Genomic DNA, 57,671 nt, shown 5'->3' with positions numbered 1-57,671 from the left:
CTCGGTGTTGATGGACGTCAACTCTCTGGGGTTATGCTTGCTGAGATTCTCGCATGGGTTGTGCTTGGCGTGATGAGTGGCAATGTGTTGGGCTTGATGCTAGCCAATCAATTACTCCCTGCCGTCGCTACCACCTTGTCTGACTTGTATGGCGCTGATATTGACTTGGTGATGCATTGGCAATGGCAATGGGGGTTGGCGAGTCTGTTGCTTGCGATCTTAGGAGCGGTCATGGCATCAGCCTGGCCGCTGGTGCGCTTACTCAATACATCGCCGGGGCGCTTATCCCAAAGAATGACACTAATTCGAGGGACACACCAAGAGTATGCGGTGCAAGCGATCATCGCGATACTATTGGGCGTAACAGCTTGGGGCGTGTCTTACTGGGAAAGTAGCCAATGGCAAGGTTTTACGCTGATCGCATTAACTATGTTAAGTGCCGCCCTAGCGTTGCCCTATGCCTGTGGCTGGTTGTTTCATACCTTGGCGCGCGGCTATGCGGGCGCACGTTGGCGTTGGTTCTTTACCGATGCGGCGGCCAGTTTAAGCTACCGAGGTGTTGCCGCGATGGCCTTTATGCTTGCTGTTTCTGCGCATATAGGTATGGAAACCATGGTGGGGAGCTTTCGCACCAGCACCGAAACTTGGCTGCAGCAACGGTTAGCCGCGGATATGTATGTTCGACCCGGCAATGCTTTGCTACCCAGAATCGAATCCTGGCTTGAACAACAAGAAGACGTGTCGCAATTTTGGGCCACTTATCGACGTGAGTTGGTCGCGCCCCAAGGACGCCTTGAGGTGTTATCGGTTGGTGATCGAGCGCTAGAAAAGCAATCGTTAGCCGTCAAATCGGCCCAACCCCAATATTGGTCACAATTACACCAGCAACGTGCGGTACTGTTAAGTGAATCACTCGCCGCTAAATTTGACGTAAGTGTTGGTGAAATGGTTAATCTGCCCGCACCGATGGGCGAACGCTGGCACGTGGCAGGGATCTATTACGATTACGGTAATCCTTACGGACAGTTGGTGGTTTCAACGCATAGTGAGGCGGGCGAATGGCTAGCACAAGGACGTCCATCGTTGGCGGTGGTACTCGATAAAGAAGCTCCAAGTGATCATTTTGTTGATCAAATGAATACACGGTTTAGCCTGAGCAATGGTCAGGTGCAAAATCAAGCCGACATTATGCGTTATGCCATGCGCATTTTTGATCGAACGTTTACTGTCACCGAAAGCTTGTGTGTGTTGATGTTGATCGTGGCGATTAGCGGCTTGTTTTTCGCAACGTTAGCCACGGAGCTATCGCGGCAACGCCAGTATAGCTTGTTGCGTTATTTGGGCCTATCAGGACGAGAGCTCATTGCTCTTGGGGGCGGGCAATTGGTGATCCTTGGGTTAGTCAGTGCCCTTATCGCGATCCCGCTTGGCTTGGTGTTAGCGAGCATGTTAATTCATGTTGTTCTCAAAGCGTCCTTTGGTTGGACAATGACTATGAATTTTTTCCCAATGACGTATGCAACGACCATTAGCCTTTCAATGCTCGCCTTGATGGTGGCCGGGGCGTGGCCGGTTTACCGTATGCTTAAGCGGACAGCCGCCGCGTCGTTACGTGATGCGCAGTAGGAGAGTCGCCGTGAGATCAAGTCAGCGAAAGTTAAGCCCTATTGGCCGTGTAGTGTTTGGCTTAATCGGAGTGATGGTGTTGGGGGTCTTGATTGGGTTGGGAAAACAGCCTTCATCGTCGACCGACTTAGCGGATGGCTTTGATGTGTTTGGCCAACAAGGTGGCTTTGCCGCTGTTACGCCTGATTATACACCTCTTTATCCGCAGGATATGGCCTCTCATCCTGCATTTGCCACGGAATGGTGGTATTTGACAGCCACACTGACGGATAATGCGGGACAAGAATACGGTGTGCAATGGACCCTATTTCGCCGTGCGCTGAGTCCTCGCCACCAAACAGGATGGGCAAACCAGCAGCTTTATATGGCGCATGTTGCTATTACGCGTGCCGATCAACAGTGGGAAGCCGAGCGTTTTGCCCGTGGTGGTATTGGTCAGACTGGCGTGACGCTGTCACCATTTCAGGCTTGGCTGGATGATTGGCAATGGCAGGGGGGCGAGCAACCTTTACCGGCGCAAGTTCGTGCATCATGGTCCGATAAGGATGCAACATTGGGGTTCGCACTCCAGGTGGCTGACGGTGGCTTGCGCGTGAAACAGGGCGAGCAAGGATACAGTATTCGCCATGCCAATGAGCCGTCAGCGTCTTATTACTTTTCTCTGCCACAATTGATCATTGAAGGTCAGCTTATCATCGACGGTGAGACAATACCCGTTTCGGGAAAAGGGTGGTTCGATAAAGAATGGTCTAGCGGTGCGATGGCATCGGATCAAAGCGGATGGGATTGGTTCGGGCTTAATTTAGACGATGGTCGCGCGTTAATGGTCACCCAAATCCGAGGCAGTCAGCCCTTTATGTTTGGCTCATTAACGTATCCAAATGGGCGCATTGTGGTCTTAGCGCAATCGGATATTCGGATGTTACCTATTAGCCATGCCAAAATGCGCGAGGGGATCAGTTTGCCGATAGCCTGGCAGATACAAGTACCAGACGAAGGGATTAACATCACTACGCAGCCACTCAATGCGCAAAGTTGGATGGCGCTGAGTGTGCCGTATTGGGAAGGGCCAGTGCGCGTGCAAGGAAGCGCAACAGGCCGCGGGTTTATGGAAGCGACGGGCTATTAATTGAGGCCAACCCAGGCCTGGGTTTGATGTGGGCGCCATATTGGCTGACGCTCGACGGTAATCACGCCAGGCTGGTTATCGCCTTGAGCGGCAGACACCGCAAGGCTTAAGGCAGCATCACTGATCGCTTCAAATTGCTGCGGCAAAGACTGCACACCAAAAGGCAGAAAGTCTAAAATACGGCTATCACCAAAAGTGGCAAAATACAGGGCTGTGGGGGCGATACCGGTCTGACGAATCGCATCCAGCACACCCTCGCAAAGGGTAAACGATGTCGTTAAAAGCGCATCGGGTAAATCCCCAGCGTCTATCCATTCGGTCATTAATCGCTGTCCTTCTGAACGGCTAAAGGCATTGCCATAGCGTACTTGTCCCTCGACGTGCTGTGCGTGTAATGCCTGAAAAAAACCTTGCTCACGATCTTGAGATATCGCCAGAGCCGGTACTGCACCGATTAACCCAGCTTGATAGACATCGGTTGGGCTGATCAAGCGATCCGTCAGCTGATAAGCCCCTTTCGCATCGTCCGTTAAAACGTTGGCAAATTGTGTGGCATCTAAGCCACGGTCAATCGCGATAATCGGGGTGCCTTGCTGCTGTAGTTTCGGATAAAAGGCATTATCGGCCGGTAAACAAGAGGCCACAATTAAGGCATCAATCTTTCTGGATACTAGCGTCTGTGCAACCGTTTTTTCTCGCTCAGGATCGTCGTCTGATCCCGTAATAATCACCTGATAACCCTGATCATGCGCTTTGCGTTCAAAGAGTTTGGCTAACGTTGCATAGCTGGTATTAGCAAGATCCGGAACCACTAAGCCCAGTGTATGGGTCGTGCCTGCTCGTAATGCCGTCGCTGCGCGGTTAGGTTGATAATTATGTTGCTCGACCACCGCCATCACGCGTTGACGTGTTTGCTCGCTGATCCGGTAACGGTCGGCTTTACCATTAATCACATAACTGGCTGTTGTGCGTGACACCCCAGCAAGGCGGGCTATTTCATCTAGCTTCATAAACGAATCCTTAGTGCGCCGATCGTTATTGATGGCTTTGTGAATGCGATCAAAGTTTGCACATACCCGATCAATAATAGGCTTGCATTATAAGCTAAAACGATTCAGCCTTAAAGCTGAAAGGTTTCAGCTTTGGATGTAAATCGCGTCACCATCACACGAATGTTATTTATTGCGTCGTGTTTCGATAATCGTGGCTAGAATGAATCGACAGTAACGATGAGATTCATTTCATCGATAACGCGGGTAATTGCCGCCAAAAGCTGAAACGATTCAGCCAAATGGTATAGCGAAAGACTGTACACAAAAAAACATTATTAGGGTCTGAAGTAACGTGAATGAAGACCAATCCCTGATCCCGATATACCGTCATGACAGCGTGGTCTGGCGTGACAAAAACGATTAACCCGTGCACTTGGCACTGACCCTTTGCACTTGGCATTGATATAAGAGGAAAGCCCTCATGCTGGCACTTAACGCACAAGATATTCATATGCAGCAACATGCTGCCTCCAAGCAAGACGCGATTAAAGCCATTGCCGGTTTGCTGACGCAAAAAGGACTGGTAGAGGCCGGCTATCAAGACGGCATGTTAGCGCGAGAAGCACAAACCAGTACCTATTTGGGCAGTGGGATTGCCATTCCACACGGCACAACCGATACCCGTGATCAGGTTAAACAAACGGGGGTGCAGGTTTTTCATTTCCCTGATGGTGTGGATTGGGGAGACGGAAATCTTGCTTATGTGGCCATTGGTATTGCCGCTAAGTCTGATGAGCACCTTAGTATTCTACGCCAGTTAACCCGTGTGCTATCTCAAGAGGGCGTTGAGGAAGCATTGCAAAAGGTTGAGCGTGCTGAAGAGGTCGTTGCGATCCTCAATGGTGAAACAACCGGCGCACAAAGCCTAACCTTTAAACCAGAGATGATACTGAGCGGCTTTCCAGCTTCAGACATGACTACCCTCCAAGCGGTGGGAGCCGGCCTGCTCAAAAACCATCATTGTATCAATCACGAGGGCGTGAGCCAGTTAGTGGCAGGCAATCCTATTCATTTGGGTCAAGGGCATTGGCTGCTTGGGGTTAATCAAGGCGTTGAACAAACAGGCGTATCCGTTGTGATGCCAGCAACGTCATTGACGCATCACGCGCAGTCTGTCAATGCACTTTGGTGCATAGCAGCGAATAATGCGGCCCATCTTCCTGTCTTGAAAACCTTAACGCAGTGGAAAGCCGACGATCAATTGGCGACCTGTATTGACCTCTCGCCACAGGCGCTGGTTAACGCATGCAGTCCCCAGACGTCAACAGGGGCATCGCCAGCGGCGGCGTCGACCGATGAACGTCAAAAAGCGACCGATAAAGCGATTCAAGAAGGTGAAAACGGTACATTTACCATCACCAATACGCATGGTTTGCATGCACGTCCAGGGGCAATGTTGGTCAACACTGCGAAAAAATTTGATGCGGATATTCAAGTTGCCAATGCGTCGACTCAATCAGACTCGGTCAATGCGAAGAGCTTGATGAAAGTGATTGCCTTAGGGGTAAAACATGGTCATCAATTGCACTTTACCGCGCAAGGTTCGGATGCAGCGCAGGCGATTTCTGCACTCGGGAATGCCATTAAAGACGGATTAGGAGAACACGCATGAGTGCCATCTTAACCGTCACCTTTAATCCAGCTCTCGATATGACAGGAAGTGTCGGGGTATTGCAACCGGGTGATGTCAACTTGGTGCAAAACTATACCCTGCATCCTGCAGGAAAAGGCGTCAATGTTGCACGTGTGTTAAGCGATTTAGGGGCCACTGTGTCGGTCTCTGGCTTTCTCGGTGCAGACAATCAAGACCCATTTTCCCAGCTTTTTGCTGAACACGGCGTTGCCGATCACTTTTTGCGCGTGCCAGGGGTAAGCCGTACCAATGTCAAGCTGGTAGAAAATACAGGCCGGGTAACGGATTTAAATTTTCCCGGCATGGCGGTAGACCCGACCCATATTGATGCGTTGACCGAGACCTTGCACGCACTGGCAGCAAGCCATGAATGGATCGTATTGGCGGGCAGTTTACCGCCAGGTGTCACCACTGAACAGCTGGTGATGTGGATTAGCACCTTGCGAGAAGCGGGCAAAAAAGTGGTCGTCGACACCAGTCAACACGCGCTTCGTGCTGCCATTGATGCAACGCCTTGGTTGGTTAAGCCCAATGAAGCGGAGTTAGCGCAGTGTCTTGATGAATCTATCAGTAATGAGCAATCTGTTTTATTAGCGCGTGGTGAACAGCTCTTTAACCAAGGGATCGCTAACGTGGTCATTTCGCGTGGGGTTGATGGGGTATTGTGGCGCGATCATCAAGGCTGGTTAAAAGCCGTAGCGCCGGCCCAGCAGGTGGTGAGTACCGTTGGTGCGGGGGACTCCTTGGTCGGGGGGCTGGTCTCTGGCTGTCAAGCTGGGCTGAGTAAAGAAACAGCACTTCGCCGTGCCGTTGCCATATCGGCGCTTGCCGTCACTCAAGTGGGAGTGGGGGTGAGCAATCATGAAAACGTGAATCAATTATCCGAACAAATCAGCGTGTCGCCTGTTGAGTTGTCAGTGCATGCGCAATAAAAACCAATCCATAAGTGGGGTAGAAGGTATGAATCTGGTCATTGTTACGGCATGCCCTAGTGGTGTCGCCAATACTGTTATTGCGGCGGGGCTTCTCGAGCAAGCCGTCGATGCAAAAGGATGGACGGCACAAATAGAGTGTCAGTCGAGTGTCCAATCGACAAAAGTATTGTCAGCCGCAGAGATAGAACACGCCGATCGCGTGCTGCTCGTTGGCGATCCAAAAGAGACGGCGCGCTTTAATGGTAAACCTGTTTACCAGGCAAGCCTTGATGAAGTCATGGTGGACGCACAGGCCGTGTTGACGTCGGTCTCGAATCAGGCCCAGCCTTATGAGGCTTCCGTATCCAGTGAAAGTGGTGACGAACAATCGGTTCGTATTGTCGGGATCACGGCGTGTCCGACGGGCGTTGCTCATACCTTCATGGCCGCTGAAGCGATTGAAGAAGCCGCGAAGGCGAAAGGGTATCAGGTTAAGATCGAGACACGTGGCTCGGTGGGGGCGAAAAATAACTTAACTGATCAAGACATTGAACAAGCGGATCTTGTCTTTATCGCGGCGGATATTGAGGTCGATCTCAGTCGCTTTGCCGGTAAACGTTTATATAAAACCAGTACTGGGAGCGCGTTGAAAAAAGCGGCACAAAGTTTGGATGATGCTTTGGCGAACGCCCATGTTCACCAAGCCGGACAAACCAATACCGCGAATAGCACTGCAAACCAAGCTGAACGGAGTGGCGTTTATAAACACCTTATGACCGGGGTGTCACACATGTTGCCTTTGGTTGTGGCCGGGGGGCTAGCCATTGCGCTCTCGTTTGTGTTTGGTATTGAGGCGTTTAAAGAAGAAGGGACGCTTGCAGCGGCCTTAATGGAAATTGGCGGTGGTAGCGCGTTTGCGCTGATGGTCCCGGTACTGGCGGGCTTTATTGCCTTTTCTATCGCGGATCGTCCGGGCCTGGCACCCGGGCTTATCGGTGGTATGCTTGCAGCCTCAACAGGCGCGGGCTTCCTAGGGGGTATTCTGGCTGGTTTTATTGCCGGTTACAGCGCTAAGTTCGTTGCGGACAAAGTCAGCTTACCGGCTTCAATGGAAGCGCTCAAACCCATATTGGTGATCCCGTTATTGGCCAGTTTATTTACCGGTTTGGTGATGATCTATGTGGTAGGTGGCCCCGTTTCGGTGGCGATGGAAAGTTTAACAACCTTCTTGCAAAGCATGAATTCAACCAATGCCGTCATCTTGGGCGTGTTACTCGGCGCCATGATGTGCTTTGATCTCGGTGGCCCGGTGAATAAAGCCGCGTATACGTTTGGCGTTGGATTGATTGAAAGCGGTACCTACATGCCAATGGCTGCCATTATGGCTGCAGGCATGGTGCCGGCATTAGGAATGGGTTTATCGACTTTCCTTGCCAAACGCAAGTTTAACGATGCCGAACAAGAAGCAGGTAAAGCGTCATTCGTTTTAGGACTGTGCTTTATTTCAGAAGGCGCGATTCCGTTTGCAGCGAAAGACCCGATGCGTGTTATTCCATCGTGTATTGCCGGTGGCGCATTAACGGGGGCGATCTCAATGTTGATTGGCGCGAAATTAATGGCGCCGCACGGTGGCTTGTTTGTCTTGCTCATCCCAAATGCGATTAGCCCTGTCTTGCTTTATCTCGCCGCCATTACGGCCGGTACCTTGGTGACAGGTTTAGTCTATGCGTTAATTAAGCCGGTGAGCCAAGCATCACCATTGACGGCAACCCAGTCGTCTTAGTCAGACCTAAAACGCGCACGTAAAAAAGGCCCTTGATGGGCCTTTTGTTGTTTATGATAACGCTGTGTTGCTTATGATAACGATTCCGGCTGAGGGACCACAGGATAGCGAACCCCCATCATTTTCTCCATACAATGGATGACCTGACAGCTGTATCCAAACTCGTTGTCATACCAAATGTACAGTACGCAGCGATTACCCTCGGCAATCGTCGCCTGGCTATCTACCACGCCAGCAAAGCGAGATCCAATCAAATCACTCGAGACGAGTTCGGTGGATTGGGTATAATCGATTTGGCCTGAAAGCGGCGAGTAGAGCGCGACGTCTTGCAGGTACGCATTGATTTCATCTTTGTTGGTGGCGTGATTGAGGTTGAGGTTTGCAATCGCCATCGAGACATTCGGGGTTGGGACACGCACTGAGTTGCCAGTGAGTTTTCCTTTTAGTTCCGGCAATGCTTTTGCTACCGCGCTTGCTGCGCCCGTCGACGTCAGTACCATGTTGAGTGATGCTGAACGACCACGTCGATCGCCTTTGTGGTAGTTGTCTATTAAGTTTTGATCATTGGTAAACGAATGGACGGTTTCAATATGACCACTATCAATGCCAAATTTATCCTGCATGGCTTTGAGCACTGGGGTAATCGCATTGGTGGTGCAACTGGCGGCGGAGATAATTTTGTCATCGTGACCAATGACATCATGATTGACACCGAACACCACATTTTTAAGCGTGCCCTTACCTGGGGCGGTTAGCAAGACTTTGTCTGTCCCTTTGCTATCAAGATGCTGACCGAGTCCTTCTTCATCACGCCACATCCCCGTATTATCGACCACTAAGGCATGGTGAATGCCATACTGGGTATAGTCGACCTCAGTTGGGTTATTGGCATAAATGACTTGAATGAAATTACCATTGGCGATCAGAGCATTACGGGTCTCATCCACAGTAATGCTGCCATTAAATGGACCGTGCACCGAATCACGACGCAATAAGCTGGCGCGTTTTTCCAAATCGCCTTCTTTGCCACCACGGACCACTATCGCACGTAAACGTAATGGATAGCCTGGCCCACTTTTCTCAACCAGTAGACGTGCGAGTAACCGGCCAATACGGCCAAAACCATAAAGCACCACATCTTTGGGCTCGACGCTGTTGCCAGTGCCGATTAAGTGATTCAATTGGCTATGAAGAAAATCAGTAATCCCATGCTCACTGTCATGTGATTGCCAGTACGTCCACGCCAGCTGGCCAATATCAATTTTACTCGGGGCCAGGTCGAGTTCGGCCATCGCTTCGATTAAAGGGAGGGTTTGGCTCGGGGCTAATGTGTCGCCAGTGTAACGACGTGCGACGCGGTGAGCTTTAATAATATCAATGGTACTAGCGTTGATAAGCTGACGGCCAAAGAGTTGAATCTCTACGCCTTTTTGGCGATAGAGCTGGCTCAACAGCGGATACATGGTTTCAGAGTGAGTTTGACTGGTTTGCCAGTCGAGTAGGTAGTGTTCTGGACTCATGAATCGACCTTTTCACGAATGATTGTGGGTGGGCAGGGTGCCCAGTAGGGTAATGGACTGATCATTGCCAGCCTTATTATTTTGTTGCGCAGTCTAAATGACCCAGAATTATTCACCTACTAAAAATAAGTCCTAAAATTCAACCACTCATAGACGATTAAGAACGATAAGAACGAGTAATAGAGCGGGAAGGTTGTGATCAATGTTGTAACTTATATGAAACAAAAGCGATAAATTCAATATTATTGTGAGCGGGAAAAGATGAAATGTTATTTTGTTTTTTGTCGAAAATTAAGTGGATAAAACACAAAAAGGTCGCGAACAAGCAACAATAATGGCTACTTGTTCACGAATTGAGGCGTAACTCGCTGATTTTTAAGTTCGATGTTAATTTATATGGGCGTTCGTGCTTAGATCCCGAGTTCATCTAACAAGTCGTTACTGCCATTGTCTTTCTTTTCATTTTTATCGTTAGATTTTCCTTCCAGCTGACGCACGGTTTCTGCCTCTAAAATAGAATCCGGGTCGACTTCTTCGCCTTCTTCAAAATCTTGCAGCTGAATGAATTCAGTGCGTTCCATCGCGAGTTCTAGATAAAAAATATGATTATTTTCGGTGGTAAAGCTGACCCGGCGCGCTTGAGGTTTATCAATATTGCTGTCGACAGACACGGAGATATTTTTGTTCACCGCCATCATCTTCGGCTGGTTTTGCGTGATAGACGTCTGAATTGAGCGCTTAATCTTGCCTGTGAAGTCACCGATGATTTGGTTCGTCAGTTCGCCAAGTACATCACCGACTTCATCCGCTGTATGTTGAGTGGCAAGCTCTTCTTCGGGGATCCCCATATGCTGCATATAGTTGCGATAAATCTCTAACGCCGCTTGTGAGGAGAAGTTAATCACGACGAGTCCCGAAAAGCCGCCATCAAATAATACAAAGCACCCGATATCCGGCTTAAGACTGGTTTTGACTATTTTTTGCACCATTGCGGCATGATGCACGGGAGAGTCCGTGGCTTTGGTTAACACTGCTGTGGCAGATTGACATAGTTTGAGCAGGATGTCCTCGGAGGTGACAACTTTGGTTTTTCTCATTATTCACTACCGTTTTGGTTGCTGATACTTACCTTGAGTGTGGCACCGGAACGCGAGGTTTGTACACCGATTTTCTAGATATTCGGATAAGGGATCACACCGATTCACTATTTTTGATGTTGGACACATTAAGTCTCAAGCGTGTCGAGCGCACGAGTCAGACGTATGATCGCCGTTTGCATCTGCGCTAACGCTTTGACAAGTGCTTGTGTGTCCTGTGTGTTGGCAGCATGTTCGGCGTCAAGGCACGCTTGATGCAATTCTGTTGCGCCAATACTGCCTGTCGCGGACTTCTGTTTATGTGCTGTGTCTTTGATATCTTGCCAATCTGTAAACGGCGGCGCTAACTGGCTCAGCGTGTTGATGCTCGGTAAACTGCGTCGGCGAAATATCGCAATGATATCAAGATAAGCGTGTTTCTGGCCGGCATAGAGTCGTTCGATAACACTTAAATCTAAAACGGTTGGCGAGCTCTCGTGTTGCACAGAGAGGGTAGACGTTTCCTCTTGCGCCTTGTCGGTGGTTGAATGGGAACCTTGGTGAAGCCAGTGACTTAAGCGGCTTTCGAGCTGCTCTAACTCAATGGGCTTGGTGATATAATCATCCATACCCGCTGCAAAACAACGTGCGTCTTCACCACTGAGTGCATTGGCAGTAATAGCGATAATAGGGACGTATCCCGTGGATGACTGCTGCTCTCTCAATGCGGCTGCGAGTGCATAACCATCTTTATTGGGCATATGGCAGTCTGTTAAGACCAGATCAAAGCGCGTGCTTTGGTAAGCCTGCAATGCTTGTTCACCATCATCAACCATCACAACGTGATAACCGAGATAATGGAGTTGTTGTGTCAAAACGCGTTGATTAGTGGGGTTGTCTTCGGCAACCAGTATATGTCCACGTATCGATTTGCCATGGCGCTCTCTTGCTTGCATATCGGGGATAATATTTAGCTCGAGAGATTCCCCCAACATGCTAACCTCTGGGCTGTCTAAGCCTAAACACACACGGATCCCATGCACTAAGCGGCGATAAGTGAGCGGTGAGGCAAAAAGCTCGACCAGGTATTTGTTAGGATGGGTATTCAGTGACAGCTTCTCTCGTAGTGCAATGATGTGTTTCACCCCAAGCGCATCAAAACGCGTCTCGTCACTTGTATCTTGAGTGATCAAGAGAACATGTCTGGCAGCGACAAGCGCAGGCGTGCTTGACGCCTCCTTTTGTAGGATAAGCGTCTCGTTTGGATTAGCTGTCGCATGTGCAATACCTAAATGATTGAGATAGAGGTTGATGGCGTGTTTTAGCTCGCCGTCGGGTAAATCAAGGTAAATAAACAGTGTGTCGATATCGTCACGACTAAGTGGCGCAGGATGAGGTGCACCCAATCTGTCAGTGGTGTAACTTAAGCGAACTTGAAATTCGGTTCCTTTATCCTGTTCACTCTCAACCGTTATCTCACCATCGAGTAAATCGATAATATTTTTACAAATCGCTAAGCCGAGTCCGGACCCACCATACTCACGCGTAGTGGATGATTCTGCTTGGTTAAAGGGTTGAAATATGGTGTCTAATTTGTCGGGGCTGATGCCTATACCATTATCCGCTATTGTGACGTTCAATCCTGTTTTTTCCGGTGTGCCTGTGTCGAACGGTGTGATTTTGACATCGACTTTTCCCAGCTTGTCACGGTGACTGCCAGAAAACTTAATTGCATTGCCCACAAGGTTATAAAGGACCTGTTTAAGCCGGTTAGGATCGCCAATCAGTGAGTCAGGCAGTTCAGGATCAATAAATAGTGACAATGTCACATTTTGTTTTTTGGCATTGTGGCTCACCGTGTCCATCACTTGATCAACCGTTTCAGAGAGAGAAAAGGTAACCTGCTCCAGCTGCAGTTTTCCTGATTCGGTGCGGGAGAAATCAAGAATATCGTTAATAATCGAAAGCAATGAAAGGGCTGATTCTCTTACTGTGCTCAGCAACCCGTGTTGGGATTGGGTTAGCGAAGAGCGACGCAGTAGATCCAACATCCCGATGACCCCGTTCATGGGGGTGCGTATTTCATGGCTCATGGTGGCAAGAAACTGCGCTTTAACCCGAGATGCACTTTCAGCTCGTTCCTTTTCTGCTATCAACTGCTCACGTGCTTGGTTGCGCGAGATAATGTGGGCTCGGAATATCACTAAGCTCTGCGCAATCTTTCCGACTTCATCGGTTCTATCTTGAAAATGACTAGACGGTGGTGTCATGTCACCCGCGACCAGTCGCTGCATCGAATCTGCCAGCGCGGCGATTGGCTGAGTAAAAGACTGATAAATATAAAAATACATGCCGCTACTGACAAACAAAATAAATAACAATAAATAGCCAAGATTCAATTGATTGGAATGAAGAATAGATTGTAAGTCGGTCATTGAGCGGGTAACTTCATTACCTGTGCCTTGTGCAAAACGGGAAAGTGCATTCTCTAGCGCATGATACTCATGATCGCTGAGCGTGCGAACTGCCTTCATGGCAGCGACTTTGGCGTTCGGTTGGTAATTGTTAAAAATGGCAATACCGCTGCGCTTAAAGCTAGTAAAGTGATTGTTTAATCGCGCAATTTTTTTGAGTGAGGCAGGGTCATTAAGCTCGAACTGTGTTAATGACAAATATTGCTCAAAGGTAACCATATCTTCCATAAAGTATTGACGGCTACTCGTGCGACCTTCTAAATACTGATTTAGCTCGGTAAGCATATCGCCGTTTTCATCGACGAGCTCGTCAAGGTATTGTAATACCGCTAAGTTGTCGGGTTGCTTTAACTCCTGGGTGGCTTTGAGTTCGGCAACGAGGTTATCAATTGGGCGAGCGACATCAATGGATAATCGCATCAATTGCTTGCGTGCCCATTGCTCAGCCACAGGATCAAACTCGGTTAATACTTTTTGATGTGCGATGCGTTGAAAGCGTTCGTAGAGTTGACTGACTTTTTCGAGTTGTTGTTTTTCATCGGGTTTGATGGTTTTTAGTTCTTTTAGCGCGTTTTCAAAGTCTTGTTGATTCTCTAGAAACACCGATAGCGATTCGTGCCGTCCCATGACATATTTAAGCATGCTAGCATTCATGTCGCTCACCGAACGTAGCATCTGCATCGTAATAATGGCGCTGGGAATTTCGTGATGGGTAGCGCGCTCTACATCACGATTGACACGCTCTTGCATGATATAGCTTGAAACCGATAATCCGAGCACCATCAGCGTGATAAACGTCATGATTAATCCGATTTTGCTGACAATGCTCTTACTAAATGGGCGCGGACGGTTTACCTTCATGGTTTTTTCCTACATCCTTGTGAGCGATTGATTCGGGCGTATCCGTGAAAACAGCTCAGTGTGTGGTTTATTTTCATCACTGCAAACCAAAGCTATACTGCAAAGAAGAGTGGGTCAGCAGTTTGCATGAGTAAAGTGTGGCATGGATAAGCAAGAAAGGCTTACCGTTCACAGTTTTGCCACTGTATGTACACGAGCAATAAGCCAGTACGTGTTATTGCGCATGCTATCTTATACTATAAGGCGTGTGGAATCGTATGTAAGGTGCATCGAATAGTACAAGATGCATCGAATCGTATAAGGTGTATGGAAACAGTATAAAGCACGTGATGTGCTGTGAAGCGTGACTCGCTTTCTAATTTCGTCCTCTGGGGGCGCACATCGCGGATGTTCGCGATACAATAGCGATATATGAACAGTCTAAGGACAAGTAACCATGGTAGTAGATTCAGACGGGTATCAGGCACTGATCGAGCACTTTGCGTTCAATCTCACCGTCTTTGAGCAACCCGGTGAAGCCATTGGCGATGAAACCATTGCAGATATCGTGCACGATCTCGTCGCCTCTAACATCATGACCATTTGTGAGCAAAACCCTGGGCTCTCATCCGCGTTAAGGTTTACCATACTCCGTGAAGCCGATCGTGTGGTTGAAGATATGGAAGAAGTCTTAGCCGGGCGATGGGAGCAACCTGTCACGGCAGAGCAAGTGGGCTTTTTAGAAGAGTATGTGGCGCTAGTCAAAAATTTATTTGATGGCGCCATGGTTGAATTTCGTTAGTACTCAGCCACTAATAACCTAGATACTTTGATGTCAAAAATAGCGATGTCAAAAATAGAGCAGAATCACGCGATTCAGCGCCTTTATAAAGCACGCCTCTCGCGTGCTACCCGCCCTTATCTAGCCCGTGGTGCCGGGGTTGATCGTTGTCAGCAGTGCATGCTGGTTCGTCATTATTGTATCTGCGCCCACCGAACGGCTCAAAAGACACACGCCGCTTTTATGCTGCTGATGTATGACGATGAGGTCTTGAAGCCAAGCAATACCGGCCGGCTGATTGCTGACTGTATCGCCGATACCTATGCGTTTATTTGGTCACGAACAGAGCCGGACCCTGAAATGTTAGCGCTTCTGTCCCATCCCGATTATCAACCTTTTGTGGTTTTCCCGTCTCAATATACGATGCCTGAGCGTGTCGTGAGTGCCCCGACTGTGAGCGTGTCAGGTAAACGTCCGCTGTTGATTATTATCGATGGAACCTGGCGAGAAGCGAAAAAGATTTTCAGAAAGAGCCCTTGGCTTGATCGTTTTCCGGTTTTAAGTATTCAACCTCAGGCATTATCACGCTATCAAGTGCGTGATGCTCACGGCGAGAATCAGCTTGCAACGGCAGAAGTGGCTGCAGAGGCACTGATCGCAAATCAAGAGCAAATGGCAGCCGCATATTTGAATCAGTGGTTTGATGTGTTTAGCGAGCGCTATATGGCGGGTAAACGACAAAAAGCGTTGCCAGAGCGAGACGCGTTGTCCCTGCTTCTTCATCGCCAGGCTCAATGTAAGAGACACAAAAATGCCGATGGCTAACGTTTGGTTAAAAAACAACGAAACTTGGCCAGAATCACGGACTTGAGGCTATTTTTGGTGGATAATCTGGTTATATAACGACAAACAAACACAAAGGTGACTTAGCCATGTATTACGGCTTTGATGTGGGCGGCACAAAAATTGAGTTCGGCGCGTTTGACAAGCAACTCAATCGTATTGCGACCGAGCGTCATCCAACTCCCACGCAGGATTATGCGGCGTTGATTGAAACCATCGTCCAATTGGTAGAAAAATACGATGTTAAATGGGGAGGGCAGGGAACCATTGGTATTGGTATTCCTGGCTCACAAGCAGAAGATGGAACGGTTTTAACCGTCAATGTGCCTGCAGCCAATGGACAATCGCTACGTGCAGATTTAGAAGCACGCCTTGGTAGAGAAGTCCGTATCAGTAATGATGCTAACTGTTTCGCGTTATCGGAAGCCTGGGATGAGCAAGCGCAGTCGGCGAAAACAGTCTTGGGTTTAATTCTTGGCACTGGCTTTGGTGGTGGTTTAGTCATTAACGGTAAGGTGATTAATGGTAAAAACCAGATGGCTGGCGAGGTTGGTCATATGCGGATGCCGATTGATGCTTGGTTGCGTCTTGGTGATCACCCACCGATGTTTGATTGTGGATGTGGCAACAAAGGATGCTTAGATAATTACCTATCAGGGCGCGGATTCGAACAATTGTATGGCCACTTTTATCAGCCTCTATCAGCGATTGAGATTATCGAAAACTACCGAGCGGGTGAATCCGATGCAGTGGCATTTGTAGCGTGCTTTTTTGATGTGTTGGCAATGTCTTTAGGCGGTATTTTAACTGCGTTCGATCCTGACATGGTTGTGCTTGGCGGCGGCTTATCTAATTTTGATGAGCTTTATGACGCCATTTCCGAGCGCTTACCTCAGCATTTACTGTCAGCGGCAAATGCGCCTGATATAGTTAAAGCACAGCATGGCGATGCGGGTGGAGTGCGTGGCGCGGCATTCTTGCATTTAACCTAATGCCTCAATGAAACCCTGCTAAGAAAAAGCCGACATCTTGATTGTCGGCTTTTTGGCTCTTAGCTTTCTCGCGTTACTACTTATTCGACTTTTGACAGTGATTAATTGCGTCGTCTAATAGCTCGAGTGCCGTTTTATCGGTGGGTGGTAGGTCTGCATTTGATTGCGCGATAGGTGTGGTTCGCTCACCCCAGCGAATCAGTCCTGCGCCCCAGGTAAGCCCAGCGCCAAATGCCGCGGTGAGCAATTGACTGTGCGGCTTGACGACGCCTTGTTCTACCGCTTCGCACAAGGCGATAGGAATTGTTGCGGCAGACGTATTACCGTAATGCTGGATATTGATAAATGCTTTATCCAGTTCAATACCGGCATGCTCACACAAGGTTTCAATAATCCGTTTATTCGCCTGATGAGGAACAACAAGATCGATGTCGTCGGCGTTAAGTTGATTGCGGGCAAGCACTTGATTTGCCGCAGAGCCCATACCTTTCACCGCGCGTTTAAAAATATCGCGACCGATAAAGTCAAACGAAAAATGCCCATTGTCGGGATCAAAACGATCCATAGCGGTGCCAAATGCCGGGATGGCTAATACGTCTCTTCCTGCTGAATCACATCCGAGTTGCGCATCCAACAAGCCTACTTCTTGATCGCTTTTGCTCACCACGACTGCCCCCGCTCCGTCACCGAATAACACGGCGGTATCGCGTTTGCTCCAATCCAAGTACCAAGTAAGGTGTTCTGCACCAATAATCAGTGCGTGCTGGTAATGGCCGGCTTGCAACATTTTGGTGGCCGTTTCTAATCCATAAAGGAATCCAGTACAGGCGGCATTCATATCGAAAGCGGCTGCACGTAGGGCGCCAATATTTCCTTGAACCTTTGAAGCGATGTTAGGAATTAAGGTATCTGGCGAGCATGTCGCGACAATTAATAAGTCTAACTGGCTCGCGTCGATACCTGCAGCCGCCAGGGCTCGATGGGCAGCAACGGTTGCTAAGTCCGAGGTTTCTACATGACTCACTCGACGCGCCTCAATGCCAGTGCGCGAGCGGATCCATTCATCATTGGTTTCTAAGATGGTGCTGAGGTCATCATTACTCAACACAGCAGGCGGGAGACATTTACCCCAGCCAGTAATTTCTGCAAATGCCATAGTCGTTTACGGGTTATTAAGCGTTGCGCTAGTGTAAACCTGAAACTCAATTGAAACAATTTTGATAGACGAGAAGACGCGAAAAACACTACCTGGCGCAAATGCCAGGTAGTGAGCGAGATTACCAGAATAAACGGGTAAAAATGGCAAGAACCACAATACAAACAAGGTTTAAGTACATACCAACCCGCATCATATCACGTTGTTCAATATGCCCAGATCCAAACACAATGGCGTTAGGAGGGGTGGCAACGGGAAGCATAAAGGCACAGGATGCTGCAATGGCAATTAACGCCGATAGTGCCACGGGGGACACGCCTAAGGCTTCTGCAATGGTCGCGAAGACGGGAACTAACAGTGCGGCGCTGGCGGTGTTACTGGCAAACTCTGTGAGGAATATAACAAACGCGACGACACCAAGCATGGTAAAGAACAACCCGGAGCCGGTCAGCGCGCTACTGAGGTGATTCGCCAAGAATACACTGGTGCCTGTTTCTTTGAGTACGTTGCTTAAGCAAATACCGCCACCGAACAATAATAGAACGCCCCAATCTGCGGTCTTTTCCACTTCCTTCCACTTTACCACTCGGGCAGCACCCAGTAATACGATCGCAGACAGCGCGACGATCGAGTCAAATTTACTGAGACCACCGAGCATGGCATTTAAGGGTTTACTGAAGATCCACGCCGATACCGTAAGCGCAAAGATAGCAATGGTGATTAAACGTGGCGTGGTCCACTCAAAACCGCGTTTGTCGGCATCAAAGCTGTAGTTAAGATTCGGTTTGGTTAAAAAATACAACACAACAACAGCCACTGGCAGTAGGATAAGCGTGACAGGCAGTCCGAGCTTCATCCAGTCTGCGAAACTGAGGCCTGCTTCTGCAGCGGCGATGGCATTTGGTGGGCTACCGACAATGGTCGCGATGCCACCGATACTGGCACAGTAAGCAATCCCCAACAGAACGAAAACATAGGTGCCATGATCTTTTTGATTATTCACCTTATGTAAGATACCGAGTACCAAAGGAAGCATCATTGCTGTCGTGGCTGTATTACTGATCCACATCGATAGACCGGCGGTAACACCAAAGAGCATCATGACTGCCACTGACATTTTTCCTTGGGCGATGGTTAATACTTTATTGGCAATCGCTTGATCGAGCCCTTGAGCTTGCAATGCCGCCGCTAATGCAAACCCACCTAGAAACAGAAAGATAATAGGATTAGCAAAGTTTGACAACGCCGCCGGTGTTTCAAACACACCGAGACCCACTGCCATGATCGGCACCAATATCGCTGTCATGCTGACATGGATGGCTTCGGTGAGCCAAAGCACGGCGATAAAGACCAGTAAGCTGAGGCCAGTTGTTACGTCGGCGGCAAAAGGTAAGCTGTGATATAAAACGAAAAACAACGCAATATCAGCCAATAAAATCCAGGCTTTTCGATCGAGCTTCCAGGAGTGTAAAGAAAGGGATTGCAGGTTCATAGGGCGTCCTTTTACAAACGTTATCAGATATTGTACTTATTTATAATATTTGTGTGATTCGCTTGATAACGGGGATTTATAAGCAAAAACAAGCCATAACAGATTACCAAGCGATGGCTAATATACGCTTTATTGGTCAGGGTGTTAATCGATTGCAGGCAGGTTTTTAAACAAATGATTAAAACAATGTAAAAATTGTGATTCGGGCAGCATCGATGGCAGAACGCCTAGTCATAACGTCAGAAGGGGGTTATCGGTTTGAGAGGCCATCTATGGGTGCTTTAGGTCCGGTAAATTTTGGTTTCACATTAAGAATAAAACTGTCTAGTACTGCTTTAGTTCGTGCCAGTATTTCTCTGGCGCGGATCTTGGTACCGGCCCAGCCTCTGGGGCTTGGTACCGCGTAACAGATGGCATCAATATCGTTTACATCCGCAAGAAACAGCGCACGTTCACAATGAAATTTCTGCGTGATGACGGTAAAACGTGCAAGACTAAAAACCGTTTTGGCGCGAACAACGGAATCGAGTGTCCGAAAGCCCGCATAATCAAGATGAATCGCTTCTTCCGCGATGCCCGCCTTGCGTAAATCTCGTTTCATCGTCCAGGGTTCGTTATACGACCGATGAGCGTTGTCGCCGCTAAGGAGCAGGTGGTTAATCTTTCCTGCGTGATAAAGCGCCTCAGCCGCTTCAATGCGATAGGTGTAATAAGGATTTGAGGTTTTGCCGATATATTTACTGGTGCCGAGTACGAGCCCCACTTGTCGTTTGGGCAATACATCGACATCTTTATAGATACGCCCTTTGGCGTTAAGCGTGATTGCGATATCGCTAGCCGCCATGAGAATAACAGTAAGGGCTGTGAGTATAGCCAATGTGATTATCGCCTGACGAACGAGGCGCCGGAGAGCCATGGTGCGTTGTATCCTTTTTTTGACGGACAGCACTCGATAATAGCGGGTGCGGCAAGTAGGTGGAATGGTAGCAAAAAAAGCGCCTGAGTAGGCGCTTTTTCTGTCAGTCTTTGGTTAAAATGAGGTGCGTTTGTAAGCGCGGTATTCAGGCGACCAAAAACTCTCCTCGATGCGCTTTTTCAGTGCCTCATCAGAGAGCTCGGCGGCGACGCCTTCAACAATCGCTTCTTTAGCCACCTCAAACGCAATACGTTTTGATACTTGGGTAATATCCTCCAACGGTGGGAGCAGGGCGCCGATCCCTCGCTTCGCCAGAGGAGAGCATTCGGACAGTGCTCGCGATGAGGCCATTAGCATGCCATCGGTAACACGAGAAGCCCCGACGGCTAATACGCCAAGCCCGATGCCYGGAAAAATATAGCTGTTGTTACACTGTGCGATGGGGAAGGTTTTGCCATTATCTAAACGGACGGGCTCAAATGGACTTCCTGTGGCAACTAGCGCTTGACCATCGGTCCAACGCAAAATATCAAATGGCGTCGCCTCGACCCGGCTCGTGGGGTTAGATAAAGGAAAAATAATCGGGCGTGGACAGGTGGCATGCATTTGTTTAATGACATCTTCAGTGAATAACCCTGGTGCCCCCGATACGCCGACGAGCACGGTGGGTTTCGCGTTTCGAACCACGTCTAATAGTGAGATGTTGCTATCTTCWAGCTGCCACTCCGATAGTGCCTCGCTTTTTTGTACCAGCTTTTGCTGGAAGTCGAGCAAGTTTGGCATTGCATCGACTAATAGACCCCAGCGATCGACCATATACACGCGTGAGCGAGCTTGTGCATCTGAAATGCCCTCCGCGACCATTTGTGCAATGATAGCTTCTGCAATACCACAACCGGCAGAGCCCGCGCCTAAAAAGGTGATCCGCTGTTCAGACAACTTGGTGCCAGCCGCTTTACACGCGGAAATTAATGAGCCCACGGTGACTGCTGCCGTCCCYTGGATATCATCATTAAAGCAGCACACCTTGTCTTTATAGCGTTCTAGGATTGGCATGGCATTTTTTTGCGCGAAATCTTCAAATTGGATCAATGCTTCAGGCCAGCGGCGCTGTACTGCTTGGATGAACTCTTCAATAAATGCATCGTACTCTTGGCCGCTAATCCGAGTGTGGCGCCATCCCATATACATGGGATCGGAGAGCCGTTGTGGGTTATTGGTTCCTACATCCAGAACAATAGGAAGGGTATAAGCCGGACTGATCCCACCGCACGCGGTATAGAGCGATAGCTTTCCGATAGGGATGCCCATGCCACCGATCCCTTGGTCGCCTAATCCCAGAATCCGTTCTCCATCGGTGACCACTATCACTTTGACATTGTGACGAGACGCATTGTTTAAAACATCATCAATACGATCGCGGTTTGGATAAGAAATAAATAACCCGCGTCCGCGGCGATAAATATTGGAAAAGTTCTCACACGCCGCCCCAACCGTGGGGGTATAGATGATAGGCATCATTTCGGTGATGTGGTTCGATACCAGTCGGTAAAACAGCGTTTCGTTGGTATCTTGAATATTTCTAAGATAGATATGCTTATCGATATCGTTTTCGAAGCGTTGGTATTGCTGATAGGCGCGCTCGGTTTGTTCTTCAATGCTTTCTATCGCGTCTGGCAATAATCCTTCAAGGTTAAAGAACTTACGCTCTTCAACACTGAATGCGCTGCCTTTGTTTAATAGTGGCGTTTCTAGCAGAGCTGGCCCCGCGTAGGGGATATAAAGAGGACGTTTTTGATTATTCATGAATGATCAGACTCGATGGTTCTTTTCGTTGGGTCGATGACGAATGTTGGGCGTTATCATGTGCCTTCGTGGCGTTTTTATGTCCTTTGCCGAACGCTTTTTGTGCGTTAGGTAGCGATAGCCCCAGGCGATTTGCAATAAAGGGTAAAGTTTAGGCATGAATGGTGACCTAATTCAACTTTTTTACCTCAATGTGCGGTGTGGGTATTAGCAAAGTTGCGCAAGAGAAGAGCGAGGGGTCTACACTTTGCCTGTAGGCCACAACGCAGTGCGGTTTAAACTTGCTACTCGGTGACCGACAGCAATTGATTGAAAGCAAATAATAAAGATGTTGGCTGTACACATTTAATGGAAGGTAAAAAGAGGTAGTCCAATGAAGTCACTTATTGCCGCCAGCTTGCTGGTTTTTTCGACCACGACTCTCGCTGCTAATTTAAGCGATTTAGATTATATTACAGAGGTGTATCCCCCGTTCAATTATGAAGAGCGTGGTGAGTTAAAAGGGATTGCCGTTGATTTTCTAGAGGCTGCGACTAAGGCGGCGGGTGAGCCAATTAGCCGTGATCAAGTGAAATTGCAACCGTGGGCGCGTGGTTATGCGACCGCGTTGTCTGAACCCAATACGGTCCTTTTTTCAACCACACGCACCGCAGAGCGTGAAGATAAGTTTAAATGGGTTGGGCCCATTACCGATACCAAAGTGGTGGTTTGGGCGCCAAAAAGCAAAGAGATAACAATCAATAACGCGAGTGACTTTGCTGACTACAAAGTTGGCGTGGTACGAGATGATGTGGGTCAACACCTATTAGAAACGATGGGCGTTGGCAAGAAATCAATTCGTTTATCCCCGAAACCGGACTTGTTGGCAAAACAATTAGCCGCTGGGCGGATAGATATGTGGGCTTATGAAGAAAATGTGAGTGCGTATATCATGAGCCAGAGCAATATCGATACCAGCCAGTTTGAGGTGGTGCATGTGTTAAATGAATCACAGCTTTATTACAGTCTAAGTAACAATACACCAGACAGCTATGTTGAAAAACTGCAAGCAGGCGTTGACCAGGCGATCATGGACGGTACGCTCGATGAGATAAAAAATAACTACAAGTAGCGCGGGGCATCACAAAGAATAAAAACGGGCGCTTCAGGCGCCCGCTTTTAGATAGTTCGAGGCTTAAACCGTTAGTCGCGGAAGTTCTCAAACTGAAAAGGTTGCTCAAAATCACTGTCTTTGATCAATTGAATTACAGCCTGTAAATCGTCGCGTTTCTTAGCGGTAACACGGACTTGCTCACCTTGAATTTGCGTCTGGACCTTCATCTTGGCATCTTTGATCGCTTTGGTGATCTTTTTCGCTACTGGCGTCTCAATGCCATTTTTGAACTTCACCTGTTGTGAAAAGCTCTTGCCGGAATGGACCATTTCCTGAATATCCATCGCGCGTGCATCAACGCCACGCTTGGCCAAGTTGCTGCGAAGCATATCCATCATTTGATTCACTTGAAAGTCAGCCTCAGCAATCACTTTTACCGCTTCTTTATCCAAGTCAAAATTGGCTTCCACACCACGAAAATCAAACCGTGTTGCCAGTTCACGATTGGCATTATCAACGGCATTTTTGAGTTCCACTTTGTCAATTTCAGACACAATATCAAATGAAGGCATAGTCTCATCCTAGTTAGGGGCATGCTCTGGACATGCCCATGTTCAATCAATGGTTATGTATTTTTTCGCGCCATGACAGCGTTGGCAAGTTGAGCCAAAACCTTTTCGGTATCTTCCCAGCCGAGACAAGGATCGGTAATCGACTGACCATAGGTGCGTGAATCGGCACTCCCCATTGCTTGATTACCTTCTTGTAAAAAACTCTCAGCCATAATGCCAGCGATCGCTTGCTCGCCACCATGGATTTGCGCGGCAATGTCTGCACACACCTCTAATTGACGACGGTGCTGCTTTTGGCAATTACCATGGCTAAAATCAACCACAAGCTTGGTAGGTAAGCCAAAACCTGCCAGCGTGTTCGCGGCTGCCTGTACATCATGCGCGTGATAATTCGGCTGGTGTCCGCCGCGCAAAATAACATGGCCGTCAGGGTTGCCGGCAGTGCGATAGATTGTCATGGCGCCATGTTTGTCCGGCGAGCAGAACAAATGCGATTCACGGCTCGCACGAATCGCGTCGACGGCAATAGTAATATTACCGTCGGTGCCATTTTTAAACCCAACAGGGCTTGAGAGCGCTGACGCCATCTCGCGATGAATTTGGGATTCGGTAGTTCGAGCGCCGATCGCGCCCCAGCTAATTAGGTCAGCAATATACTGACCGGTAATCATATCGAGAAACTCGGTCGCCGTCGGTAAACCCATTTTATTGATATCGAGCAGTAACTCACGCGCGGTGAATAGCCCCGCACGAATGTCGCCGCTACCGTCGAGGTGGGGATCGTTGATCAAGCCTTTCCAACCGACAACGGTGCGCGGCTTTTCAAAATAGGTGCGCATCACCACCAATAATTGATCTGTGTATTGATCGGCTAGGGTTTTGAGCTTTGCTGCGTAATCACGGGCCGCGGCTGGATCGTGAATCGAGCAAGGGCCGACGATCACGAGTAGTCTAGGGTCTCGGCCATTGAGAATATCGCTAATCGCACGTCGTGCGGTGGTTATGTGGTGAGCAACACTGTCAGTAACGGGGTGGGCAGCTTCCACCTCTGCAGGCGTAGGCATGGTATCGACCACACGGGTTCGAAGCTCGTCGGTTTTCAGTGGCATAGAGGACAGCCTTCCTCACATTTTTATCTGTTGCGAAGCCAGTAAGATAGCAAAAAAAGCGGCCTGTGAAAGCATCAATGTGATATCTGTTGGATTTTTTCTTCCAGAGCGGCAAGGTGTCACGCCTACCAACAGGTTACGCGTGACGATGATTGACGGATTGAATGAAGGTTATTATGTTACCCTGTCACTCAATCCCTTGATCAATCTGTGTGTTTAATACTCAGCACTAGGATGAACAACTCAAGGTGAGATCTTTGTCTTCTTCCGCGGGCCGTTGTGCTAGATGGGCCAATGCCGGATGTGCATCAAAGGGAGCGGCTAATACAGTGATCAGATCGTGCGTAGGTTGCATGTTACCTTGTTCTGCGGCATCAATGGCTTGCTGAGCCAGAGAGTTACGCAAAATAAATCCAGGGTTTGTTGCTCGCATACGGTTTAGTCGTTCAAGCGAATCAAGATGATGGATACGTTGATGGTAATCGCTTAGCCATTCACTCAAGCTGTCGGTATCGGCAATCATGTCTGAAAACTGACTGAGGCTTGGTGCGGTGAGTAGGGCATCGTTTTCAATCTCGCTGAGCCGGCGAAAGAAAAGGGTATAATCGACACCTTCGCTCTCAAGCAATGAAAAGAGCGCATTAAATAAATGGCTATCACCCTGCTGTGCGTCCGGTAAGCCCAATTTATCACGCATTGCTTTGCTATATGCCACTTGCAAATGATGTTCATAGCCGCCAAGAATGTCGTTGATCACCGCACTGTCGAGCAGTGGCGTGAATGCGTAACCCAATGCGGAGAGGTTCCAAAGTCCAATGGCGGGTTGTTGATTGAAGGCGTAGCGTCCGGTGTGATCCGTGTGATTGCAAATATTGCTGGGATTGAAATCATCTAAAAATGCGTAGGGGCCATAGTCAAAGGTTTGGCCCAGGATCGACATATTGTCGGTATTCATCACGCCATGGTTAAAACCAACGGCTTGCCATTGAGCGATCATTCCAGCGGTGCGCTCGACAATTTCTTGCAGCAATGCCGCATACGGTTGCTCGGCTTTGGCAAGTTCAGGGAAATGACGCGCAATTACATAGTCGGCCAGTGTACGCAGCGCGTCATGTTGTTGGCTAAAAAATAAATACTCAAAATGACCAAAACGGACATGGCTTTCTGTCACCCGCAATAACGTTGCTGCTGTTTCCATTCGCTCACGCATGACAGGCGTGTCGCTCGTGGCCATGGCGAGAGCGTGCGTGGTTGGGATGCCAAGTCCGCGCATTGCTGCACTGGCTAAGTATTCACGGAGCGTTGATCGTAGCACGGCCCGACCATCACCATGGCGACTGTAAGGTGTTTTACCTGCCCCTTTTAGATGCCAATCCCACAGTGTGCCGCTGTTATCACGCCACTCGCCCAGTAATACGCCACGCCCATCACCGAGCGCTGGATTGTATTGACCAAACTGGTGCCCCGTGTATTTCATGGCAAAAGGCGTGCGGCCGGCCAAGGGTTGCTCTGCCGATAATAACGCGCGAAAGGTATCGCTTTTGATGTCTGCATCGGTTAAGCCGAGTTTTTCCGCCAAGGTGGCGTCATAGGTTAAAATTCGCCCGTTATCTAGCGGCGTTGGTGTAACGGACTTACCGAATGCGCTGCCCAACAGGCTAAAACTAAACCGAATGTGTTCGCCATTAAATACTGCCATGTTTCCCCCTTATTTGCTTTAGCCAGCCTAACAGGGTTACGACGACTAACAAGAGACAGAAAGTAAGGGTATTTTTTCTGCGACGCGTCGGATCAACAACGCATCTTACGTGCAAATTGCGTATACTTGGGGGCATTATTTTTTATCGTGTTGAGACAATGATTAAACTAGGCCAATTTAATACGCTTACTGTGGTCAAACAGGTAGACTTTGGGGTGTTTCTGGATGGAGATGACTACGGCAATATTCTCCTCCCCAAGCGTTATGTACCGCAGAATACTCAGCTTGGCGACGACCTTGATGTGTTTATTTATTTCGATTCTGAAGATGACATCATAGCGACCACCGAAACGCCTTATGTGCAAGTGGGTGAGTTTGCATCCTTGCGTTGTGTTGGGGTGAACTCAGTGGGCGCGTTTGTTGACTGGGGGTTGAGTAAAGACTTGCTGGTGCCATTTAGTGAGCAACGCACGCGTATGGAAGAGGGCAAACCGTATGTTGTGCGCGTTTATACTGACAATGCATCAGGGCGCATTGTGGCGAGTCGTAAATTTAACAAGTTTATTAGCGACGCACAGCCCAAAATGCAACAGGGAGATAAAGTCACGGTACTGATCACGGATAACACCGATCTGGGCTATAAGTGTGTGGTCGACAATCAACACTGGGGACTGATTTATCGCGCTGAAGCGTTTGGTAAGTTGTTTATTGGCAAAAAACTCAGCGCCTACGTCAAACATGTACGCGACGATGGCAAAATGGATTTATCGCTACAAAAACCAGGTAAAGCCCGGGTCGATGAGTTAGGCGATAAAATCTTACGTACGCTGGAAAACAAAGACGGCTTCTTACCGCTGAATGATAAAAGTTCGCCTGATGCTATTTTTGCTTTGTTTCGTACGAGCAAGGCGACCTTTAAAAAGACACTGGGGGGCTTGTATAAGCAGCGACAAATCCGGATCGAACACGATGGCATTTACTTAACTAAGTTCGATTAACATGACAAAAAAATGCCCGGTACGTCCTGTTCCGGGCTTAGGGAAAAGGCTCATTGGAGCCCGATGCCAATTTAACTTTGTTTCCTATAGTGTAGTCTATCATTAGTGGTTTTCCAGCGCGTGAAGAAAATAATGCGGGCGTGGAAATGTAGATAAAAGGGTATCGCGACAGACGCGCGATACCCTGGGGATCATCGCTTGGGAATCCTTGTCCGCCACGCTTTCCATGCGGTTTTCCCTTCATCATGGAGTAAAAAATGCTGTTGATCCTGAGCGATAGGCTGAAGCGGCTTGTCCTCAGGGGTTGAGAAAGCAATCCCGCCTTTTAGCAAACTATCAATGGTACCGCTTTTTAAATCGGCACCGGTTAATCCTATCGAGACATCTACGCCTGATTGATTCCAAAATACAGAGTTCTCGCGTACTAAATAGGCATAGTCGGGAGCAATGTGTAACTCGAATAAAACGCGATCAGCGAGTTCACCCAGTGTTACTTTAGCGACAGTGCCTACTTCTATTTCTCGATACAACACAGGCGTACCTCGGGTCACTGAATGGYGCGCATCGCTTTCTAATATCAAAGTGAGTCCTTGCGGATACTTTGGCGTCTCATGCAGGACAAACTGCTGGGAAAACTCACCTTGGCCGGGCTCGACGGAGATATAAGTTCCAAATAAGGAGTCTAAGTTTTCTGTCTTGGTCAGACTTAGTACGGGTTGCGTCAACCAAAAGTAACTTCCTTGACGCGCCAATGCGCGTTTATATTTCGGGTAGAGCCTTGCGTGTATACGCACCTTCTCCTGGCTGAAATCTGGCGACATGTCGATCACTTCACCCACATCGACGCCTTGATAGCGAATCGCACTGCCTACTTTTACCCCATTGGCTTGGTCGACTGTCAGCATAATATCAACACCATATTGGGCTGCGTCTTGTTTGGAAGGGTAGAGCTTCCACTCTCCGTTGCGTTGATTACTGATCCCCGGCATGTCGCCAAACGCGATGCCACCATTGAGTAGCGAACGGACCGAGCCTGTATTAATTTCAACGCCACGTAAATTGGCTTTGATATCCAGTCCGGATTGGTTCCAAAACACTGTATTGCGATGAATTAAGTGCTTGTAGCGGTTATTGACAGCGATGGCGATGGTGACGCTCTGACCGTTTAATTGGTAACCCTCCACTTGACCGACAATAAAGTTACGATACATCACGGGGCTACCTTCACTGATACTGGGTAAGCGGTCAGCGACAAGCGTAAAGCGCGTTTGGCCTTGTGCGCTTTGGTTGGCATGTTTTGCTTGAATGGATGACGTGTAAAGCGGATAGGTATCGTTGGCGCCTTTCGCCCCCTCGCTGGTGAAGCTAAGCGCCGGATCGGCAATTTGTTCCATTGCAGGCACAACCACGTCGAGCCCTTTACCCGTTAGCTCACCAGTAATGCCGCCAAGGATGAAAAATTGCGATGCTTGTTTGACGAGGTGACGATATTGCGGGTCGATCACCACATCTATCGTGACATTGTCACTTGCATTGAAGCCGATATGGTCAATAAAGCCGACCTCTATGCCGCGGTGTAACACTTTTGTATGTTGAGAGAGACCATAGGCATCGTCTGCGGTCAGGGTGACGGTTAAGGCATTGTCTTGTTGTTTACGTTGTTGATGGCGGTTGGCAGCGGTGAATAGATGGTCCGATGTAACGGAATCTGCGTCCGCAGAACCTGGCTCAATCGATAAATAATTGCCAAGTACGAGGTTACCGATGTTTTTCAAGCCATCAAAGCCAATTTGTGGTTGCTCGATTTTTATACGCGTGTCTTTGTTCAGTAGCCAGGTCATACTGGGATCGAGTTTGGCGGTGGCGATAGGACCAGGATAATTGTCTGTGATCTCAATACGCGTAATTTCACCCACTTCTAATCCTTGGTAGGTGATCCGTGTGCCTCGGCCCGGCAGACCGTGATCAGCGGGTAAAGAGATGTTTAATGTTTGCCCCCGCGCGGCATGCGCGAGACTCGAATACAATTGAAATGGCTGATTCGCATCCGAACGAGGGCTGTTATCGGGAGAGTCGAACGCAATGCCTCCCGCAATTAAACTTGCCACGCTATCTAATTCGAGTTCAACGCCAGAAGCATCGATTCGTGTTTTAAGCCCACTGACCGACCAGAAACGTGTCTGCTCTTTTAGTAAGTGTGCGAATTGGGGTTCAATCAACGCCGAGAGCGTCACGCCTTGCGCGTCACTGTCGAGCCGATAGCTATAAACCTCGCCGACTTGAATTTTACGGTAATAAAGGGGAGAGCCGACATTAAGAGAACCCAGGGTCGGTGCTCGCAGTTTCACCGTCGTCCCCGCCTTTTCGGCCATATCTGTCGGTGGCTCGTCGCGTGCGGTAAATGTCAGGCGAGGCTCACCTTTTCCTGGCTGCAAAGCAATGTAGTTACCGGATACTAAGGTTTCTAAGCCACTGATCCCAGTGATGGAGGCGCGAGGCTTGACCAGCCAAAATTCGGTCCCGGAAGTTAAAAGCTGTGTGGCTTCTGGATAGATATTGGCATCGACATAAATACCATCAAGATCGTCAGCCAAGGTAATATTGCGCACCTTGCCGACCTCCAGCCCTTGATAGCGTATAATGGTCCGCCCAGCTTCTAATCCTTGTGCATCACTAAAAAGGATCTGGATCCGTTGCCCGGCTTCATTGATTGACTGAAACACCAACCATGCGGCTAAACCTAGCGCCAGTATAGGGAGTATCCATAGTGGAGACAGGCCATAGGTGGTTTTAATTATCGGTGAGGGTAGGTCTTGTTTGTCGCTCATGATGATCCCATATCAAACGCGTATCAAGAAATTCGGTGGCGAGCATGGTTAATACCACGACAATGCCAAACGCGATGGCGCCCGGCCCGGGGGTAAAGTCCATAATGCGACCACGATCAATTAATGCCACCATAAATGCAATGACGAATAAGTCCATCATTGACCATTTTCCGATCCACTTAACCCCACGATATAGCCACATATGCTGACGAGGTGTAATGGCAGTGCGGCGCCGAAAACTGATTAGTATTAATCCTAGCCCCAAGATCTTGGCCACTGGAACGATGATGCTGGCGGTGAAAATGATCACGGCAATACCAGGCATGCCATTATTGATTAAGCTCGCCACCCCAGAGAAGATGGTGTCTTCAAGCCGAATACCGTTAGAAAATAAAATTGAGATCGGATACACGTTGGCTGGAAACAAAAAAATACTGGCTGTGATCAAACATGCCCATGTCTTTTGCTCACTGCGAATGACACGCCGATAAAGAGGCTGGTGGCAGCGCTGGCACGCACCTTGGTCTGCGGTCTGTGTTAAGCCACAGTGACCACAACGAATGAGTGTGGACGTGTTATCCGATGGTGTCGCAGCTAAAGAAAATGTATCCCAGTATCTTTGTGTATTCACTCTGACCAGCAGCACAGAGAGCAAGATCTGGATAACCGCGTAACAGGCGAGGCCGATGGAGAAATGCAGGGAGGCATAGTCTTGAATTTTAAAACAAGCGATGGCCAAACTGACCATCAAAACATCCGCCATGACCCAATGACGACTATGGTCAACTACCTTGACCGCAAGACGAAAGCACCGAATCGCTTGACGTCGTCGTGCAAGGTGTAAAGTGAGTAAAGCGCTGGTAAAGATAAGTGGCCCTAGAGAGGCACAAATCACCACGAGCGCAGCCACAAAAGGAAAGTCGGACCAAAGGCGCGCAGCACCAGTCAATAAGGAGACGTTGATCGTTGAGCCTAATAAATCTATCGATAGCAAAGGTTGGAGATGGGCTGGCAAGAAAAGGATAAGTATCGTCAAGGTTAACGCTATTTCACTATTAAATGATAAGCGTCGACCCTGTGCGAGTTTGGTCGCGCAGCGTGGGCAAATGGCAAGATGGTCATAACCCGTTTGACAGCCTTGTAGCACCCGATCACAACCCGGGCACCTTATTTGACTTGGATAAGATGCCGACAGGGTGTTGTCTGGTGGTTGCGTTCTCACGATTATTTCCCTGCTACCTGTTGGAGTTGTCCATATAAGGTTTGATAAACACCGGGTGCATTCACCAGTTCGGTGTGTGTCCCTTGTTGACTGACCTGACCTTCATCGAGCACATAAATCAGATCGGCTTCTTTAACCGCTGACAGCCGATGTGCAACAATCAGTGTCGTACGACCGGCTAAAAAGGTTTGCATTGCTTGATGCAGTGCGCGTTCAGTGGCGGTATCGAGTGCCGACGTGGCTTCATCTAAAATCACCAGTTTAGGGTCGCCGAGCAGCATACGCGCAATTGCAACACGCTGGCGCTGACCGCCAGATAAGCGCACCCCTTGGCGTCCCAGTGGGGTCTCTAAGCCTTGAGTCAGCTGATTCACGACATCGCCCAGCTGTGCGCGCTCCAACGCTTGCCAGAGCGTCGCATCATCAAACTCACGCCCCAGACTTAAATTATTTCTTAAGGTATCATTAAACAGTATGGGCTGTTGCAATACCACGGCAATTTGATGACGAAGCGCATCCATATTGATGTCATGAATGGAATGGCCATTAAAGCGAATATCACCCTGTTCTACAGGGTAGAGCCCTAACAACAGCTGAATGAGGGTTGATTTGCCGCCCCCACTTGCGCCGACGAGGGCCACGCGTTGTCCGGCCGGGATCTGCATGGTGAGACCATCGAGAACCGCTTTGTCATCATCATACGCAAAGTGAAGATTATCTATCTCAACATCGATTGCTTGCGGGTTCTCCCTCCCTGAAACGAGCTCGCCTGGATCGATCCCCTCTGGACGCCGAGTTTCTTCGGGTAATTGCAAGACCTCGTTAATCCGAGTCATCGCTGCTTTGGCGCTATACCACGCAAACTGGATCCCGAGTAGCTCTTGAACTGGCCCGAGCATAAACCATAGATAGCCAAACACGGCAAACATCAAGCCGATAGAAAGATCACTAAAAAAGACCATGCCCATCGCGACCGCGCGAAAGAGTTCAAAGCCGACTAAAAACATTAAGAACGAAAGACGACCCGCCGCCTCAGATTGCCACGCGTATTTATCGGCGCTCACTTTAATATCATTTGCACTGTCATCAAGTTGCTTTAAATAGGTCCGCTCTCGGTTAGCGGCGCGAAGTTGATATAATCCGTCTAGGGTATCGACCAGTCGCTGTTGGAACTGTTCAAAGGCTCGGTTTTCGCGCGTTTTAAGGTGTTTTACGCGTTGGCCGAGGGCACGACTCAGCGCCACCACAATGGGATTAATCAATAAGATAAACAAGCCTAATCGCCAGTCAATCCAAAGCAAAACCACCGCTGTCCCGGTGACAGTGAGGATCCCGATAATAAATTTACTCAGCGTGGTCCCGATAAACTTATCGATGGTTTCCACATCGGTGACAAGGTGAGAAGTCAGCCCGCCACTGCCACGAAGTTCGTACTCTCGCATGCTGATACGGCCGAGTTTTGCAATCAGGTGCTGACGGATTTTATAGGTGATGGCTTTACCCACCAGCGTAAATTGGCGACCTTGTAAGATGTTCAACCCTTGGCTGATAGTGCGCATCAATACCACGATCACTAAGACGGCAGCGATATAGTACGCAGCCTGTTGCCAGCTTTGTGGCAGTATTGTGTTAAGTACCGACAGCCCCCAATCGGGTTTGTCGAGTAGCACCTCGTCGACCAATAATGGCATCAATAGCGGAATTGGCACACTGATGAGCGTGGCAGCAATGGCGACCACGTTTGCCCAGATTAGCCGCGTTCGATGAGGTCGTGCTTGGTCAAGAAGCCAGCGCCAAGTGATCATAAATCAAGATACTCAATTGAAATGTCTTTAGATTCTTTCTATTGTAATGGTCTTGTTGATTGAGATGCAGTGATTTATGGAAAACAAAGCGGATTTTTATCGTTTGTTAACGCAACAAGCGGTGGCTTTATGTGAAGGTGAGCCTAACCTTATCGCTAAGCTTGCTAATGTGAGCGCCTTGCTAAATAGCCAACTTGACGATATCAACTGGGTGGGATTTTATCTTGATGACGGTGACGAGTTAGTGCTTGGACCATTTCAAGGCCAACCCGCGTGTGTTCGTATTCCTTTTGATAAAGGTGTATGCGGTGCGGCTTATCGACAAGATATTGTCATGCGAGTTAAAGATGTCCATGCTTTTGAAGGACATATCGCCTGTGATGCCGCCAGTAACGCTGAAATTGTTCTGCCAGTGCACGTCAACGGACAACGGCATGCGGTACTCGATATTGATAGTCCAAGTATCGGTCGATTTGACCAAGAAGATGAGCATGGACTGGCTACCTTGGTCAAAGAAATGCAAAAACACTTATGATTTCGCCAATCTTGGTAGTTTTTTAATATCAGGTATCTATAATACGCACCACTTTCATACTTAAATACACGTAGATACGCTGCTGCAGTTTTGCTGCAGCAGGCCAGGAAAAAACATGGAAAATACTGAAAAGCTCGCGAACAGCAAAGAAGTCATTGCCTATATTGCTGAACGTTTCCCTAAATGTTTTACTGTTGAAGGCGAAGCCAAGCCATTAAAAATTGGTATTTTTCAAGATCTTGCGACTCGTCTTGACGGCGATCCCAAGGTAAGCAAAACCCAATTGCGCGCCGCGCTTCGTCAGTACACGTCTTCCTGGCGTTATCTGCACAGCGTGAAACCCGGTGCGTCACGCGTCGATTTAGATGGCAATGCGTGCGGCGAGTTAGAGCAAGAGCATATTGATCATGCGGCTCAGGCTCTAGCAGAAAGTAAAGCACGGGCCGCTGAGCGTCGTAAGCAACAACAGGCGAAAAAAGCGGAGTCTCAGGCGAAAAACGGTGAAAAAGCGCCAGCCAAAGGCAAAAAAGCGGCAGCGCAATCGGCAAAAGGCCGTACAAGTAAACCAAAGCCCGCTAAAATGACTAAGAAAGAGAGTGAGCCACGTCGCGAACTCAGCGCCAACGACGTTGTCGTAGGCAAAGACGTAAATGTGAACATGGGCAATGGTAATTTACCTGCGACCATTGTTGAAATTAATAAGGATGAGGTGCGGGTTCGCCTAACTAACGGATTAACCATGTTAGTAAAAGCGGAGCACCTCAGCGCCTAAAGGAGACTCCTCGACGCATGTTTTGTCGACGCCGCGTTTCGGCGATTGCTGCCAGCCTCATGCTGGCAGCATCTGCCCAGGCCGTAGAGGCCGATTTTCAACTCAGTGAGTTACCTTCACTCTCTGCTGAACCTCAACACGAAACCGCTTCTAAGCGGGTAACCTCTCGTTTTACCCGATCGCACTACAAGCAGTTTACGCTCGATGACGCGTTCTCAGCGGCTATTTTTAAACGCTACCTTGAAACGCTGGACTATAACCGTGTCTTTTTGACTCAGGATGATGTCGACACGCTATCGCGTTGGGAAGATCGTTTAGATGACCAATTAAAGGCGGGTGAAACAGAAGCCGCGTATGCGATTTATAACCGGGTTCTCAAAAAGCGCTTTGAACGCTATCAGTACGCTTTAAAAGTACTCGATAAACCGTTTGATTTTTCCGCAGATGAGAGCATGGTACTGGATCGTACTGAGCGACCATGGGCGGCAAATCAAGCGGAGCTTGATGCGATTTGGGACAAGCGAGTCAAAAATGACGCATTGAACTTACGCCTCACGGGGAAAGAGGATGATGCGATCCGCGACACCCTAGGGAAACGGTATAACAGTGCGTTAAAACGCCTCACACAAAGCCATAGTGAAGATGTGTTTCAAGTCTACATGAACGCCTTCGCCCGTGAGGTTGATCCGCATACGAGCTACTTATCTCCCCGTAATGCCGAACAATTTCAATCGGAAATGAACCTGTCTCTTGAAGGGATCGGTGCCGTTTTACAGGTCAAAAACGAATATACCGTCATTCGTTCTCTGGTTGCTGGTGGCCCTGCGTCCAAGTCAAAGCAGTTGTCACCAGGTGACCGCATTATTGGTGTTGGCCAGGAAGACGAATCGGTTGTCGACGTTATTGGCTGGCGTCTGGATGACGTGGTGGAACTGATCAAAGGCCCGAAAGGGAGCGAGGTTCAACTCAAAATTCTTCCTGAGGGCGCTAATGCTAAAAGTTACAACGTCACGTTAACCCGCGATAAAATTCGTCTTGAAGATCGTGCGGTGAAGTCGGAAGTGATCGCGCGCGGCGAAGATAAAATTGGTGTACTCACGGTACCGGGGTTTTATGTCGGCTTAGCCGATGACACCAAAAAAGAATTGGCAAAGTTACAAGAGAAAGATGTCAGTGGCATCGTTGTCGATTTACGTAATAACGGTGGCGGGGCGCTGAGTGAAGCAACGGCGCTCAGTGGTTTGTTCATCGACAAAGGCCCGATTGTGCAAGTAAGAGACAGCTACGGTCGAGTGAAAGTCAACGCCGACAGTGATGGCAAAAGCTATTACGATGGCCCAATGACCGTGCTGATAAATCGCTATAGTGCCTCTGCGTCAGAAATTTTTGCCGCTGCCATGCAGGATTATGATCGAGCGGTAGTGATTGGCGAACAATCGTTTGGTAAAGGAACAGTGCAACAGCATCGTTCGCTCAACCATATTTACGATTTGTTCGATAACCCACTGGGTTACGTGCAATATACAATCCAAAAGTTTTATCGCATCAGTGGCGGCAGTACCCAAAATAAAGGTGTCGTACCTGACATTGCGTTTCCATCGCCTGTATCGCCTGATGAAACCGGTGAAAGTATGGAAGACAATGCATTGCCTTGGGATCGTATTGAAAAAGCGGATTATCAGGCACAGTCTTTGCCTGAATCAGTGATTGATACCCTCGCGCAACGTCATCAAGCAAGGATTGCTGACGATCGAGAGTTCGGTTTTATTCGTCAAGATATCGCGCGCTATCAAAAAGAGAAGGACGACAATACCTTGTCTTTAAATGAGAAAGTACGACGTCAAGAGATAGATGACGAAGATGCAGACCGCTTAGCGCGTTTAAATGCACGTCAAGAAGCCATGGGTGAGCCTCGCTTCAAGTCACTCGATGATGTACCTAAAGAGTATGAAGAGCCCGATGCCTACCTAGACGAAGCCGCCAGTATTACGCGAGATCTGGTTAATCTCACGACATCGCTTAACAAGYCATCTCTTAACGAGTAGTGCGCCCGAAAAAGACACGACTGTGATCACGATAAGCCTGGGTCATCCGACCTGGGCTTTTTTTCACTCAAAATGAGAACTAGGTCTAATCTTAGTAATAAGGCATCACCATCAGTAGGGGGAAGGTATGCGTTATTTCTACGGGATCACACTTGCCATGTTTATGGCATGGCCAGTGCATAGCGAGGATTTAGGGCGCTTTGACGTTCCTTTACTGCTGGGGCAATGGTACTGGTTTAGTGAAGCAAGCGAAACATCACCCCCCCATCCTTATAAAGCAATTAATATCTCCTTTAACTCCCACTATGAATTTCGTATCGATATGTTACGTCGTAACGGAAAGCTGGAAACAGCGGCCGGCCAATATAGCGTTACTCAGCAAACACTGAGGCTTTATGATGAGAATGGCACGGATCAGGTACATGCTTATCAATTGAATCATCACCAGTTGCAATTACAGGGGGCTATCTTTACGAAGTTGCTTCCAGACAACCTGAGTGGTTTGTGGCGTTCAAACAGTATTGAAGGTGATGATGTTAGCGAAGACGTAGACGGTGTGTCGCTAAAGTTGCGCCCAGACTTTTTGTTTGCGATGCAAGTAAGAGGCGATAGTGGCCGTTCAGTGACCCATCGAGGCGTCTATTTGGTCGAGGGGGATCACTTAATGTTGATTTACAAAGAAGGGCGTCACTCGTCGCAATACCAACTGGCCGCTGATACTTTGCGATTAACCAATGATGTATTTGGTATGGAAGCGGTATTACAACGGCAACGCCAAGAATAGCAGTGTCAAGAATCGTTCAGCCCGTAAAAGTTGGTTATCGTCATGGCATTTTACGGGCCCAATCCGTGATTCACGGCGACAAATTAAATGCGGCCTTTAGCGCCGATAAATGCGCCTCGTCCTTACAAATCGCCTTGTTCGGTTCATCCGATATTTTGGCTACGGGTTTGCCTTGGCAGCTGGTCAGCTTGATCACCACATTTAGTGTTTTCACATTGGGTAGATCACAAGTCAGTTGTGTGCCAATCCCAAACGACGTACTCGCCTTACCCGCAAAGTGTTGATAAATATGAATGGCTTTAGCCAGTGTCAAGCTATCTGAAAAAACGAGTGTTTTATCTTTAGGATCGATATGGTGGTGGCGATAGTGCGCAATGGCTTTTTCGCCCCAGATGATGGGATCGCCGCTGTCGTGACGTAAGCCACTGAATGCCTGAGATAGAGACGCATCAAGATCGCGCAAAAAGGCATCCATATTGATACAGTCGGTAAGGGCGATCCCAAGACTATTCGGATACTCGCGTAGCCATACATTAAGCGCGAGCTGTTGAGAATCTGCTAGATCGCCCGCCAGTTGTTGGTGGGCTTGAAACCACTCATGCGCTTGTGTGCCAACCGGAGGAAGCCCTAGCTGCTTTGCTAACCAGCAATTCGAGGTACCCTTTAGCGGTGGATAAACGGCGTGTAAACGCGTGACGATAGCCTGATGGACATCGCGCGAAAAACGACGGCGCGTACCAAAATCAACCAGATGGAAGTCATCCGAGTAGCCATCGGCCGGTAAGTGTGCCAGTTTGTCGTCAAGGCGCGCTAAGGCATCCGCGACTCCCAATTCTGGATAGCAAGCGCGATTGCGTAGCTCACAGATAATCGCAAGCAGTGGCACTTCCCACAGAATAACGTCACACCATGGCCCATCGATATGCACAGCAAGTTGCCCCTCTTCAATGGACACCGTCACCTGTTGAGGGTTGAGCTGGAAGTGCGAGAGGTAGGCGAGAAAATCAGCCTGATACAAATCTAACGAGGAGAGATAATCAATCTCGTCCGCTTGGAAACGGAGTGTCCCCATGTGGTGAATATGGTCGATAAGCTGTTCGCGCAGATAGGCAAGGTTTTCATCACTGCGGCAATAAAAGTCCGCACTGACATGAACGTCAGGGTAATGATGAAAGACAGCCTGCTGCATATTCAGTTTATAAGCATCAGTATCCAAAAGCGATGTGATGATCGGATTGTGCATGCGTGAGGAACGCCTTACGGGTTACAAAACGAAATTGGCTTCATAGTACCGTAATTTTCAAAAAATTTAACCGTCGTCACATTATATTTCCGCATGGATTGGCAGGCTTCGTTGACATTTTGTTGCGCTTTTAACCACTGCCGTTTGTTTTTAGTACAGCGACGTGTCTTTGTCTGCCTCCCATTGAGCGGGCGTTAATCCTTTGTCGCCATCGCGTTAAATGTAAACGCAAACATTTGATAACAAACTGTTAAACCTATAGTCATCTTTGCTCAGCCGCGGTATGGTATGGCATGCACATCGTCCTAAAGGCGAATGAATACAATTCGTTGGCTGAGGTACACCCGATAAAAAGGAAATAACATGTCTCAACAACCTACCGCCAAATACCGTGATGACTACCGCGCACCGGACTTTACTATCACGGATATCAATCTTGAGTTCGATCTTGATCCGAATAAGACCCTGGTGACAGCAGTCAGTCAGGTAAAACGTCTTAATGAGCGCGTGACGGATCTCGTACTCGATGGTGATGATCTGACTCTGGTGCGCCTGGATATTAATGGTGACACCTGGACGGCATACAGCGAAGAAGCGGGTAAATTGATTATTCGCGATGTCCCCGCCGCCTTTACTTTGATCATTCAAACCCAGCTAGATCCGGAGAATAACTCTGCGTTAGAAGGGTTATACATTTCTGGCGGTGCGTATTGTACCCAGTGTGAAGCAGAAGGCTTCCGTCGTATCACCTACTACTTAGACCGTCCTGATGTACTRGCGCGATTTACCACCAAAGTGATTGCGGATAAAGCGACGTACCCTTATTTGCTTAGTAACGGTAATAAAATGGCGGCGGGTGATCTTGATGACGGCCGTCACTGGGTTGAATGGCACGATCCCCATGCCAAACCAAGCTATCTATTCGCCTTGGTGGGCGGTGATTTTGATGTCTTGCGAGACACGTTTGAAACGCGCTCAGGGCGCAATGTCGTGTTAGAAATATTCGTCGATAAAGGCAATTTAGATCGTGCCGACCACGCCATGGTGTCACTGAAAAACGCCATGAAGTGGGACGAAGAGCGATTTGACTTAGAATACGATCTCGATATCTACATGATTGTTGCCGTCGACTTTTTCAATATGGGCGCGATGGAGAACAAAGGCCTAAATATCTTTAACTCCAAGTATGTGCTTGCCAATGCAGAGACGGCAACCGATACCGATTACCTGGGTATTGAAGCGGTGATTGGCCACGAATACTTCCACAATTGGACAGGCAACCGTGTTACCTGTCGGGATTGGTTTCAACTTAGCCTCAAAGAAGGGTTAACGGTTTTCCGTGATCAAGAGTTCTCTTCTGACTTGGGGTCGCGCTCCGTCAACCGCATCAGCAATGCACGTATCGTGCGTGGCCCGCAATTTGCTGAAGATGCAAGCCCTATGTCTCATCCAATCCGCCCTGAAAAGGTGATTGAGATGAATAACTTCTATACCCTAACTGTGTACGAAAAGGGTAGTGAAGTCATTCGTATGATGCATACCATTCTCGGTGAATCTGCTTTCCAAAAAGGGATGAAGCTGTATTTTGAACGCCATGATGGTACCGCATCGACCTGTGATGATTTCGTCCAAGCGATGGAAGAGGCATCAGGCATTGATCTTACCCAGTTCCGTCTGTGGTATAGCCAGTCAGGTACACCGGTGCTGACCGTTTCATCCACCTATGATGCGGCTACCAAGCAACTGGCGCTGCATGTGGCACAGCACACGCCGGCGACGGCTGATCAGCAAGAAAAGCAGCCGCTGTATATTCCGCTCGATATCGAAATGTACCGTCAAGATGGCAGTGTGATTGAGTTACAGCGTCACGGAGAGTCGGTTTCTAACGTATTGGCGGTCACACAAGCAGAGCAAACCTATCTGTTTGATCATATCGATGAGCAACCGGTCCTATCGCTACTACGCGAATTCTCAGCACCGGTTAAACTTGAATATGATTATCAGGACGATGAGTTGGCGTTCTTATTGCAGCACGCTCGGAATGACTTTGCGCGCTGGGATGCGGGCCAAAGCTTACTGGCTAAGCATATCAAAGCGAATGTAGCGCGTGTGCAAGATGACCAACCGATCGATGTGCCCTTATCCGTAGTTGATGCCTTCCGTGGTGTGTTGCTGAGTGACAATACCGATCCTGCCTTGATTGCTGAAGTGCTCAATTTACCTTCAGAGACAGAGGTAGCAGGTTGGTTTGAAACGGTCGACGTGGATGCTATTCACCAAGTGATGGCAGCGTTTAAACAGCAGTTTGCTGATCATATGGTGGATGAGCTTGCCGCTGTGTATCGTCAGTATGCACAAACGGATTATCAAATCACACACAAAGCGATGGGTGAGCGTGCCTTGCGTAATGCCTGTTTGAGTTACTTGGCCCATACAGAAAATGGCAATGGCTATGTTGAGCAGCATTATCAAGAAGCGCACAATATGACAGATACCATGGCAGCCCTGAGCGCAGCAAACAGTGCACAATTGCCTTGCCGAGAGCCGCTGATGAAAGGCTTCAGTGATCAGTGGCAGCATGATGGGTTGGTGATGGATAAATGGTTTATGCTGCAAGGCGCCAATCCAGCCGATAATGCGTTAGAGCAAGTAAAAGCGCAAATGTCGCACCCAGCATTTACGTTGAAAAACCCTAACCGTATACGGAGTTTAATTGGCGCATTTTGTAATCGTAACCCGGCACGTTTTCATGCTAAAGATGGTGCAGGGTATCGATTCTTAAAAGAGATCTTGGTGACGTTAAACCAGTCTAACCCGCAAGTGGCGTCGCGCTTGATTGATCCGCTATTGAAACTGGCGTACTACGACTCAGCGCGTCAACAGCAAATGCGTAATGTACTGCAAGAGCTCGCCGATATGGATAACTTGGCGAACGATTTGTATGAAAAAGTGGAAAAAACACTTGAGCAGTAACCAATAAGTTGGGATAAAATCAAGACGTACGACAAGTGAACCTCAAAAGCCGCCTGGTTGGGCGGCTTTTTAACGAATAAACTTATGAGCGGATTAAAAAGTGAACCATGGAGTACTTTTTTAGCGTCTATATTGCCTATTCTGAGTATCAGCATTACTACAGTGGTGCAGCAGCGAATGTGGTTGTGACCACGGACCAAGGGCTGCGCTTACAAATCCCGGCGTCTCGCTTTCGACCTTTTCTTTCACAGCTTGGCATTAGGGGGCGTTTTAAACTGACGACGGACGCGCACCACCGCTTTCAATYGTTAATGCGCGTTGCTTAATAGGCGTTGGTTAAAGCCTCATCCAATCTCTAATTAAATAGCCACACCAGTCACATTCWCGCGAAAATCGCGTAAATCCAGCCGTTTATCTATAACGTTTTTGCTATCCAAGCCTTACACTAGACAGTGCGTTTGTTAACGCAATGTTTACCTCTGATGACGACTCACAATGATAATGTTCTAAAAAGGACAACGGAGTGCCAGAATGACCTCGCGTGACCCTATAGTACCAGTGTTACTTGAGAAGGTTTATCAACTCATCGCTGATAAACTCGATGATCCTCAACAACCACTTGTCGATGCGTTAGCCAAAAGGATATTGGGTCAAGTATCTGATGACGATTTGCAGGAACGCAATGAGTCAGATCTTTATGGTGCAGTAATGAGCTTATGGCACCATCTCAACACGTTTGAACAAGATAAAGTCTTTGTTAAAGTTTTTAACCCGAGCCTGAGCGGAAATGGATGGCAATCAACCCATACGATTGTTGAAATCCTCGCTCCAGATGCCCCCTTCCTTGTCGATTCTGTGCGTATGGCCCTTAATCGCTTAGGTATCACAACGCACTTGATGCTGAATAGCCCGATCAAAGCGCGCAAGAATGAGCAGGGAGATGTGGTCGGCATTGGCAGTGAGGACGGCCAATTCCAAAGCACGTTCCATATTGAAATCGACAAGATGTCAGATGACTCAGAGATGGCAGCACTTGAATCTGAGCTCTCTGAAACCTTGACCGATGTCGTAATGGTGGTGAACGACTGGAAGCCAATGCGCGCGCAAATGCTTGAGCTATTAGCATCATTAAAAGACACCCAATTACCGATTGATGATGAGCGCCGCCAAGAAGCTGTCGAGTTCCTAAGTTGGATCACGGACAATAACTTTACCTTTATGGGCTACAAGTGCTTTGACCTGGTTCCGGTTGAAGGCGATTACGAGCTTCGCGCAAGCAGTGACTGTGACGCACTAGGTTTAGCTAAAAAGCACAAATCCCCCCAGGCTCTGCGTTTATCCGAAATGCCTGAGTCAGCCCGAGCAGAAGCGCTGAAAAAAGAGCTGTTAGTGCTTACCAAAAGTAATGCGAAATCTCGGGTTCACCGTCCGGCTTATGTCGATTATATCGGGATCAAAAAGTTTGATAGCAACGGTAATGTGATCGGCGAGCACCGGTTTACTGGGCTCTATGCATCGTCTGCTTATAACCAGTCGACCGCTAGCATTCCGGTGCTGCGTAATAAAGTACGCCGTATCCTTGATAACAGCGGTTTTTATCGCGAATCACACGCGTGGAAAGCGCTGGCTAATATCCTAGAAAACTACCCGCGTGATGAACTGTTCCAAGCGACAGAAGACGAAATGCGCAATGTGGGAATGGGCGTGGTACAAATGCAAGACCGCGACATGCTCCGTGTATTTGTGCGTCGTGATCCGTTTGGTCGTTTTTTCTCGTGCATGGTGTATATCACCCGAGAGCGCTATAACACCGAGTTCCGTCGTCAAACCCAGCGTATTTTTCAGCAATACTTTGGATCAGATCAGACGGTTGAATTTACCACTTTTTTCTCGGAAAGCCCGCTGGCGCGGACGCATTATATTGTCCGAGTGGAAAATAATAACTTCGATATTGATGTGAAAAAAATCGAACAAAACCTCACAGAGGCAGCATCATCGTGGGATGATCGTTTACAAGAAGCCGTGATTGCTAATTTTGGTGAAAATCGTGGCACACCGATCGCGAAACGGTACTTGCGCGCATTTCCGCGTTCTTACAAAGAAGCGATGTTACCAGGGTCAGCAGTGGCGGATATTGAGCGCCTAGAAGGGCTCAGTGATGACAATAAACTCGATATGTTGCTCTACAGGCCGCAAGAAGTTAGCCATCAATCTAATGCCATTAGCCTAAAGCTTTTCCAAAAGGGGGAGCCGATCCATTTATCGGATGTGATGCCGATGCTAGAAAATCTAGGGCTGCGTGTGATCGGCGAATCGCCGTATGAGGTTGAAACCAGCCAGGGGGATGTGTATTGGATTCTCGACTTCTCTATGTTGCACAGTGCGGGAGCAGCGTTTGATCTTGGTAATGCGCGCGATCGTTTCCAACATGCATTTGCCGACATTTGGCATGGCCGCTTGGATAATGACGGCTTTAACCGCTTGGTATTAAACGCGGGGTTATCCGGACGAGAAGTTACGATTCTACGCGCCTATGCTCGGTATATGCGCCAGATTGGCTTTCCTTTCAGTCAGGCGTATATCGAGGATACATTAGCTTCGCACCCACATCTTGCTGGGTTCTTGGTCAGGTTGTTTAATCGACGCTTTGACCCTGCGGGTAAGCAAAACAAGCGAGAACGAGATGCGATTATTCACGAGATTGAAGAGGCACTCGACAATGTTGAAAGTTTGGATGATGACCGTATTATTCGTCGATACATGGAAATCATGCTCGCGACCATGCGCACAAACTTTTTCCAGAAAGATCCGGACAATGGCCAAGACAAACCCTATCTATCGCTAAAACTGCAAGCATCGAATATTCCGGATATGCCTAAGCCGGTTCCCGCGTTTGAGATCTTTGTTTACTCCCCCGATGTAGAAGGGGTGCACTTACGCGGTGGTAAAGTCGCGCGTGGTGGACTTCGTTGGTCCGATCGCCAAGAAGACTTCCGTACCGAAGTCTTAGGCTTGGTGAAAGCGCAGCAGGTCAAAAACACCGTGATTGTGCCAGTCGGGGCGAAAGGGGGCTTTGTCTGCAAGCGTCAACATCAGTTAACTGAGCGGGATGCGATCATTGCTGAGGGTAAGCGATGCTATCGAATCTTTATCCAAGGGTTACTTGATATTACCGATAACATTGTCGAAGGCACCTTGACGCCGCCTGACCATGTGATCCGTCATGACGACGATGACGCCTATTTAGTCGTCGCGGCAGATAAGGGAACGGCAACTTTCTCTGATTTAGCGAACAGTGTCTCAGCGCAATATAACTTTTGGCTGGGAGATGCTTTTGCGTCCGGTGGCTCGAATGGGTATGACCACAAAAAAATGGGGATTACGGCCGCAGGTGCTTGGGAATCGGTAAAACGCCACTTCCGTGAAATTGATATTAACTGTCAAACCACGGACTTTACCTGTGTCGGCATTGGCGATATGGGCGGCGATGTGTTTGGTAATGGCATGCTGCTTTCCAAGCATATTCGCTTAGTCGCAGCGTTTAACCACATGCATATCTTTATTGATCCCGATCCAGATGCCGCGAAAAGCTGGGAAGAGCGCCAACGTCTCTTCAATTTGCCGCGGTCAACTTGGGAAGACTACGATACTCAGTTGATAGCCAAAGGTGGGGGGGTGTTTTCTCGCCGTGCGAAATCAATCACCTTAACGCCGGAGATACAAAAGCTGCTCGGCACCCGTAAGCAGACGATGGCGCCTAACGATCTGATTAAACAGATCGTAAAAGCCAAGGTTGATCTGCTTTGGAATGGCGGTATCGGCACCTATGTTAAGTCATCGAGCGAAACCCATACCTCGGTAGGTGACCGTGCTAATGATGGTTTGCGTGTCAACGGCAATGAAGTGGGTGCTCGTATCATTGGTGAGGGCGGTAACCTTGGCATGACCCAATTAGGGCGAATTGAGTATGCGCTTAACGGCGGTCGAGTGAATACCGACTTTATTGATAATGTCGGTGGTGTCGATTGCTCGGATAACGAGGTCAACATCAAGATCCTGCTTAATGGGCTGGTGGCGGCCGGTGATCTGACCATGAAAAAGCGCAATGAGTTGCTGGAGCGAATGGAAGACGAAGTGTCTGACATCGTGCTCGAGGATGCTTATAGTCAAAGTGAGTCGATCTCTGTCACCCATAACCAGCAGGCCGCTTTGTTAAAAGAGCAGATTCGGTTTATTCACTATTTAGAGAAAGAGGGTAAGCTCGATCGGGCGCTTGAATATCTGCCAGACGATGAAACCTTGTCTGAACGTAACTTGCGTGGCACCGGTTTAACGCGCCCAGAAATTGCTGTATTGGTTGCCTACGGCAAAATGGTTCTCAAAGAGCAGCTGGTTGTTGATGATGTCACGCAAGATTCTCACTTCGGACAGCTACTCCCTAGTTACTTCCCTAAAGAGTTACAACGTCACTATAGAGGCGAGATGGAATCTCATCCACTGCGTGGTGAGATCATTGCCACCGCACTGGCGAATCAAATGTCGAATGACATGGGTTTTAACTTTGTGACCCGCATGCAAGATGAGACCGGCGCCAGTGTGAGTGATATTGCTAAGTCTTATGCCATTGCCAGAGAGGTGTTTGGTTTTGAGCAGCTATTTGATGATGTGCGCGAGCTCGATAATCATGTGAGCGCCAAAGTGCAGTATGACATCATATTCCGCTGTCGCCGAATGTTACGCCGTGCAACCCGTTGGATGTTACGTAACAAACGCAAAGGAGAGAGTATTGAGGCTCAAGTTGGCTTTTATCGTCCCGCATTGCAAAACTTGGTGGATCACCTCGATCAGTATTTGGTTGAGGGTGAGATCACCGAGCATGATCAACAAGCGGAGGCATTGATAAAAGCGGGTGTACCTTATGCGCTTGCGAACAAGGTTTGTCGCCTGACGAGCGTGTTCTCGGGATTAGATCTTGCCCAAGTGTCAGAACAACTCGACAAGCCATTCGAGCTAGTGGCGCGCTTGTACTATGTACTGGGTGATCGTTTATCACTGCACTGGTTCTTGAAGCAAATCAATAACCAGCCGGTTGATAACCACTGGCAAGCGCTTGCCCGCGCCTCGTTCCGTGAAGATCTTGACTGGCAACAGCGCTTATTGACCGCTCGCATCGTTTCAGAGATGGATTCACAACACGATGCCGAGACAGGGTTAACGCAGTGGATGGATGATCATGCTGTAATCCTGAGCCGTTGGCAAAGCATTGTCGATGAGTTCAAAGTCGGTTCTATGCATGAGTTTGCCAAGTTCTCTGTCGCGCTGCGTGAATTGTCGTTACTAAATTTAAATTGAATTAGTGCGCCAATAACGCAATAATCTAGCCCCGTTTATAACGGGGCTTTTTTATTAGGAGGGATAATGCTATACCGCCTCGCCAGACCGGCTATCTTTCAGTTAGATCCAGAAAAAGCACACGACTTAACCATCAAAACGCTTTCCCGTTTCCATCACACACCGCTTCGCTTTTTATACTCTCAGCATCTTCCTCCTCGCCCAGTGACTGTCATGGGACTGCATTTTACCAATCCAGTAGGCTTAGCCGCAGGGTTAGATAAAAATGGTGAGTGTATAGAAGCGTTTGGCGCCATGGGGTTTGGCTTTGTGGAAGTGGGGACGGTTACCCCACGCGCCCAACCAGGTAATGATAAACCGCGCCTCTTTCGCCTTAAAGCGGCGGAAGGAATTATTAACCGAATGGGGTTTAACAATCATGGTGTTGAGGCCCTGATTGAAAACGTGAAACAGGCGAAAAATTTTACGGGTGTGCTCGGTATTAATATCGGTAAAAATAAAGATACACCCATTGAGCAGGGCACCGATGACTACATTGCCTGCATGAAAAAAGTATATCCGTATGCTGATTATATTGCGGTTAACATTTCCTCACCGAACACTCCCGGGTTACGAAGTTTGCAATATGGCAACATATTTGACGAGTTGCTCAGTGCGTTAAAAAAGGAACAAGGTCAATTAGCCGAAACACACGGCAAATATGTCCCCCTTGCAGTGAAGATTGCACCTGATTTAAGTTGTGATGAGATCCAACACGTCGCTGATAGTTTGGTTCGCCATAACATTGATGGCGTGATTGCGACCAATACGACGTTAGAGCGTTCGCTGGTGGATGGGATGCCGCACTACCGTGAAGCTGGTGGATTAAGTGGCCGGCCGGTACAGTTGAAAAGTACGGAAGTGATTCGTCAACTTCATCGCGCACTCAATGGAGCAATGCCGATCATTGGCGTTGGCGGTATTGACTCAGTGACAGCGGCACGTGAAAAGTTGGAGGCTGGAGCTGATTTAGTGCAACTCTATTCAGGACTTATTTATCAAGGTCCAGGCTTAGTGAAGCAAATCGTTCGTCATATTTAATTTAAAAAATAAAGTCTTAAGGCGAAAAGGGGGAGGGTTTCTTCCCCTTTTTTTTTGCCCTCAACCCATTACACTTCAGTCAATGGCAGTCTTGATATCGCCAGACCCCCAGTTTTTGAGTCTTCGCGGGAGCTGAAGTATGTTAAAACCTAACAATGCATGGAGATGGTATTTCGATGATGCATCGACATCACTGATGCTCGATTTGGGTGATGACATGGTTTTTCGCGTGGCGATCAATGCCAAACATCTCATCCCTGATGCGTTCTCGACATCCCCATTTTCAGTTGAGGACGCATCGCTTTTTCAGTATCTGACAGATCCTCTGTCATTACTGTCACTGTCCGGGCCGCGCCGGGCAGAGCTTGCTTTGAACGCAGTGGCAGCCCATCGCTTCCACAAACCTGTGCTACCCAAAAGTTGGTTTTTTGAGACGCAACAAGAAACGATCGCCGCACCCGAGTGGGGGCAGATTGTCGAACTCACGAGCCAAACCGGGGACAGGGCGCCATTTATTATTATAGAAAACGCCGGTTCAGCCTCGCTATGCATGCTCGCTCGCGAAGCCGATTTTGAACTGAGCGCAAATAAAACCATGGCGTTTTGTGGTGCGATTAAAGTAATGAACGACCGGCTATCGCAATCTAAACACCAAACTAATAGCCAAAAAGGTCGCTTTGCGTTAGTGGGCTGAGTGGCTTTCACTCAGCTCACGTTTTCTTTTATCCAACCTTTCCCCTGATTTGACGTCACTATTCCCACTTCTTTTTGCGCGATTAATGTTTCTGATACCAAACAGGTGCGTCTAAAACCTGTGATCTCTCTTCACGTTTGAGCAAAAAACGTGCACCAATAATGTCTAAAATTGGGTATTTTCGTCGCGTTTTTATCCGCTTTAACGGCAAATCTTTACCGCTTTTTCCTGTTTTACAGCAATAATCCTTTCCTTAACCGCTAGCTGGTATATACCAGTTTTTAGAGGCTAACCTAATTCCTAGTGGGAAATAATCGAATTCTGCACGCCTATCAACCCRCCATAACTCGCCTCTCAAGGCAAAGTGAATGCTTACACGTTATATTTTCTAACGCTTCATGCTAGACGTGGCGCGCCTTGATTAGGTCGTGTTTCCACCAGGAAACGTAGTCAGTCAGGGTTTGCTGAGATAGGGTTCCTGAGGGAAACAATAATCATCGGTGATTGATTCTTTACAGAAACAGTGGGGTGGCGATTAATTCACCATTCAACGGAGATTGTTTCGCCTTGGGTCAACGGGGCGGGTCAGATTGATGTATAATCGGCGCCATTATGACAACCACGCCCAGAGGGTGTAGAGACTCAATGAAACACTATCTCGCTATAACCGCTCGAGGTCTCGAGCATTTGTTGGCTCAGGAGCTTGAACAGCTTGGTGCATCCAGCCTTAAGCAAGTCCATGCCGGTGTAAAATTTAAAGCCGACGATTCCACGCTTTATCAATGTTGTTTGTGGAGTCGGGTTGCATCCCGTTTTGTGCTGGTGCTGGGTGAGTTCGCGGTTCGCGATGATATGGATTTATACCTTGGCGCTACGGCGATTAATTGGCCGGATCATTTCCATTCCAGCCAGCGGATAGCGGTTGACTTTAACGGTACTAACCAAGAGATTCGCAATAGCCAATATGGTGCCCTAAAAGTCAAAGATGCGATTGTCGATAAATTTGAAAAAGCCAATCTGCCACGGCCAAGTATTGATCGTGAGCAACCAGACTTACGCATTCACATGCGCTTGTCGAAAGATAAAGGTGTGCTCGGTATTGATATGGTTGGCAGTGGTTTGCACCAACGAGGATATCGTACTCAGGCAGGGGCGGCTCCTTTACGCGAAACCCATGCAGCAGCGTTAGTGTTACGCAGTGGGTGGCAAAGCGGGCAACCTATGATGGACATCATGTGTGGTTCCGGAACGCTTCTGATTGAAGGGGCGATGATTGCCGCGAATGTCGCTCCTGGGCTTAAGCGCAAACGTTGGGGCTTTGAATCACTGCTTGGTTTTGATGACGAGGCTTTTAAAACGATCAAAGCAGAGGCGAGCGTTAAAGCTAAACGCGGGGTGAGCCAATGCCAAACGCGTTTTTATGGGACAGACAATGATGCACGTATGATTGAGACGGCCCGGGCAAACGCCCGACGCGCGGGTGTCGCAGAATTGATCGAATTTAATGTCGCAGATGCCACTGAGGTGGTCCCGCCAGAAGACTTCACCGGAGGGCATATTATCTCAAACCCCCCTTACGGTGAGCGTTTAGGCACGACGCCTGGACTGATTGCGTTGTACACGCAGCTAGGTGACCATCTTAAGCTCGCGTTTGCAGGTAACACTGTCTCTTTATATTCCGGCTCGGACGAGCTGCTTAGTTGTCTGCGGATGCGTGCCGATGACAAGTTTGCACTGCGCAATGGCGCCCTTGATTGCGTAATGAAAACGTATGCCATTACCGCACGTGGCGTGAAAGAGGCAGGAGATGCAGCCCCGACGGTTGACGTTGCTCCTGACTTTGCTAATCGGCTCCGTAAAAACATGACAAAATTGGATAAATGGGCGAAAAAAGAGGCCATCGAGTGTTATCGACTCTATGATGCTGACCTGCCGGATTACAAAGCCGCGATTGATCGCTATCGCGACTTTTTAGTGATCCAAGAATATGCGGCACCTAAGACGATCGCCCCAGAAAAGGCACGTCGGCGATTGCTGGATATGGTGCGTGCTGCCATTGCTGTCACAGGTGTTGATGCGAATAAAGTGGTGCTCAAAACGCGTGAGAAGCAAAAAGGGAATAATCAATACCAAAAGCTGTCAGGTGCCGCGCATACTATGACCGTACAGGAATACGGTGTAACACTTGAGGTTAATCTTTATGACTACCTCGATACCGGCTTGTTTCTCGATCATCGCTACACGCGTCGACTAATTGGCGAGAAAGCGGCTGGAAAAGATGTACTTAACCTGTTTGCTTATACGGGAAGTGCATCGGTACATGCAGCGGTCGGTGGTGCACGGTCAACGACCACCGTGGATATGTCGAAAACGTATCTTGCGTGGGCTGAGCGCAATATGAAGCTTAACGGAATGGTCGGGCGTCAGCATCAGTTTGAACAGGCCGACTGCTTGCAGTGGATAGAGCAATCGGACCAACAATTTGATCTTATTTTTGTTGATCCACCGACTTTCTCTAACTCGAAGCGGATGCAGACAACCTTTGACGTACAACGTGATCACATCGATTTACTATTGGCTCTCAAAGCACGGTTGCGCCCTGGAGGCGAAATTATTTTCTCTAATAACAAACGCCACTTTAAGATGGATCTTGAGCGATTGGCCGATGCCGGACTTAATGCAGAAAATATGAGTAAGCGTTCGATCCCAGAAGACTTTGCACGTAATCCCCATATTCACAATTGTTGGATTATTCAGCATCAGGACGTGGTTGCATGACACTCGTGTTATTCAGTACCGAAGGCTGTCATCTGTGTGAGCAAGCCTGGTCACTTTATCAATCACTCGGTTATCAAACGCCACTTGCAACCCTAGATATTGCCTTTGACGATACGCTCTTTGAGCGTTACGGCGTCACTATTCCGGTGATTGCAATTCGCAATCAAGCAGGAGAGGTGAGCGCAGAGTTAGGCTGGCCGTTTGATCACATACAACTACAAGCTTGGTTATCGCAACATGGCATTAATTAAAATTACCGCTGCGCAGTTAGCGTATGGCGACAATCCATTGTTAGACAAAACAGACTTCATTCTTCAGCCCGGAGAGCGTGTTTGTTTGGTTGGACGTAATGGCGCAGGCAAGTCTACGTTGATGAAGGTCATCGACGGACAAGTGCAACTTGATGATGGCACTATTCAAAGTCAATCCGAGCTTAAAGTCTCACGACTGGAGCAAGATCCACCTCGAGATAGCCCAGGTTCCGTGTTTGACTATGTCGCGGAAGGGCTTGCCGATGCGGGCGATAAGCTTAAGCAATACCATCAACTGATCGCAACGATCGAAACCGATCCTAGCGATCGAAACATCGCCGAGCTGGCAAAGGTACAAGAAGCGCTAGATCATGCCGATGCATGGCGCTTTGATAACCAAATTATGGTGGTTCTTGGTGCCCTTGGGCTGGATGGTAATACCGCGCTCAACGCGTTGTCAGGTGGCTGGCAGCGCAAGGCAGCATTAGCCCGGGCACTGGTTTGCGAGCCCGATGTATTGCTCCTCGACGAGCCGACTAACCATCTTGATGTATCGACCATTCTGTGGTTAGAGCAATTTTTGAAAGACTTTCGGGGCGCGATCGTATTTATCTCACACGATCGTTCGTTCATCGGCGCCATGGCAACACGCATTGTCGACTTAGATCGCGGTAAGCTGACATCCTGGCCGGGGAATTATCAAGCCTACCTTGATGGTAAAGAAGAGGCACTACGGGTTGAAGCTGAGCAAAACGCTGAGTTTGATAAAAAACTGGCCCAAGAAGAATCATGGATTCGTCAAGGTATTAAAGCACGTCGTACTCGTAATGAGGGAAGGGTGCGAGAACTGAAAGCGTTACGTCAAGAGCGCGCTAACCGCGTAGAGTTACAAGGTAACGCCAACTTGCAACTGGATGATGCAACGCGTTCAGGAAAAATTGTTTTTGAAGCTGAAAACGTGACATTCACTTATCAAGATGAACCGTTAATTAAACCGCTGAGCTTTACGGTGATGCGTGGTGATCGCATCGCGCTAATCGGCCCCAACGGATGCGGAAAAAGCACACTGCTAAAACTGATGCTAGAGACGCTGACGCCCGACAGTGGCTCTTTACATGTTGGCACCAAGCTGGATGTGGCCTACTTTGACCAATACCGCGAAAAACTCGATCCGGAAAAGACCGTGATTGATAACTTGGCGGGAGGAAAAACAGAAGTTGAAGTCGGTGGGCGTAAGCGCCACGTGATGGGGTATCTGCAAGATTTCTTATTCCATCCACGACGAGCACAAACCCCGGTAAAAGCCCTATCGGGAGGAGAGAAAAATCGCTTACTGTTAGCCAAACTGTTCCTCAAGCCTGCGAATCTCTTAGTGCTTGATGAGCCAACAAACGATTTGGACATTGAGACGTTAGAGCTGCTGGAAGACTTACTCTCTCAGTTCCAAGGAACCTTGTTGTTAGTCAGTCACGATCGACAGTTTGTTGATAATACGGTGACCCACAGTTGGATATTTGAAGGGGACGGCACGATCAATAAGTTTGTGGGTGGCTATCACGATGCGCAGCAACAACGTGAGCAATACCTCAAAGCGATTACCCCAAATGATAAAGGTACCCCATCAAACCGTCACGCTGATACGGAACAAAAGACGGCAAAACCGAAAAGTAAACCGCGGAAGCTTTCGTACAAATTACAGCGTGAATTGGAAGGTTTACCTGCGCAGCTTGAAGCATTAGAAAACGAAATTGAAGTCTTGCAATCAGAGATGAATGATCCTGATTTTTTCTCGAAAAGTCAGGAGATTACTCAGCCTAAACTTACCCGATTGGTAGAGGCGGAACACGAGCTTGAGCAAGCGTTTGAACGTTGGGAAGCCTTGGAGGCTATGCAACAAGAGAGTGAGTGACGGCGTCACTTTTTGGGGGAGATGACTCACAGTTTGTCTTTTACAGCAGCGATAGTGCTTGATTAAAAAATGTTCATGATCGAAGCTGTAGTTGATGCTTCATAAAAACGTCATGGACGGGAGCATTCTTGCGAATAGCAAGCGCAGCATTGAACAAGATGGAATGAAGAGGGCGACCCTATGAAAAGACAGAAGCGAGATCGTTTGGAACGCGCACAGTCAAAAGGCTTTCAAGCGGGAGTAAACGGTCGATCGTCTGAAATATGTCCTTACCAACAAACTGATGCAAGAAGCTACTGGCTTGGCGGATGGCGCGAAGGCAGAACAAGTAAATCAGAGATGATGAAGTAGTCCATTTCCGTAATATGTTTGGCCTTATCTTATGATAAGGCCTTTTTAATAGTCACCTAACGCACTATAACTTTATAAATATAATCTTATTTCATTAATTACCTATATAAAAATTCTAAAATCATTATCACGTTAACGTAGGTCTCGAAAGGGAAAGGGAAAGGGAAAGGGAAAGGGAAAATTAACGGGGGAGAACAAATAAAAGTAAAGCCGGCGAAGGCACCGGCTTTACTGAAACGCTTAGAATGCCGATGTGTCTTGGAATAGACCGACTTTTAAATCTTTAGCGACGTAAATCTCTTTATCATCGACAAAGACATGGCCATCACCAACACCCATTACCAGTTTGCGATTAATTACACGCTTCATATGAATCTCATAACGAACGCGTTTAGCAGTAGGGAGAACTTGGCCTGTGAATTTCACTTCGCCAACCCCGAGGGCTCGGCCTTTGCCTTCGCCACCGATCCAGCCTAAGAAAAAGCCAACTAGCTGCCACATCGCATCCAAACCCAGACAACCAGGCATAACAGGGTCACCAGGGAAATGACAATCGAAAAACCATAGATCGGGATTGATATCCAATTCAGCGACAATTATGCCTTTATCAAAGTCACCGCCTTGATCGGTAATGTTGGTGATACGGTCCATCATCAACATGTTAGGGGCAGGAAGCTGTGGACGTCCTGGACCAAAAAGCTCACCTTGGCTCGATGCGAGTAGATCATCGCGATTATAGGAATTTTGGCGTTTCATTATATCTAAACTGCTCCTTATTCAATTGCGAGCAGTTTAGCGTACACGTGTACGCCAAACAACTCGGATCAGTACTGGCCAAACCAGTTTTTTACGCGTTTAAACAAACTGTTGCAGCTTTGTTTTTCATCAGTATGAAAATGATTTATTCGATTAGATATTTTTCTTAGTAATGTCTCGTCTTCTTCTCCTGAGAATGGGAGACCCGTCACAAGAGGTAGAGCCTGCTCGACATCATCTACCGCCCAAATATGAAACTGTCCGGCTTTAATGGCTTCAACGACATCATTGCGTAAACAAAGGGATGATAGATTCGTTTTCGGCAACACCACACCTTGCTGGCCAGTTAATCCTCGGTGTGCGCAAACTTGATAGTATCCCTCAATTTTTTCGTTGATTCCGCCAACGGCCTGAACGCGGCCAAATTGATCGACGGCTCCCGTTATCGCAATGGCTTGATTAATCGGTTGTTGAGAAAGGGCGCTTACAAAAGCACACAGTTCGGCCAATGATGCACTGTCTCCATCGACCTCGCTATAAGATTGCTCAAACACAATGGATGCCGAATAAGGCAGGGGATCATCAAGATTTAGGGCCACGCTCACAAAGGCTTGCATAATCATCATTCCTTTGGCGTGAATATTGCCGGCTAATTCCGCTTTGCGCTCAACATCGGCAATATCACCGTCGCCAGAGTGAACCACACATGATATCCGAGCTGGCTCGCCGTAGCTCAATGGATGACCGGGCACCTCAATCACAGTGAGACCATTGATTTGACCAATATGTTCACCGCGAGTATCAATAAAAACTTGTCCTTTGTGTATGTCTTCAATGGCACGCTCTGGCAAATACGCAGCTCGCTGATAACGGCGCGTAATGGCCGCATCAATCGCATTGCCGTCTAATACCTCATCGACCGTCATCAGTGATTCAGCCAATAATTGATGATACCAAATAGGACAAAGTGGCATACGTAACTGATCTTCACTTTCTCGTGCACCCGCTTGGAGTAAACGCACCAGCGCGGAGTCGGAGACACTTAAAGCGGTCAGTGTGGTGACAATACCTTTTAACCAAGAAAAGTAGGGCGTGATATTACTTGCGTTGAGCTCAATGTCTTGTTCATACTCAGCATAAGCAGATAAGCCATCGTAAAGGTCAGGCTCGTTGGTTTCAAAATCGGCCAGCCACTGCCTATCGCCAACCAATACCAGTCGAACATCAAGGCTTTCATCGGGTAATTCGGTTATTTGATCGGGACGCGCTGTTTGCCAAGCCAGATTACCTGTCGACAAAAATTGCTTCAGACGCACCCAAACACGAGGTTGTTGCAAAATATCGGCAACTTTTAAAATTAAAACGCCACCGTTGGCTTGATGAAGTAAGCCCGATTTTTTTTGTGACGCTGTCACATTTTTATTATTATCATAAGCAAACCCGAATAGCGTCGACTCTGTAACGGCCTCACCAATTAAAACAGGCGAACTCGGGCATTTTGCGACTAGCTCATCCCGATATGCATTAAGATAGTGTGGAAGATCAGCAGACATGACGGTCAGGCAACGTGTCGGGCACGAAGATGACATCAACCACTGCAGAGCCTGGGTTAAACGTGACTGTAGCGACAGTAGCGTGGCGGCCTCTAAATACTCAAACTGTGCGATGTCTGGGGAAAACTGAGAATAATGTGGTTTGGCATCACGCCAATCAACTTCATGCATGTCTATGATTACTGACTAAGATTAGAATGGTTAAAGCATAAAGGATAACACACTACGGTAATAAAATGGCGCCATAACGAAGGGATAAATAACCAACGGGTAGGGTGCGTATCTAGGTGTGTGATAATTGAACAGGCAGCGAGTTAGTGTTACGCTGTCACTCATTGGCGTGACTGAAGCTTGGCATATGAAATATCAACAACTCGAAAACCTTGAAGCAGGCTGGAAATGGGCCTATTTGGTAAAAAAATGGAAAGATGGTGACGCTGTCACAAAATACATCGACGCAGACGAGGCAAATACTGCCGTTAATGCGTTGCTGGCCCTTGAGCATGAACCCACGCGAGTTGAACAGTGGATTGACAAGCACATGGCGCCATCATTAGATAAAAAACTCAAACAAGCCATTCGTGCCAAGCGAAAACGCCACTTTAATGCTGAGCAAGAGCAAACGCGTAAAAAGTCGATCGATTTAGACTATCGCGTATGGGAAAAGCTGTCGCAAAAGGCCCATGAGCTTGATGCGACATTGTCTGACACGATTGAATATTTGTTGTCTGAGGCTAACCGCTCAGAAAGTGCCAATAAGCAAGTGGATACGCTAAAGCAAGATCTTAGCAACTTGCTGGATATGTAAAACCTTTTATCAATAAGTGAGCATGCAGTATGGGCTACTTTTTACTGATTTCTTTTGCCATATTTCTCGCATTTATGTTGATCGACCGGCCATTGCTGGTGATAGCGTTTAAGGATGGCCAATTAGTGCGTCATAAAGGCAAAGTACCGAAAGGTTTTTTACATGATTGCCAAGATATCGCTAAACGTCATCCGTTTACGGGGACAGTAAAGGTATATAGCAATCGGTTTAAGCCCGCAAAAGTCGTGCTGTCGCGCAGTATTGATCATCGTACTCAGCAACGAATTAAAAATGTGTTCCCGCATCAGTCATTTAAATAATCACAATGCACACATTGAGCATCGAGGCGATACTGCGTGAATGGCTCAAACCAGACATGACTAAATGACTCATTTACACTCCCAATATCAGTGCGCATTATATAGATT

At 48.2% G+C, this 57,671-nt stretch carries 42 protein-coding genes (1 of these 42 running past the window's edge); 25 read left to right on the top strand and 17 right to left on the bottom strand.

The window, feature by feature from the left end; translation table 11 throughout:
* Both BZG81_RS10325 and BZG81_RS10320 read left to right on the top strand, forming a co-directional pair.
* Nucleotides 1-1,626, top strand: the 3' portion of a protein-coding gene (locus BZG81_RS10325) for an FtsX-like permease family protein (protein ID WP_077677303.1). The gene continues 849 nt to the left of window position 1, outside the view; 1,626 of the gene's 2,475 nt are visible here — the last part of the coding sequence; its start codon lies off the left edge, out of view; the stop codon is at nt 1,624-1,626.
* Between the two features lie 10 nt (nt 1,627-1,636).
* Complete coding sequence (locus BZG81_RS10320; protein ID WP_198533645.1) at nt 1,637-2,755, top strand: lipocalin-like domain-containing protein; 1,119 nt, start codon at nt 1,637-1,639, stop codon at nt 2,753-2,755.
* Here the strand turns inward: BZG81_RS10320 and cra are convergent.
* On the bottom strand, nt 2,752-3,765 hold the full coding sequence (gene cra / locus BZG81_RS10315; protein ID WP_077460580.1) for a catabolite repressor/activator: 1,014 nt from the start codon (nt 3,763-3,765) through the stop codon (nt 2,752-2,754). The two genes, BZG81_RS10320 and cra, sit on opposite strands and share 4 nt — an antisense overlap.
* Before the next feature lie 463 nt (nt 3,766-4,228).
* Between cra and fruB the strand changes: the two genes are divergently transcribed.
* Genes fruB through fruA form a run of 3 tightly spaced genes read left to right on the top strand, consistent with a single transcriptional unit; the run spans nt 4,229 to nt 8,137 of the window.
* On the top strand, nt 4,229-5,419 hold the full coding sequence (gene fruB, locus BZG81_RS10310) for a fused PTS fructose transporter subunit IIA/HPr protein (RefSeq protein WP_021023251.1): 1,191 nt from the start codon (nt 4,229-4,231) through the stop codon (nt 5,417-5,419).
* Entirely contained in the window at nt 5,416-6,372 is a 957-nt protein-coding gene (pfkB, locus tag BZG81_RS10305; RefSeq protein WP_077677301.1) for a 1-phosphofructokinase, read from the top strand. The genes fruB and pfkB overlap by 4 nt, the downstream gene beginning before the upstream one ends.
* A gap of 28 nt (nt 6,373-6,400) precedes the next feature.
* Nucleotides 6,401-8,137 carry a PTS fructose transporter subunit IIBC gene (gene fruA, locus BZG81_RS10300; protein WP_077677308.1) on the top strand — a complete coding sequence of 579 codons (1,737 nt, stop codon included), beginning with the start codon at nt 6,401-6,403 and terminating at the stop codon, nt 8,135-8,137.
* Nucleotides 8,138-8,208: 71 nt separating this feature from the next.
* On the opposite strand, the gene BZG81_RS10295 is transcribed toward fruA, so the two are convergent.
* From BZG81_RS10295 to BZG81_RS10285, 3 genes are all read right to left on the bottom strand, one after another.
* A complete protein-coding gene (locus BZG81_RS10295; RefSeq protein ID WP_077677300.1) occupies nt 8,209-9,657 on the bottom strand; it encodes a glyceraldehyde-3-phosphate dehydrogenase in 1,449 nt (482 codons plus the stop codon).
* A 410-nt stretch (nt 9,658-10,067) separates the two neighbouring features.
* Complete coding sequence (locus BZG81_RS10290) at nt 10,068-10,754, bottom strand: DUF3334 family protein (RefSeq protein ID WP_077677299.1); 687 nt, start codon at nt 10,752-10,754, stop codon at nt 10,068-10,070.
* A gap of 128 nt (nt 10,755-10,882) precedes the next feature.
* Complete coding sequence (locus tag BZG81_RS10285) at nt 10,883-14,068, bottom strand: ATP-binding protein (RefSeq protein ID WP_077677298.1); 3,186 nt, start codon at nt 14,066-14,068, stop codon at nt 10,883-10,885.
* Between the two features lie 436 nt (nt 14,069-14,504).
* Here BZG81_RS10285 and BZG81_RS10280 point away from each other — a divergent pair, with 436 nt between their 5' ends.
* The 3 genes from BZG81_RS10280 (at nt 14,505) to nagK (ending at nt 16,663) form a co-directional block, all read left to right on the top strand.
* Nucleotides 14,505-14,849 (top strand): DUF3802 family protein, encoded by a 345-nt coding sequence (locus tag BZG81_RS10280; protein WP_021023245.1) that lies wholly within the window; start codon nt 14,505-14,507, stop codon nt 14,847-14,849.
* Between the two features lie 30 nt (nt 14,850-14,879).
* Nucleotides 14,880-15,653 carry a tRNA-uridine aminocarboxypropyltransferase gene (locus tag BZG81_RS10275; protein WP_241827383.1) on the top strand — a complete coding sequence of 258 codons (774 nt, stop codon included), beginning with the start codon at nt 14,880-14,882 and terminating at the stop codon, nt 15,651-15,653.
* 107 nt (nt 15,654-15,760) lie between these two features.
* The gene (gene nagK / locus BZG81_RS10270; protein ID WP_077677297.1) at nt 15,761-16,663 is read left to right on the top strand and encodes an N-acetylglucosamine kinase; all 903 of its coding nucleotides are present in this window, start codon (nt 15,761-15,763) and stop codon (nt 16,661-16,663) included.
* Between the two features lie 76 nt (nt 16,664-16,739).
* Here nagK and BZG81_RS10265 read toward each other — a convergent pair whose 3' ends face one another.
* From BZG81_RS10265 to BZG81_RS10250, 4 genes are all read right to left on the bottom strand, one after another.
* Nucleotides 16,740-17,819, bottom strand: a complete 1,080-nt coding sequence (locus BZG81_RS10265; RefSeq protein ID WP_077669071.1) for a ketoacyl-ACP synthase III — start codon at nt 17,817-17,819, stop codon at nt 16,740-16,742.
* 121 nt (nt 17,820-17,940) lie between these two features.
* Nucleotides 17,941-19,311 (bottom strand): SLC13 family permease, encoded by a 1,371-nt coding sequence (locus BZG81_RS10260; RefSeq protein ID WP_077669072.1) that lies wholly within the window; start codon nt 19,309-19,311, stop codon nt 17,941-17,943.
* Between the two features lie 250 nt (nt 19,312-19,561).
* Nucleotides 19,562-20,227 (bottom strand): SanA/YdcF family protein, encoded by a 666-nt coding sequence (locus BZG81_RS10255; RefSeq protein WP_077677296.1) that lies wholly within the window; start codon nt 20,225-20,227, stop codon nt 19,562-19,564.
* Between the two features lie 114 nt (nt 20,228-20,341).
* The gene (locus tag BZG81_RS10250) at nt 20,342-22,033 is read right to left on the bottom strand and encodes an NAD-dependent malic enzyme (RefSeq protein ID WP_077677295.1); all 1,692 of its coding nucleotides are present in this window, start codon (nt 22,031-22,033) and stop codon (nt 20,342-20,344) included.
* Nucleotides 22,034-22,406: 373 nt separating this feature from the next.
* Here BZG81_RS10250 and BZG81_RS10245 point away from each other — a divergent pair, with 373 nt between their 5' ends.
* The gene (locus BZG81_RS10245; RefSeq protein ID WP_021023239.1) at nt 22,407-23,144 is read left to right on the top strand and encodes a substrate-binding periplasmic protein; all 738 of its coding nucleotides are present in this window, start codon (nt 22,407-22,409) and stop codon (nt 23,142-23,144) included.
* 71 nt (nt 23,145-23,215) lie between these two features.
* Here the strand turns inward: BZG81_RS10245 and BZG81_RS10240 are convergent, their stop codons facing one another.
* The 3 genes from BZG81_RS10240 to BZG81_RS10230 form a co-directional block, all read right to left on the bottom strand.
* Nucleotides 23,216-23,698 (bottom strand): YajQ family cyclic di-GMP-binding protein, encoded by a 483-nt coding sequence (locus BZG81_RS10240; protein WP_077677294.1) that lies wholly within the window; start codon nt 23,696-23,698, stop codon nt 23,216-23,218.
* 53 nt (nt 23,699-23,751) lie between these two features.
* Nucleotides 23,752-24,807 (bottom strand): 3-deoxy-7-phosphoheptulonate synthase, encoded by a 1,056-nt coding sequence (locus BZG81_RS10235; protein WP_021023237.1) that lies wholly within the window; start codon nt 24,805-24,807, stop codon nt 23,752-23,754.
* A 229-nt stretch (nt 24,808-25,036) separates the two neighbouring features.
* On the bottom strand, nt 25,037-26,506 hold the full coding sequence (locus BZG81_RS10230) for a protein adenylyltransferase SelO (RefSeq protein ID WP_077677293.1): 1,470 nt from the start codon (nt 26,504-26,506) through the stop codon (nt 25,037-25,039).
* A gap of 158 nt (nt 26,507-26,664) precedes the next feature.
* Between BZG81_RS10230 and BZG81_RS10225 the strand changes: the two genes are divergently transcribed.
* On the top strand, nt 26,665-27,504 hold the full coding sequence (locus tag BZG81_RS10225) for a CvfB family protein (RefSeq protein ID WP_077669076.1): 840 nt from the start codon (nt 26,665-26,667) through the stop codon (nt 27,502-27,504).
* Nucleotides 27,505-27,695: 191 nt separating this feature from the next.
* On the opposite strand, the gene BZG81_RS10220 is transcribed toward BZG81_RS10225, so the two are convergent.
* Genes BZG81_RS10220 through BZG81_RS10210 form a run of 3 tightly spaced genes read right to left on the bottom strand, consistent with a single transcriptional unit; the run spans nt 27,696 to nt 33,359 of the window.
* The gene (locus BZG81_RS10220) at nt 27,696-30,332 is read right to left on the bottom strand and encodes a PqiB family protein (RefSeq protein WP_077677292.1); all 2,637 of its coding nucleotides are present in this window, start codon (nt 30,330-30,332) and stop codon (nt 27,696-27,698) included.
* Nucleotides 30,295-31,554 (bottom strand): paraquat-inducible protein A, encoded by a 1,260-nt coding sequence (locus BZG81_RS10215; protein ID WP_158011840.1) that lies wholly within the window; start codon nt 31,552-31,554, stop codon nt 30,295-30,297. Before BZG81_RS10215 ends, BZG81_RS10220 begins: the two co-directional genes overlap by 38 nt.
* Nucleotides 31,555-31,556: 2 nt before the next feature.
* Nucleotides 31,557-33,359, bottom strand: coding sequence for an ABC transporter ATP-binding protein (locus BZG81_RS10210; protein WP_077677291.1), 1,803 nt, complete (start codon nt 33,357-33,359; stop codon nt 31,557-31,559).
* Nucleotides 33,360-33,435: 76 nt separating this feature from the next.
* Here BZG81_RS10210 and BZG81_RS10205 point away from each other — a divergent pair, with 76 nt between their 5' ends.
* The 4 genes from BZG81_RS10205 (at nt 33,436) to BZG81_RS10190 (ending at nt 37,495) form a co-directional block, all read left to right on the top strand.
* Nucleotides 33,436-33,894: a GAF domain-containing protein gene (locus tag BZG81_RS10205; RefSeq protein WP_077669079.1), complete on the top strand. Its 459-nt coding sequence runs from the start codon at nt 33,436-33,438 to the stop codon at nt 33,892-33,894.
* Between the two features lie 115 nt (nt 33,895-34,009).
* On the top strand, nt 34,010-34,666 hold the full coding sequence (proQ, locus tag BZG81_RS10200; RefSeq protein WP_021023230.1) for an RNA chaperone ProQ: 657 nt from the start codon (nt 34,010-34,012) through the stop codon (nt 34,664-34,666).
* Nucleotides 34,667-34,683: 17 nt separating this feature from the next.
* Nucleotides 34,684-36,711 carry a carboxy terminal-processing peptidase gene (prc, locus tag BZG81_RS10195; RefSeq protein ID WP_077677290.1) on the top strand — a complete coding sequence of 676 codons (2,028 nt, stop codon included), beginning with the start codon at nt 34,684-34,686 and terminating at the stop codon, nt 36,709-36,711.
* A 127-nt stretch (nt 36,712-36,838) separates the two neighbouring features.
* Nucleotides 36,839-37,495 carry a hypothetical protein gene (locus BZG81_RS10190; RefSeq protein WP_077677289.1) on the top strand — a complete coding sequence of 219 codons (657 nt, stop codon included), beginning with the start codon at nt 36,839-36,841 and terminating at the stop codon, nt 37,493-37,495.
* Nucleotides 37,496-37,565: 70 nt separating this feature from the next.
* Here BZG81_RS10190 and pncB read toward each other — a convergent pair whose 3' ends face one another.
* Nucleotides 37,566-38,738, bottom strand: coding sequence for a nicotinate phosphoribosyltransferase (gene pncB, locus BZG81_RS10185; RefSeq protein ID WP_077669081.1), 1,173 nt, complete (start codon nt 38,736-38,738; stop codon nt 37,566-37,568).
* A gap of 363 nt (nt 38,739-39,101) precedes the next feature.
* Between pncB and pepN the strand changes: the two genes are divergently transcribed.
* The 9 genes from pepN (at nt 39,102) to rmf (ending at nt 54,126) form a co-directional block, all read left to right on the top strand.
* Nucleotides 39,102-41,711 carry an aminopeptidase N gene (gene pepN / locus BZG81_RS10180; RefSeq protein ID WP_077677288.1) on the top strand — a complete coding sequence of 870 codons (2,610 nt, stop codon included), beginning with the start codon at nt 39,102-39,104 and terminating at the stop codon, nt 41,709-41,711.
* 107 nt (nt 41,712-41,818) lie between these two features.
* Nucleotides 41,819-42,037 (top strand): DUF2835 domain-containing protein, encoded by a 219-nt coding sequence (locus BZG81_RS10175; protein WP_077677287.1) that lies wholly within the window; start codon nt 41,819-41,821, stop codon nt 42,035-42,037.
* A 205-nt stretch (nt 42,038-42,242) separates the two neighbouring features.
* Nucleotides 42,243-47,063: an NAD-glutamate dehydrogenase gene (locus tag BZG81_RS10170; RefSeq protein WP_077677286.1), complete on the top strand. Its 4,821-nt coding sequence runs from the start codon at nt 42,243-42,245 to the stop codon at nt 47,061-47,063.
* 66 nt (nt 47,064-47,129) lie between these two features.
* On the top strand, nt 47,130-48,143 hold the full coding sequence (pyrD, locus tag BZG81_RS10165) for a quinone-dependent dihydroorotate dehydrogenase (protein WP_077677285.1): 1,014 nt from the start codon (nt 47,130-47,132) through the stop codon (nt 48,141-48,143).
* Nucleotides 48,144-48,282: 139 nt separating this feature from the next.
* A complete protein-coding gene (locus BZG81_RS10160; RefSeq protein ID WP_021023222.1) occupies nt 48,283-48,837 on the top strand; it encodes a cell division protein ZapC in 555 nt (184 codons plus the stop codon).
* Between the two features lie 645 nt (nt 48,838-49,482).
* Entirely contained in the window at nt 49,483-51,615 is a 2,133-nt protein-coding gene (gene rlmKL / locus BZG81_RS10155) for a bifunctional 23S rRNA (guanine(2069)-N(7))-methyltransferase RlmK/23S rRNA (guanine(2445)-N(2))-methyltransferase RlmL (RefSeq protein ID WP_077677284.1), read from the top strand.
* On the top strand, nt 51,612-51,866 hold the full coding sequence (locus BZG81_RS10150) for a glutaredoxin family protein (RefSeq protein ID WP_077677283.1): 255 nt from the start codon (nt 51,612-51,614) through the stop codon (nt 51,864-51,866). The genes rlmKL and BZG81_RS10150 overlap by 4 nt, the downstream gene beginning before the upstream one ends.
* Nucleotides 51,853-53,775, top strand: a complete 1,923-nt coding sequence (uup, locus tag BZG81_RS10145) for an ATP-binding cassette ATPase Uup (RefSeq protein WP_077677282.1) — start codon at nt 51,853-51,855, stop codon at nt 53,773-53,775. Before BZG81_RS10150 ends, uup begins: the two co-directional genes overlap by 14 nt.
* Before the next feature lie 180 nt (nt 53,776-53,955).
* A complete protein-coding gene (gene rmf, locus BZG81_RS10140) occupies nt 53,956-54,126 on the top strand; it encodes a ribosome modulation factor (protein WP_077460554.1) in 171 nt (56 codons plus the stop codon).
* 240 nt (nt 54,127-54,366) lie between these two features.
* Here the strand turns inward: rmf and fabA are convergent, their stop codons facing one another.
* A complete protein-coding gene (gene fabA, locus BZG81_RS10135) occupies nt 54,367-54,882 on the bottom strand; it encodes a bifunctional 3-hydroxydecanoyl-ACP dehydratase/trans-2-decenoyl-ACP isomerase (protein ID WP_077460553.1) in 516 nt (171 codons plus the stop codon).
* A 68-nt stretch (nt 54,883-54,950) separates the two neighbouring features.
* Entirely contained in the window at nt 54,951-56,606 is a 1,656-nt protein-coding gene (locus BZG81_RS10130) for an AAA family ATPase (protein ID WP_077677281.1), read from the bottom strand.
* A gap of 187 nt (nt 56,607-56,793) precedes the next feature.
* Between BZG81_RS10130 and matP the strand changes: the two genes are divergently transcribed.
* Together matP and BZG81_RS10120 are read left to right on the top strand one after the other, a co-directional pair.
* Complete coding sequence (gene matP / locus BZG81_RS10125; protein ID WP_077460551.1) at nt 56,794-57,243, top strand: macrodomain Ter protein MatP; 450 nt, start codon at nt 56,794-56,796, stop codon at nt 57,241-57,243.
* Nucleotides 57,244-57,272: 29 nt separating this feature from the next.
* Entirely contained in the window at nt 57,273-57,563 is a 291-nt protein-coding gene (locus BZG81_RS10120; protein ID WP_021023215.1) for a DUF3634 family protein, read from the top strand.
* The last annotated feature ends 108 nt before the right edge of the window (nt 57,564-57,671 follow it).

The sequence above is a fragment of the Salinivibrio sp. MA607 genome (genome assembly GCF_001996245.1).
Taxonomy (GTDB): domain Bacteria; phylum Pseudomonadota; class Gammaproteobacteria; order Enterobacterales; family Vibrionaceae; genus Salinivibrio; species Salinivibrio costicola.
This window is presented reverse-complemented; position numbering and strand designations above follow the sequence as displayed.

What these genes read in the sequence shown, in the direction of transcription:
- BZG81_RS10150 (WP_077677283.1), top strand. Translation starts at nt 51,612, where the DNA reads ATGACACTCGTGTTATTCAGTACCGAAGGCTGTCATCTGTGTGAGCAA.
- proQ (WP_021023230.1), top strand. Translation starts at nt 34,010, where the DNA reads ATGGAAAATACTGAAAAGCTCGCGAACAGCAAAGAAGTCATTGCCTAT.
- BZG81_RS10260 (WP_077669072.1), bottom strand. Translation starts at nt 19,311, where the DNA reads ATGAACCTGCAATCCCTTTCTTTACACTCCTGGAAGCTCGATCGAAAA.
- BZG81_RS10230 (WP_077677293.1), bottom strand. Translation starts at nt 26,506, where the DNA reads ATGGCAGTATTTAATGGCGAACACATTCGGTTTAGTTTTAGCCTGTTG.
- pyrD (WP_077677285.1), top strand. Translation starts at nt 47,130, where the DNA reads ATGCTATACCGCCTCGCCAGACCGGCTATCTTTCAGTTAGATCCAGAA.
- pfkB (WP_077677301.1), top strand. Translation starts at nt 5,416, where the DNA reads ATGAGTGCCATCTTAACCGTCACCTTTAATCCAGCTCTCGATATGACA.
- nagK (WP_077677297.1), top strand. Translation starts at nt 15,761, where the DNA reads ATGTATTACGGCTTTGATGTGGGCGGCACAAAAATTGAGTTCGGCGCG.
- BZG81_RS10255 (WP_077677296.1), bottom strand. Translation starts at nt 20,227, where the DNA reads ATGGCTCTCCGGCGCCTCGTTCGTCAGGCGATAATCACATTGGCTATA.
- fabA (WP_077460553.1), bottom strand. Translation starts at nt 54,882, where the DNA reads ATGAAACGCCAAAATTCCTATAATCGCGATGATCTACTCGCATCGAGC.
- rmf (WP_077460554.1), top strand. Translation starts at nt 53,956, where the DNA reads ATGAAAAGACAGAAGCGAGATCGTTTGGAACGCGCACAGTCAAAAGGC.
- BZG81_RS10275 (WP_241827383.1), top strand. Translation starts at nt 14,880, where the DNA reads ATGTCAAAAATAGCGATGTCAAAAATAGAGCAGAATCACGCGATTCAG.
- BZG81_RS10295 (WP_077677300.1), bottom strand. Translation starts at nt 9,657, where the DNA reads ATGAGTCCAGAACACTACCTACTCGACTGGCAAACCAGTCAAACTCAC.
- BZG81_RS10170 (WP_077677286.1), top strand. Translation starts at nt 42,243, where the DNA reads ATGACCTCGCGTGACCCTATAGTACCAGTGTTACTTGAGAAGGTTTAT.
- matP (WP_077460551.1), top strand. Translation starts at nt 56,794, where the DNA reads ATGAAATATCAACAACTCGAAAACCTTGAAGCAGGCTGGAAATGGGCC.
- fruB (WP_021023251.1), top strand. Translation starts at nt 4,229, where the DNA reads ATGCTGGCACTTAACGCACAAGATATTCATATGCAGCAACATGCTGCC.
- BZG81_RS10160 (WP_021023222.1), top strand. Translation starts at nt 48,283, where the DNA reads ATGTTAAAACCTAACAATGCATGGAGATGGTATTTCGATGATGCATCG.
- rlmKL (WP_077677284.1), top strand. Translation starts at nt 49,483, where the DNA reads ATGAAACACTATCTCGCTATAACCGCTCGAGGTCTCGAGCATTTGTTG.
- BZG81_RS10265 (WP_077669071.1), bottom strand. Translation starts at nt 17,819, where the DNA reads ATGGCATTTGCAGAAATTACTGGCTGGGGTAAATGTCTCCCGCCTGCT.
- fruA (WP_077677308.1), top strand. Translation starts at nt 6,401, where the DNA reads ATGAATCTGGTCATTGTTACGGCATGCCCTAGTGGTGTCGCCAATACT.
- BZG81_RS10225 (WP_077669076.1), top strand. Translation starts at nt 26,665, where the DNA reads ATGATTAAACTAGGCCAATTTAATACGCTTACTGTGGTCAAACAGGTA.
- BZG81_RS10245 (WP_021023239.1), top strand. Translation starts at nt 22,407, where the DNA reads ATGAAGTCACTTATTGCCGCCAGCTTGCTGGTTTTTTCGACCACGACT.
- BZG81_RS10205 (WP_077669079.1), top strand. Translation starts at nt 33,436, where the DNA reads ATGGAAAACAAAGCGGATTTTTATCGTTTGTTAACGCAACAAGCGGTG.
- BZG81_RS10210 (WP_077677291.1), bottom strand. Translation starts at nt 33,359, where the DNA reads ATGATCACTTGGCGCTGGCTTCTTGACCAAGCACGACCTCATCGAACG.
- BZG81_RS10235 (WP_021023237.1), bottom strand. Translation starts at nt 24,807, where the DNA reads ATGCCACTGAAAACCGACGAGCTTCGAACCCGTGTGGTCGATACCATG.
- BZG81_RS10280 (WP_021023245.1), top strand. Translation starts at nt 14,505, where the DNA reads ATGGTAGTAGATTCAGACGGGTATCAGGCACTGATCGAGCACTTTGCG.
- BZG81_RS10190 (WP_077677289.1), top strand. Translation starts at nt 36,839, where the DNA reads ATGCGTTATTTCTACGGGATCACACTTGCCATGTTTATGGCATGGCCA.
- pncB (WP_077669081.1), bottom strand. Translation starts at nt 38,738, where the DNA reads ATGCACAATCCGATCATCACATCGCTTTTGGATACTGATGCTTATAAA.
- BZG81_RS10130 (WP_077677281.1), bottom strand. Translation starts at nt 56,606, where the DNA reads ATGCATGAAGTTGATTGGCGTGATGCCAAACCACATTATTCTCAGTTT.
- cra (WP_077460580.1), bottom strand. Translation starts at nt 3,765, where the DNA reads ATGAAGCTAGATGAAATAGCCCGCCTTGCTGGGGTGTCACGCACAACA.
- uup (WP_077677282.1), top strand. Translation starts at nt 51,853, where the DNA reads ATGGCATTAATTAAAATTACCGCTGCGCAGTTAGCGTATGGCGACAAT.
- BZG81_RS10120 (WP_021023215.1), top strand. Translation starts at nt 57,273, where the DNA reads ATGGGCTACTTTTTACTGATTTCTTTTGCCATATTTCTCGCATTTATG.
- BZG81_RS10240 (WP_077677294.1), bottom strand. Translation starts at nt 23,698, where the DNA reads ATGCCTTCATTTGATATTGTGTCTGAAATTGACAAAGTGGAACTCAAA.
- BZG81_RS10285 (WP_077677298.1), bottom strand. Translation starts at nt 14,068, where the DNA reads ATGAAGGTAAACCGTCCGCGCCCATTTAGTAAGAGCATTGTCAGCAAA.
- BZG81_RS10290 (WP_077677299.1), bottom strand. Translation starts at nt 10,754, where the DNA reads ATGAGAAAAACCAAAGTTGTCACCTCCGAGGACATCCTGCTCAAACTA.